We start from the raw sequence: 50,812 nt of genomic DNA on the forward strand, positions 1-50,812 counted from the left end.
CCGCTCGACGGGCACTTGAGGAATCCGGCCACCGCCGCCGGGCGCAACTAGGGTGCGACGCGTCCACCCCACCATCCCGCTGACTCGAACGCCCTTCCGCACGAACGAGGTTGCCGTCCCCGCGGCAACGAGTCCCCGCCTTCACACGTCACCGGCTCCACGAGTCCCCGACCCCCGCACGAGAGGAGAACCGCCATGCACCTCAGGGTCCTCGGCCCCCTCACCGCCGACCTCAACGGCATCTCCGTCGTCCCCACCGCCGCCAAGCAACGCCAGATCCTCGCCCTCCTGGCGCTCTACCCGAACCGGATCCTGCCGACGGCCACCCTGATCGAGGAGATTTGGGGCGACGACCCTCCCAGACAGGCGCTCACCACCATGCAGACGTACATCCTGCAACTGCGCCGCCGGATCACCCAGGCCCTCGGGCCGACCCCGCACACCACCGCCAAGGACATCCTCACCACCCGGCACGGCGGCTACCAGCTCACCACCCACCCGGACAACCTGGACGTCCACACCTACAACCTGCTGACCACCCAGGGCCAGCACGCCTTCAACCACGGCCAGGACCACCAGGCCGCCACCCACTTCCGCCAGGCCCTCGCCCTCTGGCACGGACCCGCCCTGGTCGACGTCCGGCCCGGCCCGATCCTCGCCATCGAGATCATGCGGCTGGAGGAGAGCCGGCTGGTCACCCTGGAACGCCGCATCGACACCGACCTGCGGCTCGGCCGGCACAACGAGCTGATCCCCGAGCTCACCCACCTCACCCACCAGCACCCGCACCACGAGGGCCTGCACGCCCAGGCCATGGTCGCGCTCTACCGGGCCGGCCGGCAGACCAGCGCCCTGACCACCTACCACCACCTGCGGCACCGGCTGACCAGCGAACTCGGCATCCAGCCCTCCCCGCACCTCCAGCACCTCCAGCACGCGATCCTCACCCTGGACCCCACCCTCAACACACCCACCACGGCCCACCCGACCACCTACAACCTGTACTCGGCCTGAGCCCCGTCCGGACGGCCGTCCCCACAGACCTCTCCCAGCCCTCACCCACAGGACGCGTCATGACCACCGCACCCGAGAAACCCCTCGCCCTGATCACCGGCGGTACCCGCGGCATCGGCCTCGCCATCGCCCGCGAACTCGGCAGCCGCGGCCACCGTGTCTTCATCTGCGCCCGCACCGCCAAGGACATCGACCAGGCCCTCGCCACCCTGCGCGACGAGGGCCACCAGGCCCACGGCCTCACCTGCGACGTCCGCGACCCCACCCAGGTCGGCGAACTGATCCGGCACGCGGTGGCCGAGCACGGCCCGATCAGCGTCCTGGTCAACAACGCCGGCCGCACCGGCGGCGGCCCGACCGCCACCACCACCGACGACCTCTGGTACGACGTCATCGACACCAACCTGAACGCCGTCTTCCTGGTCACCCGGGAGACCCTCCGGCACGGCCACATCACCACCACCACGCACCCGCGGATCATCAACATCGCGTCCACCGCCGGGAAGCAGGCCGTCACCCTGGGCGCCCCGTACACCGCGAGCAAGCACGCCGTGATCGGCTTCACCCGGGCGCTGGCCAAGGAGCTGGCACCGACCGGCACCACCGTCAACGCCATCTGCCCGGGCTACGTCCAGACCCCGCACACCGCCAGGATCCACCACGAGTACGCGACCGCCTACAACACCACCCCCGAGACCATCCACCAGCACTTCACGACGCACATCCCGCTCGGCCGCTACACCACGCCCGAGGAGGTCGCCTCGCTGGCCGGCTACCTCACCAGCCCCACCGCGGCCAGCATCACCGCCCAGGCGCTGAACGTCTGCGGCGGGCTCGCCACCCAGTAACCCCCGGCGCGATCCTGGCCGGCCCACGGGAAGGATGAGGGCTCCGGTGCCCGCTGATCAGCCATGACGAACCGTCAGTTCTCCAGCGCACCCGTCACCTTGCGGGTGACCGGCGCCCCAGCGCCCTGCCTGCCCGTCGGCCGTCCGCCCGGGCCGCTGGACGCGGGGGCGGTGCGCGCCGCGCTGGCCGGAACCGCCGCCCGGCCCCGGCAGACCGCCCAACGGCGCGGCCGGGCACCGGAGTTCGTCCTGGTCCAGCTGCACCGGACGTACCCGGCGCAGGCCCTGCGCGCCGCACTGCGGACCGTCGCCGCCGAGGACTCCGCCGGGCCCGCGACGGAACTGCTGTGGCAGCGGACGGTGGACGGCCCGGAGGCGCTCGACCAGCTGCTCGCCGACCTCGGGCGCAGCCTGGCCGCCGGTCCCCGGCTGCGGGCGGTGCTGGTCGAGGACGCCGGCCACGGCAGTGCCCCGGGCGGCGGCCGGCGGCTGTTCGTCGGCATCGCGTCCGGCCCGCCCGCACGCGCCGCCGGGGTGCTGGAGGAACTGCGCGAGGCGCTGGCGCACCCGCCGGAGCCGGTCACCGTACCGACCAGCGCGCTCCAGCGGGAGCTGCTGCGCCAGGTCATCGACGCGGCCGAGCCCGCCGGGCGGCACGTCGAGCAGCTGTCCTGGCACTGGCACGGGCCACTGGACACCGAACGCTTCACCGCGGCCTGGCAGTCCGTCTTCGACCACGAGACGGTGCTGCGCGCCGCCTTCGACTGGGACGAGGACGGCACCGACGACCCCTGGATGGTGCTGCACGAGCACGCCGCCCCCGAGGTGACCCGGCACCGGCACGACGCCACCGACTGGAAGGACCTGCTCGCCGCGGACCGCCGGCGCGGCTTCGACCTGCGCCGCCCCGCCCTGCTGCGCGCCACCCTCGTCGACGACCCGCCGCACGCCGAGGACGGCCCCGCCACCAGGGTGCTGCTCACCTATCACCACGCGATGCTGGACGGCTGGAGCGTGCGGCTGCTGCTCCAGTCCTTCTACCGCGCCTACCTGACCGGCGGCGTCCTGCCCGGCGGCGAGCGCCGCCCCGACCTGCGCGACCACGCCCGCTGGCTGGCCGGCCGCGGCACCGACGCCGCACGGCAGTTCTGGTCCACCCGGCCGCCCGCCACCCCCGTCCTGCCGCTCGCCCCCGATCCGCACCGGCGCGGCAGCGGCCGGGCCCGGCGCCGCCTCACCCCGTACGAGGCGGTCCGGCTGCGCGGCTGGGCGGCCGCCTGGGGCGCGGGCGAGAGCAGCGCGCTCCAGGCGGCCTGGGCGCTGCTGCTGTACCGCGCCGAGCAGAGCGACCGGCCCCGCCGCCCGGCCCGGGCGGTACGGGTCGGCTTCGCGGTGACGGTCTCCGGCCGGGGCATCCCGCTGGACGGCATCGACCGGCTGCCCGGCGCCCTGCGCAACCCGCTGCCGATCTCCGTCCGGGTGCAGCCGGGCACCACCGTGCCGCAGCTGCTCGCGGCGCTGCGCGACGGGGTGCTCGACCTCGCGGCCTACGAGTGGGTCGCACCCGGCCAGGCCCACCGCTGGACACCCGGCGCGCGCGGGCAGCGGCCGAACTCCCTGGTCGTGCTGGAGCACCGGCCCGCCACGGCGCACCACCTGCGGCTGGAGACCGACCTGGCCGCGCACGGCATCCACGTGGAGAGCCCCGTCCCGGCCGGCACCCTCACCTCCTACCCGATCACGCTCGCCGCCCACTACGACGCCACCGGCGGGCTGGTCCTCACCACCACCCACGACCGCGCCCTGCTCGCCGACCGGGACGCCGCCGAGCTGCTCGACCAGAGCACCCACCTGCTGCGCTCATTCCCGGACCTGCCGAGCGGGCTGGGCACCACCGAGGTCCTGCGGACCACCCTGGCCGGCCGGCCGGCGCCCCGGCTGGGCGAGCCCGCGGACACCGGCTCCCCGGGCGGGGATCCGGCCGCCCCGGCGGTTCGGCTGGACATGCTGCGCCGGGCCGCCCGCCCGGGCGCGGGCTGGGTCCTGCTGCTGCCCCCGACCGGCGCCCCGCACACCCGCTACCCCGGCGCCGCCCGCGGCTGGCCGGGCCCGCAGGCCCTCGGCGTGCTGCGCCCCGCCGGGGGCGACCCGCCCGCGGCCGCGTACCGCCCGGTGCTCGGGCCGCTGCTGGAGTCCCGCGCGCCGATCGCCCTGGTCGCCCCGCCGGGGCTCGGGGTCACCGCGTGCGAGATCGCCCGGCTGGGAGCGCCGGCGCACCACCCGCCGCTGGTGGTGCTGCTCGACCGGGGCGGCGACCTGGCCGCGGTGGCGGGCCTGCTGGGCGAGCTGCCGCGACGTCGCTAGAGCCGCCGCGACGTCGCTGGAGCCGCCGCGCTGCGGCCCGGGGCCGGCCGCGGCTAGGGTGACGACCGTGGCCCGCTTCGTCCTGATCCGCTGTACGCCGCTGCCGCCCACCGAGTGCTGGGAGCGGCTGACGGCCTGGTCCCGGCACGGGGATCGGGTGCCGTTCACCCGGGTCTCCGTGGTGCGCGGCACCGGCCGGGCGGCGGGCGACGTCGTCCTGGCCCGGACGGCCCTGGGACCGCTGCGCTTCGACGACCCGATGGAGCTCACCGGGCTGGTCGCCCCCGGCCCGGGGCGGGACGGGCGGTGCCTGCTGGTCAAACGCGGCCGGCCGGTGCGGGGCTGGGCCGAGCTGCGGGTCCGGGCGGTGGGCGGCGGCAGTGCGGCGGTCTGGACGGAGGAGCTGGCGGTCGCCGGCGTGCCGCGACTGCTCGATCCCGTCCTCGCCCGGACGGGGCGCCTGGTCTTCGGCCGGGTGCTGGACGGCCTGCTCGGCGCGTAGGCGGCCGGGCCGGAACGGGCACCCGCCGGGTCGTCGGGTGCCTCTGCTTCCCGGCCCGTCGGGGCCGCGGCGGTGTCAGCGGGTGATGATGTCGAGGCCGGCGCGCACCCCGACGGTCGGGGAGATGTCACCGGCGAGGTAGAGGGTGTGGCCGTCGGGGCCGAGGCTCAGGGTGGCGGTCAGTCCCACGCTCGGCGGGTAGGCGGCCTCGGCGGGGACGAGGGCACCGGCCTCGGTGTCGTAGGAGAGGATCACGCTGGAGTAGTACGGGCCGGGTGGGAATGGTGTGCCCGGGCCCATGATGCCGGAGCTCTGGCTGACCACGTAAAGGCGGCGCCCGTCCGGGCTGATCACGGGGGCCCGCAGGGATCCGTGCCCCGGCGCGAAGTGGAAGCCCGAGGTGACCGTGTCGGTCGCGGTGTCGACGATGTAGTCGGAATCGGAGCCGCCGATGCCGTACAGCGTGCTGCCGTCGGGGCTGAGGACCGCGCTGCCGCCGGCCCCGTGGCCCTCGGTGAAGGTTCGGACGGTGGTGAGCGAGGTGGGGGGTGGGGGTGGCGGCCAGGTGGACCAGGCCGGCCGCGGTGGTGACGTAGGCGTCCTGGCCGTTGGGGCGCAGGACGATCGAGCCGACACCGAAGTCGGCGAGGTCGAGCGAGGCGGTGAACGCCCGGGCGGCGGTGGAGTAGGCGAGGACGCGGCCCGCCCGGGCGCCGTAGCGCTGCTGCGGCCCGCGCTGGGCTAGGTAGACGCCGGCGCCGTCGGGGGCGACCACGAGGGAGCCGACCGTGCCGGGCACGTACCCGTCGGGGCGCGGCTGGTCCGGGATCGGGACGTCGGCGACGACGGTGTCGTCGGCGGTGTCGACGGTGACCAGGCGGGAGGTTCCGACGGCCGCGTACAGCCGGGTGCCGTCCGGGCTGACGGCCAGCGAGCCGACGTAGGTCCACGGGGTCGTGGACAGGGTGAGTCGGGTGGTGATCGCACCGGTCGCGGTGTCGACGACCTTGAGGACCGTCGTGCGGCCGCTGTCGTTGTCGATGACCCCGACATAGGCCTTGGCACCGTCGGGGGTGACGGCGGCGACCGGGGCCGACCACCCCACGGTGACGGTGCGGGCGGTCCCGGCGGTCACGGCGCTGCCCGCGGCCCCGGCGGTCGCCGGCTGCGCCGCGGCGGCCCCGGGCACGAGCGCCAGCAGCAGCCCCGCGCCGGCCGCCGCGCCCAGCCAACGGGCCCTTCTCATGAGCGATTTCACGAGTTCCTCCCCTTGTGCGCACGATGCGTTCGCATCGGCGGCCGCCAGCGTACGAGGTGGCCGGAGCGCGCCGGGGCGGCCTCGGGGGAGCTGGGCGACAAACGCCGACCCGCAGTAGACGCCGCGTCGAACGTTCCTACGGCACATGACAGGGCGCAGCACGCGCAGGCCCCTACGCCGGGACCGGCGCGGTTCGCGGCTGCGCCGCGGGCGCCCGGCGTCGCCCTCTCCCCCGCTCGGCGTCGGCGGTGCGAGACTCCCCGCTCGGCGTCGGCGGTGCGAGAATCCCCGTCCGGAACGGTCGGCTCGTCGGCGGGGCGGCCGTTCCGTCCGGCCCCTTGCGGGGGCGAAGCGGCCTGCCCCGCCGACGGTGTCACGGACGGGCGGTCAGACGGCCTGGAGGTAGAAGAGGTCCGGCTTGCCGTCCTGGACCACCTGGCGGATCTCGTCGCTGTGGTCCGAGGCGGCGACCCACTTGCCGGAGTGCTGGGCCTGCAGCGCGATCAGGTTGGTGCCCGCCACCTTCGCCACCCGGAACGACTGGTTCGCGGGGATGTCGTCGCCGCAGCCGACCGTGAGGATCCAGGTGCCGCTCTCCGTACCCCACCGGTCGACGGCCATGCACCAGCCGCGCCAGGCGTCCTGGAAGTACACCAGATCGCTGCCGTCGGAGGTGTGCTTGCGACAGACGCGCCACTTCTGGTTCGACTCGTTGCCCCAGAAGTACTGGATGATCGAGCCGTGGTTCCCGGAGGAGAGCGCGACGGTCAGCGGCCGGCTGTTGCCGGCGGTGTTGATGCGGTAGAGCCCGGGATCGCAGGAGTAGCTGCTCGCCGGATCGCCGGTGAGGGCGCCCGCCGACGCGGGGGCGGCCAGGGCCACGGGGGCGGCGGTGAACAGCAGGGCGCCGGCGGCGGCCACCGTGCCGAGGACGTTCAGCGGGCGGCGGGCGCGGGAGCGCTGACGGTGCGGGTGGGGCATCGTGGACTCGCTTTCGCAGTGGGCGGGCCGGACGGGTTCGGTGGTTCTGGTCATCAGCAGACGAGCCGCGCGCGGGCGGCCGCGCGCAGGGAACCGGGGGTCTCCGGGTGGGCACAGGAGACGGTGCCCAGCTCCGGGACGTCGAAGGTGGTGAAGGAGCCCGGGCCGTTCGGGCTGGTGTTGATCCAGTAGCCGGTACTGCCGGCGCGGGCACAGACGTAGCGCACCCACTGACCGGTGACCTTCCGGGTGCCGCGGTAGAGGCCGTAGTAGCCGGGGCTGTTGAAGTTCACGGTCTCGCTGATGGTGGTGGTGCGGGTGGTCGACTGGGAGTCGGACACCGAGAATCCGACCTTGACGCTCACCTTGGCGAAGATCGCCTTGAATTCGGTGCCGATCTCGACGCTGGAGTTGACCGTGGTGCTCACCGAGGTGACCTCGCTGAGGGTCTTGGTGTAGCTGCCCGTGGTGCCCGGGACGATCGCGACCGCGAGGAAGTCGGTGATGGTCGGCTCGACCCGGGCCGAGACGATGTCGTCCCAGTAGACGTCACGGGCCGGGTCGCAGGTGATGGTCGGCGGTACGGGATCGGCGTGCGCGGGCGCGGCGCCGAGGCCGAGTCCGGTCACCGCGACGAGCGCGGCGACCCCCGAGGTGACGACGGTGCGCCTGGTGCGCCTGGTGCGCGAACTCATGAGCATGCTCCTCCGGTGGAAGGGGTGCGCTGCGAGACGCCATGTACATGACGTGAACCTCGTGAAGGAAATCTTCACGGTCGCGGCGGGCCCCCTCCATCCCAGATTTCTGGGGGGCGCGTGGCGGGGCGCACTCGACCGGGGCGCGGGTCAGAGCCCCTCGCCGAGCATGATCCGAGCGATCAGCTCCTGGCGGCTGCCCACGCCGGTCTTGGTGAAGACCGACTTCAGGTGGTCCTGCACCGTGTACGGCGTCATCGCGAGCAGCCGGGACACGTCCCGGGTGTCGCCGCCGCGCACCAGCAGCAGTGCCACCTCCTGCTCACGGGCGGTCAGCCCGAACGCGGCCAGGTGGAGAGGTATCACCTCGGCCGGCGAGGCGAGCGAGGCCACCACCGTCACCGCGTCCTCCGCCCCGCCACCGCGCAGTGCGGCCCCGTGCAGCAGGTACCACCGCTCGTCCCTGGTCCGCACCCGCACCGGGAGCTGCGGTACGGCCAGCCCGTGCGCCGTCCGGCGGGCATGCTCGGCGGCCATCGCCACGCTGGTCGGGACGGTGAGGGAGCTCGGAGTGGGGTCGGCCAGCCGGGCGAGCAGTTCCTCGGCCGGCCCGGACAGGGCCTGCAGCCGGTTGCGGCGGTCGAGCACCAGCACGGCCGGCCCGGGATCCGCCTCCACCGGCGCCCCGGCCGGCACGTGGCACGCCCTCAGCGCATGGCCCAGGTGCCGGGCGGCGATGTCGGCGAGCTCGCGGTGTCGCTCCAGGTAGGGGCCGCGGTCCGGGGCCCGCAGGAAGGCCGCGCACCCCCACATGCCGCCCGCCGCGTCGAACACCGCCCGCAGCTCGTCCCCGAACCCGGCGGGCGCGACCTGCTCCCGGAACCGCACGCTCTCCTCGATCCGCCCCCGGGTCGCCCGGCTCAGCGTCTCGGCGTGCACCCCGCTGCGCCGGATCTTGGGAAAGGTCGCGACGTCGTCCGCCCACACTTCGAGGCGTACGGCGTGCTCGAACTCGTCGAGGGCGAGGTCCTCGCTCTGCACCGAGTTCACCAGCCCGGTGGCGGGGTCCGCGGTGTGCCAGCACACCGCGTCGAACTCCAGCACCGGGCGCAGCAGTTCATCCGCCCGCCGGAAGACCTCCGAAGCCGTCAGCCCCGCCCCCGCGAGCTCCCTCATCCCCTCGATCGCCGACCGTGCCGCCACCCCACGAGCCCTGCATCGCCCCATGCCGGGAAGCTAGCATGCCGTTCGCACTCGTACCCACGCGTCCGGGCACGCCCGCCTCCCGCGCACGGGGGTCCGGGTCCGCACAGGATGTCATATCGTCAGAAATGCTCATGGATCATCTGCTTCGCTCTCCGCGCCGCACTCGGGCGGAGGTCCGGCGCCAGTCCAGGTACTGCTGGCGGACGTATGCGCGCGCGTCGTCGCCGTCGGCGGTGACGCCGTCGTGCTCGGTCAGGTGCCCGGCCGCGATCCATGCCCCCACCACCTGCCCCATGTCCTCGTCACCGTCCGCCAGCGCCAGGCGGTCGGCCCGGGCGGCGGTGCGCAGCAGGTACTCGCGCCGCTTGCGGGGCGGGCTCTTGGCGGTGCTGCGGCGGGCGGCCAGGTCCTTCTCCTCCTCCTCGACGCCCGGGGCGTCCGCGTAGGCCTGGGCCGCCGTGGGCACCGGACCGGCCGGCACGGTGCGCACCGGCCGGGACGGCAGCGGCGGCAGCCCGCGGACGTGGAGCACCTCGTTCGCGAACTCCGGCCGGTCGACGGGGAGTCCGCGCCGGCCGAACACGGCGAACAGCTCGGCGAGGGCGCGCGGTTCGGTGCCGCGCGGCAGGTCGTCCCCGGTGACGCCGATCCGGCCGAGCTGCGGGCCCCAGAACCGGCCCGGCGGGTCCGCGAGGCGCAGCCGGAGGGTGACGTGGTGGCCGCTGGTCTCGACCTCCTCCCCGAACTCCATGACCAGGCCGCGGATCTCCGACCAGGGGTAGCGGCGCGGAACCAGCAGCCGGACCAGGGTGAGGCCCTGCTCGTCCTCCCGCAGCCAGCAGGTGTGCGGCACCGCGACGGCCACCGCGACGGCGATCAGCGCCCCGATCAGGGTGGCCTCGCCCGGGCCGGTGGCACCGGATCCGACCAGCGCGGGCATCGCCACCACGGCCAGCACGAGGCCGATCCCGATGTTGCCTCCCCACTGCCGCATGAACGCCAGCCGTACCGTCCGCATCCCGCCCCCTGCTGTCCCCGGTGTGTGGCTCCACGCTCCCGGGAGCCGCCGGGCCCGGGCAAGCGTCGGCGGAGAGCTGTGACGGCCCCGTGACGAAGCCTCGGCGCCGCGCTTCGACGGCCGGCTACCGCCCGCGCAGCCGCCGGACGAGGTTGCGGGCGGCCTCCGGCCAGCTCGGGTGGTCGAAGGCGAAGCCGGCGTCGAGCAGGCGGGTCGGGACGACGCGCCTGCTCTTCAGCAGCAGCTCGGTGTCGGAGCGCAGCGCGAAGGCGCCCAGCTCGGCCATCCAGCGGGTGGCGGGCAGGGCCAGCGGCATGCCCCAGGCGGCCCGCAGCTCGCGCATGAACTCGCGCTGGGGCAGCGGGTTCGGGGCGGCGAGGTTGACCGGGCCGGTGAGGTCCTCGCGGGCGATCAGGAACTCGACGGCGCGGGCGAAGTCCCGCTCGTGGATCCAGGAGACGTACTGGGCGCCGCCCGCGACGGGGCCGCCGGCGCCGAGCCGGGCCAGCCAGGAGAGCGCGTCGAGGGAGCCGCCGCGTTCGGGGCCGAGGACGGCGGCGGTGCGCAGCGCGACCCGGCGGGTGTGCGGGGTGTCCGCCTCCGCCTGGGTGCGCTCCCAGGCCCGGGCGACGTCGATGCTGTGCCGCCAGGCGGGCGGGGCGTCGGGCTCGCTGCCGCCGATCAGGCCGTCCCGCTCGTCGTTGGGGGCGTCGTGGCGGTGGGCGTAGACGGTGGCGGTGCTCATCTGGAGCCAGGACGCGGGCGGGCGGCGGGCGGCCGCGACGGCCTCGCCGACGACCCGGGTCGACCGCACCCGGGAGTCCATCATCTCCTGCCGGTTCGTCTCCGTGTAGCGGCAGTTGATGCTGCTCCCGGCGAGGTTGAGCACGACGTCGGCGCCGTCGATCTCCGCCGCCCAGGCGCCGAGGGTCCGTCCGTCCCAGCCGACCTGCCGGGGCCCGGCGGGCCTGCGGCTCAGTACGACGACCTCGTGTCCGGCGGAGGTCAGGCTCCGGTCGAGCAGCGCCCCGAGCGCGCCCGATCCGCCGGGAATGACGACCTTCATGGGCTCCCCCTCGTGCCTCGGTTCCTCGGAACCAGCCTAGCCCACCCTTCTGAACGCGTTCAATTCCACTGCTCGATCCGTTGCCGCTCGATCCGTACTCGGACCCGCCGCCGACCCGCCGACCCCGGGCGACCGACCCGCCGCCCGACCCGCCGACCCTGGGCGGCCCCGGGCGACCCCGGGCGACCCCGGGCGACCCCGGGCGACTGAAACCGTGCTGAAACCGCGTTGAAGGCGGACCCCGGAAAGCTCCTGGCCATCGGAAAGCCCGCCACGAGGCGGCAGAGCGCTGAAGGAGCACCCGGCATGACCACCACCCCCGTCCGGCTCACCCCCGAGGACATCGAGAACCCCGCCGGCGCCTACGCCCGCTTCCGCGGACAGCGCGAACTGCCCCGGGTCGTCCTGCCCGGCCTGGACACCCCGGTCCGGCTGGTCACCCGCTACGCCGACGTCAAGGCCGCCCTCACCGAACCGCGGCTGGTCCGGGACCGCACGGGCATCGCCACCCCGGCCGGCGCAGAATCCGACCCGCAGGACGAACTGATGGCCGCCGCCTTCGACGGCTTCCCGGCCGAGTACGCCAAGTACCTCTCCGGCCACCTCGCGCTGTTCGACGGCGAGGAGCACGCCCGCCGCCGCGCGCCGCTGACCCGCGCCTTCACCGCCCGCCGGATCGCCGCCCTGCGCGGCTTCGTCGAGCGCACCGCCGACGAGCTGCTGGCCGACCTCGCCGCCCGGGACGAACCGGCCGACCTCCTGGGCGAGTTCGCCTACCCGCTGACCACCCACCTGGTCTGCGAGCTGGTCGGCGTCGAGGAGGCCGACCGGCCCCGGGTCTGCGACTGGATCCGCGACTTCGCGTACGGCGACGGCAGCCGGATGATCGAAGGCCTGGTCGGCATCGTCGACCACGTCAGGGAACTGGTCGCCCGCCGCCGCTCCGAGCGCACCGAGGACCTCGTCTCCGCCCTGGTGCACGACACCCGCGAGGGCGAGCAGCCGCTGGACGAGGACGACCTGATCTCGATCGTCGTCCTGCTGATCAACACCGGCATCACCCCGCCCGCCCTGTTCCTCGCCCACGGCCTGCTCGCCCTGTTCGACCACCCCGACCAGCTGGCCCGGCTGCGCGCCGAGCCGAAGCTGCTGGAGCGGGCCGTCCCCGAACTGCTGCGCCACATCACCCTGGTCCGGATCGGCGCGACCCTGTACGCGGCCGAGGACTTCGAGTTCGCCGGGACGGCGCTGCGCGCCGGCGACCCGGTCACCGTCGCCCTGCTGGCCGCCGACCACGACCCGCAGGAGTACGGCGAGGCGCCCGAACGCCTCGACATCACCCGGGAGTTCGGACGCGGTGACGGCCACCTGGCGTTCGGCCACGGCGCGCACTACTGCCTGGGCGCGGCCCTCGGCCGGCTGGTCACCTCGGTGGTGCTGGAGCAGGTGGTGATCCGGCGGCCGGAGGCGGCGCTGGGAGTCGCCCGGGACGAGCTGGAGTTCGGCCACTGGCCGGCCGACGGCTTCCACCTGCTGCGGCTGCCGGTGCGGCTCTGAGCGGCTGCCGTCGCGGCGGGCCGGGTCTCAGGCGTCCGGACCGCACGGTCGGACGCCCGCCAGTCGGCGGGCCTCGGCCGCCAGGGCGGTGCGGTCCGCCGCCCCGTACTCGGCGATCGCCCGACGGCACTCCCCCGGGTCGGCCCGCTCGGCCTCGGCCCGGGCCTCCGCCGAGCCCATGGTCGGCCGGAAGTTGCGCAGGCAGCGGAACCGCTCGGCCAGCACGACCAGCCGCACGCCCGCCCTGGTCCGCTCGGGATCGCCGTCGCGGGCGCCCCGGTCCAGCGCCGCCAGGCCGAGTGCCAGCAGCAGCGCCCCGGCGAGCGGGCCCTCCACCAGGGCGGCCGGCCGGTCGAGCAGTTCGGCGAGCCGCTCCGGGAGTCCGGCGGCCAGGGCGGCCACCCGGTCCGGCTCGCCGTGCCGGGCGTGCGCGGCCACGCAGGCCGCCACCAGCTCCAGCGCCCAGGACGGGTCGGGGAGGGGCACCGCGGGCGGCTCCGCACCGCGGGCGAGCAGTTCCGTAGGCAGTTCCGCGGCACACGCGAGCAGTTCCGCGGACGGCTCCGCGGCACACGCGAGCAGTTCCGCGGACGGCTCCGCGGCACACGCGAGCAGTTCCGCGGGCGGCTCCGCGGCACGCGCGGCCATGGCGGCGGACCGCCGCCACAGCGCCAGCCCGGTCCGCACCTCGCCCCGGGCGAGGGCGATCTCCGCCCGGGCGCCCAGCTCGGGGGTGAGCAGGTCGACGGCATCGGCCGGCCGGTGCCGCACCGCCAGCTCCAGCCAGTGTTCGGCACCGTCCGGGTCCCCGGCCTGCAGACTGCCGATCACCATGCCCCAGCGCAGGCCCAGCATGTCGCTCCAGTCGCCGAGCCGGTCCAGCTCGGCCATCGCCGCACGCAGCAGCGGCAGCGCCTCGGCGCCGCGCTCGCCCTGAAGGTGCAGTTCGCCGAGGCGGGCGAGCGCGAGCACCCGCAGCCAGGGCACCGGCAGCGCCTCGACGGCCGCCAGCGTCCGCCGCGCCGAGGCGGTCGCCCGCTCCGTCTCCTGGGCGCGCTCCCACCGGTAGCCGGCCACCGCCTCGGCCACACCGGCGAGCAGCGGTTCCGGGGCGGCGCACAGGACTGCCAGCGCGCCGCCGTCCGGGCGGCCGTCCAGAGCGCTGTCCGGACCGTCCGGCGTGGAGCCCAGCACCTCGGGGACGGCCGCCATCACGGTGGCGATCGCCCGGACCGGGGTGTCCGGCGCGGCCGGGGGCAGCCGGCGCAGGGTGGCGAGCAGGCGCAGCGCGCCGGTGCCGGTGCCGAGCCCGCCGCCCGCGGCCAGCAGGGTGTTGACGGTGCTCAGCGCGGTGAGGGTGCGCACCGGCTCCAGCAGTTCGGGCCCGGGGCGCAGCCGGGAGACCGGGCCGCCGGTGTCCTCGGCGAGGGCGAGCAGCCGGACGTAGTTGCCCTCGGCGGTCCACAGCCCGGCGAGGACGGCGGCGGTGGCGGCGACCGTCGGCCCGTCCCCGGCGGCGAGGGCCAGGCGCAGCGCGCGGACCAGGTTGTCCTGTTCGGCCCGGACCAGCCGCCACTGCGGCACGGCCGCCGGGCCGAACGGGCCGTCGTGGTGGGCGATGCCGAACTCCCGTGCCCAGGTGAGGAATCCGGCGGTGACGGTCTCGTCCTCCGCCGCCTTCGTCCGCTCGGCCGCGCCGAACTCGCGGACCGTCTCCAGCATCCGGAACCGTCCGCCGCTCGGGGTGTCGGCCAGGCGCAGCAGGGACTGGTCGACCAGGTCCTCCAGGACGGCCAGGACGTCGGCACCGGTGCTGCCGGCGGCGCCGAGCAGCCGCTCCGCCGCCTCGGCGGTGAAACCCCCGGGGAAGACGGACAGCGCGCGCAGGGCGGCCCGGCCCGGCGGGTCCAGCAGGTTCCAGCTCCAGTCGACCACGGCCTGCAGGGTGCGGTGGCGCTGCGGCGCGTCGCGCGGTCCGCCGCGCAGCAGGGCGAAGCGGTCGGCCAGCCGGTCGGCGATCCCGGTCACCGTCAGCACCCGCACCCGGGCCGCGGCCAGCTCCAGCGCCAGCGGCAGCCCGTCCAGCCGGGCGCACAGCCCGGCGACCGGACCGGCGGGCAGCTCGACGTCGGGCCGGGCCGCGCGGGCCCGCTGGGCGAACAGCTCGACGGCGGCCGCCCGGTCCAGCTCGGGGAGCAGGTACAGCGATTCGGCGGAGATCCCGAGCGGCGTGCGGCTGGTGGTGAGCACCCGCAGGTCGGGGCGGGCGGCGACCAGCGCCCGCACCAGGTCGGCGACGCCGCGCACCACCTGCTCGCAGTTGTCCAGCACCAGCAGCACCGGCCCGGGGCCCAGGGCGCCGGCGATCCCCGCCCGGTCCCCCGTGCCGAGCGCGGCCGCGACCGCCCCGGCCACGTCCTGGTCGGCGGCCACTGCGGCGAGCGGCACCAGGTGCACCACCCGCTGCGCCGCCGCGCGTGCCACGGCGGCGGCCAGCCGGGTCTTGCCGAGCCCGCCGGGGCCGACCACCGACACCACCCGGGCGGCGCCCAGCAGTTCCGCCACCGCGGCGAGGTCGGCCTCCCGGCCCACCAGGGCGTTCGGCTCGTGCGGCACCCCGTGCCGCACCGGCGCCGCCTCGCCGCGCAGCAACTCCTGGTGCAGTTGCCGCAGTTCGGGGCCGGGGTCGGCGCCCAGGGTGTCCCGCAGGCCGCGGCGATAGCGGTCGTACCGGCCGAGCGCGGCCGCCGCCCCGGCCGTCCGGGCCTCGCTGCGCAGCAGTTCCAGCAGCACCTCCTCGTCCCTCGGCTGCCCGGCGGCCTCCCCGGCGAGCGCCTCGACGGCCTCCGGGTGCCGCCCGGTGCGCGCCAGCGCGAGCGCCCGGCCACGCCGCAACGCCCGGCGGGTACGGTCCCGTTCGACGCGCAGCGCGGACGCCGGGTCCGTCCCGTCGGGGTCGGCGGGCCCGCTCTCGCCTTCCCAGAGCTCCAGCCCCGTCTCGGCCTCGGCGAGCGCCCCGGCGTGGTCCCCGGCCCGCGCCTTCTCGGCGCAGGCGGCGGCGTGCAACAGTACGGCGGAGGCGTCCACCCGCTCCTCCCCGAGCCCCAGCCGGTACCCGGTCGGCGTGCTGACGATCAGGTCCGCCCCGAACTTCGCCCGCGCCCGCGACACCAGCACCTGCAGCGCCTTCTCCGGCCGCTCGGGCCCGTCCTCCGGCCACAGCCCGTCCAGCAGGCTCCCCCGGCCGCACCCGCCCCGCACCTCCCGCGCCAACAGCGCGAGCAGCCCCCGCAATCCGGGGGCGGTGACCTCCTCGCCCCGGCAGGAGACGGTGGACAGTATCCGCAGTTCGATCGTCACCGCGTCAGGCTAGCGATCACCCACGGGCCGGCGTCGCCGGGCCCCGTGACCATCCGCCCGCGCACCGGTCCTGATCCCCGGTCGGCGGACGTGGGCCTTGTGCCGCGGCACTCCGGTGCCTAGGGTCTCGATGTATCGGTTCGATACATCGCACCGATACATCGTGCCGTCCGGGTCGGGTCGACCCCGGTCGGCCGCAGCGCGCTGTGCCCCCACCCGGCACAGACCGCCGATCCGAAGGAGCTTCGATGACGGGGACCGACCGCACCACCGGGCACCACCAGGACGCCGAACCGGGCCACCTGCGCACCGGGCAGCCGTCCGCACAGGACGAACGGCGGCTGCACAGCTCGTCGTTCGGAAGGGCGGCGGTCGCCTACGCCGAGCACCGCCCGGACTACGCGCGGGCCGCCGTGCGCTGGGCCCTCGAAACCGCGCCGGGCCCGCGGGTGCTCGACCTCGGCGCCGGGACGGGCAAGCTCACCGCCACGCTGGTCGCGCTCGGCCACGACGTCGTGGCGGTCGAACCCGACCCGGCGATGCTGGCCGAGCTGCGCGGCACGCTGCCGGACGTGCGCGCGCTGGCGGGCAGCGCCGAGGCGATCCCGCTGGCGGACGGCTCCGTCGACGCGGTGGTGTCCGGCAACGCCATGCACTGGTTCGACATGGACGTCGCGGGCCCGGAGATCGCCCGGGTCCTCGCGCCCGCCGGCGTGCTGGCCGGACTGTGGAACGTCTTCGACGACGGAGTCGACTGGGTGGCCGGCCTCGCCCGCGTCACCGGCCCCGCCGCCATCGGTCCGCGCGACGTGCCCGCCGGCTGGCGCACCGAGACGGCGCGGATGCACCTGCCCAGGTCCGGCGGGGGCGCGTGGTTCGACTCGCCGGAGCAGGCGGAGTTCCCGCACGGGCAGCAGCGGACCGCGGAGTCCCTCGCCGCCACCCTCGCGACGAAGGCGGGCGTCCTGGTCATGCCGGAGCAGGAGCGGAAGGCCCTGCTGGACGCCACCCACGCCTATCTCGCCGACCGCCCGGAGACCGGCTCCGGCGAGTTCACCCTCCCGATGCTGACCAGTGTGCTGCGCGTCCGCCGGATGTGAGCCCCGCCGCCGCGCCCGTCCGACGACCGGCGGCCCCCGCTCCCCGGTGATCCGGGAGCGGGGGCCGCCGAAGGGGCCGTCAGCTGTCAGCTGTCAGCTGTCAGCCCGGAACGCCCCGTGGACGCGCAGGTTGCCGTTGATCGCCACCTTGTCGTCGGCAGTGTGCAGGATCCAGGCGTCCCCGGTCCGGACCGACAGGTGCCCGTTGGCGTTCACCTTCCCGACGAACATCGACTCCCCACCGACCCGCAGGCCGCCGTTGATCGAGATCCGGCCGTCGTCGGTGTGCAGGACCCAGGCACCCCCGTTGCGGACCGACAGGTGCCCGTTGGCGTTCACCTTCTTCTCGAACTCCGACTCCCCGTGGACGACCAGCCGCGGCGGGCCGTCCAGCGTCTCCAGCACGTTGTCGACGGTCAGCCCGCCGTGCAGGGTGAGTCGCTCCTTGACCTGGGCCCGCTGGGTGACCAGGTCGTTCAGGTCCGCCTTGTCGGCGGCGACGGTTCCCCACTGGTTGCTTCCGGCGCCCTGGTACACGTTGAGGCCGGCGGGCGGGAACTCGATCCACCCGTCGCTCGCCGAACGCCCCTGCACCCACTTCGTGTTGACACCGTTCAGATCCGCCTTGTCAGCGGCCACCGTCCCCCACTCCTGCTGTCCGTCCTTGCGCACGTTCACGCCGGACTGCGGGAAGTCGATCCACCCCTTGCCGGAGTCGCGGTCCCCCACCCACGTGGTGTTGATGCCGTTCACGCTGATCTTCTCGGCCGTGACCGTTCCCAGGTCGTTGCCGGCGCCGTGGCCGACCTTGATCCCGTCCGACGGGAACTGGATCCACCCGGCACTGCCGTCCCTGCCCCGCACCCACGCGGCGGTCACGGTGTCGACGTCCGCCGTGGCGGCGGAGACCGTCCCGGGCGCGTTGGAGTCGTTCCGCACCTGCGCACCCTGCGCGGTGAGGACGACCCGGCCCCGGTCCGTCGTCCCCTCCACCCACGGGGTGTGCACCCCGTCGGTCGCCGTCACGCCCTCGAACTCGGGGCTGCGCAGATGGACGGTGGTGGTCAGGACGTAGCCCGGCTGCTGCCGGCTCGGCGAGGTGGCGATCAGGGTGTAGGTGGCGTCCCGCTTCGGCTCCTGGCCCGGCTTCGGCGACCACTGCCAGCCGGCCGCCGTCCCGGTCCTCGGCGGGACCGGTTCCGGGGGGCCGTCCGGGCCCTGGATCTGGTACGTGAGGTCGTCGGGGCCGCTCCACTGCAGGACGACGTCCTTGCCCGCGGCCACCAGGGACGCCCTGGGCCGGAAGTTGCGCGGCACCTTGGGTTCCCGCTTGAGTAGGCTCAGGGTCACGGGGTTCGTCTTCACCCAGGGGCCGTTCGCGGCCCGCTCCGCCACCCGCAGCAGGACCAGGCCCGCCTTGGCGGAGACCGGGAAGCCCTCCAGCACCAGGACCAGCGAGCCGCTTCCCTTGAACACGGAGCGGCCGGGGTCCCGGGCGGCCACCCTGAGGAGACCCGTCGTGGGGTCCCAGCCGACCGTCGGCTCGTCCGCCGGGTCCGTCGCGCTGTTCTGCGCGATCCGCACGGCGACCGCCTTCGGATCCGGCGTCAGGTCGCCGTCCTTCTCCCCGAAGGGCACGCGCACCTCGGTGGAGAACCAGAGCGCGTCGTCGGTGATCGGATTGGAGACGACGAGGTAAACGGCTCCCCGCGATTCCTCACCCGCCTCCGACACCTGGAGCGGAGCCGGGTCGGTGAGGATTTCGTAGTTCAGATATGCCACCGCTGAAAACCCCCTGCTTCTGCTGTGCGGGCGCTCGCCCCCCACGGGCACGGCCCCTGTACCAGCACTGTCCTGCCGGACAGAAAGCGGGGAAGCCCGATTCACCGCATGCGGCGAGAACCGGACCCGCACTGGCCGAAAGCGGGATCGCCCGATTTCCGGCCTCTCGGTTTCCCGGTTTCCCACGCGGCACTTCAGACCCGGAGAATGCGCAATCACCCGGCGGCATCAGCGGTTGTCACCGATTGTCGGCCGTTCGATCCCACTGGTCGGCCCGCAGCAGCGGGGATTCACCCTGCCGGAATTCCGTGGAGGCGCAGCCGGCCCGGGTGTCCGGGCGCGAGGACCGCTCCGGTGAGGACGACGAACCGGGCTCCGTCCATCCTCGCCGTTCGGGGCGTCCCGGGTTTGGGCACGGCATTGACCTTTCCGGTTCACGAGGGCGCCGTCTCCACCGGCCGCGCGGCAGCCGGCACCGCCGCGGTGCCGGTGCCGTCCGGGGCCTCGAAGCGCACGGTGGGTTCGAAGTTGGCGCGGCGGGCCGCGCGGCGGAAGACGGTCAGGACGGCGGGCCCGACGACGAGGACGGCGGTGAAGGTGGTGACGGCGCGGCCGGTGTCCCAGCCGAGCGAGGTCGCGAGGTCGAACAGCAGGTAGCGGTGCCACTGTTCGGTGAAGGGCAGACCCGGCAGGTAGGCGATGGAGCTGTTGGGGTCGGTCGAGAACGGCCAGAAGGAGAGGTTGAGCAGGAAGCCGAACAGGTAGCCGGAGAACGCGCCGTAGGCGGCCAGCATCGGCACCTCCACGCGGCGCCGCCGGGCTTTCGGCAGCAGACCGGCGAGCATGCCGACGAAGGCGCAGCCGAACATCTGGTAGGGCATCCAGGGGCCGACGCCGCCGGTGAGCAGGGCGGAGGCGAACAGCGAGGTGCAGCCGAGGGTGAAGCCGAAGCCTGGGCCGAAGACCCGCCCTGCCAGGACGAGGATGAAGAAGACCGTCTCCACCCCGGCGGTGCCGGCGCCGAGCGGACGGAGTCCGGCGTTCACGGCCGACAGGACGCCGAGCATGGCCAGGGCCTTGGCGTCGATGCCTCCGGCGGAGATCTCGGCGATGACGACGGCGAGCACCAGGACCAGCAGGGCACCGAAGATCAGCGGTGGGGCGTAGTTGGAGCCGAACTTCCCTGGGGCGACGAGGAACGGCCAGGTGAAGGCCACGAGGCCGATGAAGGCGGCCAGGGCGACGACGATGCGGGCCCGGCCGGGGATCCGCAGGGCGGTCATCGGGCCGCCTCTGCCGGTTCGAGGGCCTCGGCGACCTGCCGGCCGGTCAGGTAGGGCAGCGGGGCGAGGATCTTGGCGGTCTGCGGGGCGAAGGTCGGTGAGGCGACGATCACTTCGGCGGTGGGACCGTCGGCGACGACCTCCCCCTCGGCCATCACGACCACGCGGTCGGCCGCGGAGGCGACGAACTCGACGTCGTGGGTCGACACCACGACGGCGCGCCCCTCGGTGGCGAGGGCGTCCACGATGCCGGTGAGCGCCTCCTTCGCCTGGTAGTCCAGGCCCCGGGTGGGCTCGTCCAGCAGCACCACCGTCGGTGCGGCGGACAGTTGGATCGCCAGCACCAGGGCCAGCTTCTGGCCCTCGGAGAGGTCCCGGGGGTGGGTGTCGTCCGGGATCCCGGGGGCGAGGCGGTCGAGGATCCGCCGTGCGGTCGGCCCGCCCCCGCGGTCGGCTTCGAGGTCGCTCTGGGCGAGTTCCTGGGCGACCGTTTCCAGGTAGAGCAGGTCGGTGGGGGTCTGCGGGACGAGTCCGACCAGCTGCCGGGCCCGGGCCGCGGGCAGGCGCTTGGGGTCCTCGGCCTTCCCGCCCTCCGTGCCGGTGACCTCCACGCTGCCGCGCTGGCGGGGCCCGGAGCCCTGCAGGGCCCACAGCAGCGAGGACTTGCCGGAGCCGTTGCGGCCCATCAGCGCGGTGACCTCGCCCGCGCGCAGCGCCAGGTCGACGTCCCGGACGGCGGCCACCGGACCGTAGCGGACGACCACCCCCCGGGCGTCCAGCACCCGTTCCCCCGCCACCGCTGCCCGGCGCGGCGGAGGAACGGGCACGTCCGTGAGCCGCTCGCGCAGGGACACGGCGGCGCGGCGGGCGTCCCGGACGGACAGCGGCAACGGCTGCCAGCCCGCGAGCCGGCCGAGGTCGACCACGGGCGGCGCGATCGCGGTGTCCCGGAAGACCTCCGCCGGCGGCCCGTGCACGACCGTCCCGTCACCGGGCAGGTAGGCGACCCGGTCGGCGTACTGGACCACCCGCTCCAGCCGGTGCTCGGCCAACAGGACGGTCACGCCGAGGTCGTGCACCAGCCGGGTGATCGCGGCCAGCACCTCCTCGGCGGCCGTCGGGTCCAGGGCGGAGGTCGGCTCGTCCAGCACCAGCACCCGGGGGTGTGCGGTGAGGACGGAGCCGATGGCGACACGCTGCTGCTGCCCGCCGGAGAGCTCGTGCAGGGCGCGGTGGCGCAGCTCGGCCAGGCCGAGCAGGTCGAGGGTCTCCTCGACGCGCTTGCGCATGACCTCCGGCGGGATCGCCAACTGCTCCATGACGTAGGCCAGTTCCTCCTCCACCGTGTCGGTGGTGAAGCCGGCCAGTGGATCCTGCCCGACCACGCCGACCACGTCGGCGAGTTCACGTGGCGGGTGGTGGGCGGTGTCGCGGCCGTCCACGGTTACGCGCCCGCGCAGGGTGCCGCCGGTGAAGTGCGGCACGAGGCCGTTGACGGCGCCGAGCAGAGTGGACTTGCCGGCGCCGGTGCGGCCGACCACCAGGCAGAGCTCGCCCTCCGGGATGTGGAGGTCGACGTCGCGCAGGACGGGCGTCGTCGCGCCGTCGTACACCACGCCGACCTGGTCGAATCGGATCACGTGGTCACCTCGGTGTGCGAGCGGTCGGTCCTGGTGGGAGTCGGGCGGAGGCTGCGGGTGTTCGGCCCGGCGGTGGGGAGACGATCCCCGCGGCGCCCGCCAGCAGCAGGGCGAGGACCGGGACGAGCGGCAGGGCCGGCCAGGTCAGCGGGTAGAGCGAGGGGTTCAGGTCGGTGGCGTCGTAGCCGACGGTGGCGAACAGCAGTACGGCGGCGGTCACCCCGCACCCGGCGACCGCCCACTCGGCGGCCCGCCAGCGGTCCGGGCGGTAGGTGGTGCGCCGGACGCGCCGCCCGCCGAGCAGCAGGCCGGCCACGCACAGCACGGCGCCCGCCAGGAAGGCCGGCAGGCCCAGTGCGGCGGGCGCCGTGCCGTCCAGCAGCCCGTACACCCCGGCGCACAGGCCGCACATGCCGAGCAGCATCAGCGCGCCGGTGAGCCGGCGGGAGCGGCGCGAGGCCGTGCCGGAGCGCCCGTAGCCGCGCGAGTCCATGGCGGCGGCCAGGCTGAGCGAGCGCTCCAGCGCATCCTCCAGGACCGGCACCACGATGCCGCGCAGGGCGCGAACGCCCTTGCGTTGCCCGGCGCGCAACCGCCGGGCCCGGGCGACGCGTTGGACGCTCTGCACCAGCTGCGGCGCGACGCTCAGCGACACCGTCACGGCGACGCCCAGCTCGTACAGCGCACCCGGCAGGACCCGCAGCGCCCGCTTGGGGTTGGCCAGGGTGTTGGCCGCCCCGATGCAGCAGATCAGGCAGGCCAGCCGCAGCCCGTCGAAGGCCGCCGAGAGCGTGGCCTCCAGGGAGACCGGGCCGCCGATCCGGATGCCCGCGTACCAGGCGGGGGTGGGGATGTGCGGCAGGGAGAAGAGCAGGTGGTCGTGCGGGGTGATGCCGGTGGCGAAGACGCAGCGGAAGACCACCCGGATCGCCACCACGGTCAGGGCCACCCACAGGTAGTAGCCGAAGCCGCGCGCCCACGGGGCTTCGCTGCGGCGGGCCGTCACCACATAGCCGAGCACGGCGAGGACGAGCAGGAGCAGCAGCGGGTTGGTGGTGCGGCTGGCCACCGTCGCCAGGGCGAGCGCCCAGGCCCACCAGGCCAGCGGGTGCAGGTTCCGCGGGACGCGCCCGCTCCCCGCCGCCCGCCCGGGGACGGACTGCGGGGAAGAGCCGGCGACGGCCTTGTCGAGCGTGGTCACCGGATCACTCGGCCCGTCGGCGGCGCAGCCGCGCCGCGATCACGGTGGCCGCCCCGAGCACCACGACGAGGACGACCCCGACCACGGCGGGGACCATCGAGCCGGAGTCGTGCGGGGCGTCGGCCACCGGGTCGGCGTTCACCACTCCGCCGGGTACGGCGGGGGCGGGCGTCGGCGCGGCCACGGCGGACTGCTCCGTCGGCCGGTCGCTCGGCGTGTCCGTGGGCAGCGCGGTGGGCGGCTCGACCGGTACCGGTGTCGCGGGCACCGGCGTCGGCTCGGGCGCACCCGGCGGGGTGATGCCGTCCTCGGGGGTGCCGGCCGTGCCGGGGGGCGTGCCGGGCGCGGGCGGACGGGCTCCGCCCGCCGGGGGCTTGGTGGGAGCCGGGGCCCGACCGGTACCGGAGCCGCCGGTCGTGCCGGTGGACCCGCCGGAGCCGCTGCCGGAACCGCTGCCGCCGGTCGTCCCGGCACCGCCACTCGTCGACCCGCTGCCGGAACCGCCCGAGGCACCGCCGGAGCCGCCCGCGGTGCCCTGACCCGGGTCGGCCGGCTGCCCACCGGGGCTGGAGTCGTGCGCCCGGACACTGTCGGGCGAGAAGGTCGGGCGGCCCTCGGTGCCCTCGATGTCGGTGCCGCCGAAGATCCACAGGTCGACGCTGCCCGGCTTCGGCTGGTAGAGCATCGCGCCGAGCTGGCTGTACGACCAGGTGTTCTGGCCCGGGTCGGCGTGCCAGTACGACCAGTAGGCGGTGGCCGGGGGCGTCAGGACGCACTTCTCCTGGTCCGGGGTCGGGTACTGCTTGCCGCCCTGGAACCCGCTGTAGCCGATCCGGCAGATGAAGGCCGGGCCGTCGTGGCCGGTGCCGGTGGTCTTCCAGCCGCCCTGGTTGAGCAGGGTGTAACCGGTGGTGGGAGTGGTGCCGCAGGAGCGCAGCAGCGGCCCGCCCCACTTGCTGAAGTCCACGGCGAGCACGACACCGGAGGTGGTGGTGCACTGGTCCATCGGCAGCGGCGCCGCGGACGCCGGGGCGGTGCCCACGGCAACACCCCCGAACGCGACGGCCAGCGTCGTGGCGGCTGCGCCCGGCAGCCGGCCGAAGCGCCGGATCACCGGTGACGCCCCGGGCCCGAGGCGGTGCGACGGCGGGCGGCCAGGACGGCCGCGGCGCCGAGCACGGTCAGCAGACCGGCGGCCCCCGTCAGTGCGAGTGCTTCGCTCCCCGTGGCCGAAAGGCCGCCGGTACCGGACCGCCCGGCACCGGCACCGGCACTGATGGGAACACCACCGCCGACCGGGCCACCGGCGAGCGGGGCGTCGGACGGACGGGTGGTCGAGCCGTCACCGGGACCGGGCGCGACGGAGGTCGGGGACGTCGTCGCGGTCCGCGTGCCGGTGCCCGTCGGGGTCGGCGTACCGGTCGCGGTCGCGGTGCCCGTGGGCGTTCCGGTCGGCGTCCCCGTGGGAGTCGGCGTCGGCGTACCTCCGAGGTTGCGGGTCAGCGTGCCGAAGGAGATCCCGGTGGCCCCGCCGAGCACCTGTGTGGAGGCACGGACGTCCGAGCCCTGCTGGCCGCCCGAGGCGACGTTGAACCCGCCGTCGCCGTTCTGCTGCCCGGCGAGGAAGTCGAGCGCCTTGGCGATCTGTGCACCGTGGATCGACCGACGGAGCGTCATGCCCTGGATCGCGAGCGCGGCCGAGTTGGTGGAGTCTCCGGCCGCGCCGGGGAATCCGCCGTCGGGAAGCTGCCGCGCGGCCAGCCAGGTGGTCCCCCTGTCGACCGCCTGCGCCGCCTCGTCGCCCGGAACCAGGGCCAGGGCCATGACGGCCATCGCCGTACTGTCCACATCCGAGTCGCCGGTGGCCGGGATCAGGCTCGGCCAGGAGCCGTCCGGGTGCTGCAGGCCCTTCAGGTAGGCGATCGCAGGGGCTGCGCCGGCGGCGTCGCCGGCCCGGAGCTGGGCCATGACGGCGAGCGCCTGGGAGAACACCGAGGTCGCGTAGACGTAGTTGCCGGGGGCGGCGCAGCCGGTGTTCGCGTCGGCCTTGGTGCACACCATCGCGGCGAGGGCGGCGATCAGGTCGTGGCCGCCGAAGGCGCGCGGGTCGCGGCCCACGACCTCGGCGAGCAGCGCCTCCTTGCCGATGGACCCGCCGCCGGCGTACTCGGTGCCGATGGCCGTCCAGTCGTTGACGGTCCGCTCGCTCGCGTCCTTGCCCTGTTGGTCCAGGAAGTCGACGATCCGGCGCAGCGCGGCGTCGTCGGTGCCGGTGGCGGCCAGGGCGTAGGCGCCGTCGATGGTCAGGCCGAAGTCGGCGAAGGCCGGGAACCCCTCGTAGTAGTGACCGTCGATCAGCCGGGCCGGGTCGGTGAGGTAGGCGCTCCCCTTCGCGGCGTCGGGCTTCCTCCCGGCGGGCGTGGTCGGGGGCGTGGTGGTCGGCGTGGTCGGCGTGGTCGGCGTGGTCGGCGGGGTGGTGGCCCCGTCCGGGTTGTGCCGGACGGCGGTGAGGTCGGTGCCGGTCAGGGCCAGGATGGCCTGTTCGGTGGCGGCGGCGTCCGGGTCGGTGGTCGACTCGTCGGGGCCGAAGCCGCCGTCCTTGCCCTGCCGGGCGGCGAGCCAGGCGGTGGCGGCGGCCTGTCGGGCGCCCTGGCCGGTGGCCCGGAAGGCCTGGGCGGCGCTCGCGGTGCTGGTGGTGTCGCCGGGGGCGCCGGCGTAGGGAAGGAGGGAGCCGTCGGGCTGCTGGCTCGCCGCGAGCCGACCGGCGGCCTTCTCGGCGGCCGCCTCGTAGCCGGGGGCCGTGCGCAGGGCGAGGACGGCGATCGCGGTGGTGAGCGGGTCGGACTCGCAGTGGTCACCCGCGACGATCATCGAGCCGGCCATGCCGCCGTCGTCGCACTGGAGGACCGTGAACCGGGCGAGTGCCGGGGCGGGTGGGGTGATGCCGGCGCGCTGGAGCGCGATGACCCCGAGGGACTGGACCCAGGGCGAGGCCGCGCCGAGGAAGTCCCCGGCGGCGGTGCACTTCCCGTTCTCCCCGGCTGCCGTGCAGACGTGGTCGGTGAGCGCGGCAAGCGGGTCCCGCCCGCCGAAGGTGCGGGGGTCGCGGCCGGTGCTCTCGGCGACGAGGGCCAGCAGGGCGGCGGCTCTGGTGTCGGGTGCGCCGGCGGGGCCGTCGGGGTACAGGAAGGCATCGATGTGGTCGGCGAGGAAGCCAACGACCTTGCGCAGCACCGGGTCCTGCGTCCCGGCGGCGGCGAGTGCGACGGCGGTGAGGGCGGTCCGGGGGTAGTCCGGCCCCGGGGCGGCCCAGTTCTCCATGTGGTCGCCGCCGACGAGCTGACCGGCCAGCCAGGCGGCCGCGGCGGCCGGATCACCGGTGGGGGACGGCGTGCCGGTGGGGCTCGGCGTCCCCGGGGACGTGGCGGACGGCGAGGCGCTCGCGGAGGGGGACGAGGAAGGCGAAGGGGACGCCGAGGAGCCACCGTTCTTCGCGCGGACCGAGTCCGGGGTGAAGTCCGGCGCCCCGCTGGTGCCCCCGATGTCGGTGCCGCCGTACACCCAGGCCTCGACCTCGCCGGGCTTGGGCTGCTGCGTGCCGGCGCCGAACCGGCTGTAGGACCAGCTCTGTTGGCCGGGTGCGGCGATCCAGTACGACCAGTACGCGGTGGCCTGCGGGGTGTTGACGCACGGCTCCTCGGCCGGAGTCGGGTACTGGACACCGCCGTTGAAGGTCCCGGTGCCGAGTCGGCAGATGAAGGCGGGCCCGTCGTGCTCGGTGCCGGTCGTGGTGAATCCCGCGTTGTGCAGCAGGTTCATCCCCGTCGTCGGGTGGGCGTCGCAGCCCCGGACGACCCCGCCGCCCCAGTGGCTGAAGTCGACGGCGACGATCGCGCCCGTCGTCGCCGTGCACTGCTCGATCGGATCGGCTGCCGCGGAGCCGGGGTGGCCCAGCAGGACGGTTCCTCCCGCGGCCACTGCGACGGCCGTGGTGATCAGAAGCGAGCCCAGTTCTCTGCTTCTGTGACGCGTAGGACTGCTGCTGACCCTCACCGGCGACTCCCCGATCGGTCGTCGGGGTCCCACGGCGCAGCCGACGGCTCTCCCCGGCACGGGGCGCCGTCGCGACCGCGTCGTAGTCCACGACGACGCATGTACTCATGAACAAGGCCCCGGCGCAGGCATTCCGGCTCACCGGCCCTTGCGGGCGGGTCTACGGTTGCGGGTCAGCGCCGGAATCGGACCGGCTTCCCCTGACTGCCGAGGACTAAAAAGCGGTTCATCACACCATGTGCTCGGAGTCGTCGTCAACGAGTCGTCATGTCACTTTCGCCACCTCGTAGATCCGTTCACGGGTGCGGTAACGTCCGCGGTGGCCGAGCGGGGGAATCCGGTGCGAATCCGGAGCTGACGCGCAGCGGTGTGGGGCGGTGGTTGCACCGGCCCCGAGCCCGAATGCCCGCGCGGTCGTGCAGCACCAGCACCAGCCCGCCCACGCGATCCGGGCGGCCGCCGCCCCGTACCACCGCGCTCTCGGACGAGCGCTGGGGTCCCGGGGCAGGACCGGCGCGCCCGTCACCCCAAGGAGCCCGTTCCGTGTCCGTTCCCGCACACTCGCGCTTCGTCTCCTCACGCCTCGCTTCCGCGGCGACCGTCTCGATGGCCGCCTGCGCCCTCCTGATGTCGGCCGTCCCTGCGCACGCCACCGCCTCGCCGAGCCAGATAGCCACCTCCAGGACCACCGGCGTCACGTACCTCAAGTCCCTCCAGGCCGCCGACGGCAGTTACGTCACCGGCGGCGGGCTCTCCAACGAGTGGGCCTTCAGCGCGCTCGCCGCCGCCGGCACCGCCGCGGCCGATGTCGCCCCTGGCGGTGACACGAGCAAGAACGCGCGCCTGGTCTACCGCAACCAGCTCGCCGCGAGCAGTTGGCCGAGCACCTCGCCGGTCGTCACCGACTACGAGCGTGGCATCCTCAACTCCTACGCGGCCGGCATCGACCCCGCGCGGATCGGCCCGGGCCGCAACCTCGTGGCCGACCTCGCCGCCTACTGGCAGACCGCCGAACCCGGCTACTACGGCCCGTCCGCGAACTTCAACGGGACCGTCTTCGGCCTGCTCGCCCTCGGCGGCGCCAAGACCCGGAGCGGCGGACAACGCGTCCCGCAGTCCCTGCTGAACGCCTCGGTCGCGACCGTGCGCGCCAACCAGCACAACGACGGCGGCTGGAACTACAGCAAGGCCGCCGGCGACCCGACCGCGCTCGCCCAGGGCAGCGACATCGACATGACCGGTGCCGCCATGGCCTCCCTGTGTGTCGGCGGCGTCCCGGGCACCGACGCCGCGATCGTGGCCGCGAAGAACTTCCTCAAGGGCAAGCTCGCCTCCTCCGGCGCCTTCAACGCCATGTTCGGCGTCAACACCGACTCCAACGGCTGGGCCGTGTCCGGCCTCAACGCCTGCGGCATCAACCCCCAGGGCACCGACTTCACCAGCGGCACCGGCAAGACCCCGGTCGACTTCCTCGTCGCCCAGCAGTTCAAGCCCGGTGGCGGCTTCAAGTACCTGCCCACCGACACCTCCCCGTCCCCGTACGCCTCCGTCGACGGCCTGCGCGCCGTCGCCGGCGCCGGGTTCACCGCCACCCCGCCGGCGCCGACCACCGCGGGCGAACCCGCCTGGGCCGCCACCACCGGCTTCACCGCGGGTACGGCCGCCCGGCTCGCACTGGTCGTCGACGACGGCACCAGCAACCTCAAGGTCTGCGCCGTCACCCTCACCCCCACCGGCACCACCACGACCCTCGGCGACGTCCTCGACGCGGCGGCCACCGCCACTCCGAGCGGCTGCGTCACCTCCGTCACCCCGTCCACCGGCGGCGGCACCGTCACCGCGCTCAACGGCACCGCGAACAGCGGCTCCTCCACCTGGAAGGTCGGCCTGGACGGCGCCACCGCCACCGCCGCCACCCGGGCCGCCACCGTCCACCTCGGCGACACCGTCTCGCTGAGCTACGGCAGCTGATCCACCGACAGGGCGAAGCCGCGGCGGCAGTCCCGCGGCGGCCGTGCGTGCTCGGCTGCGGCGGTCGGCAGCGTACTGCTGCACGACCACCTCGTCCGGCGCCGGCGGGCACCTCACGCCCGACCCCTGTGCCCCGGCCTCCCTCGTCGGGGAGGCCGGGGCGTCGACGTGTACGGGCAGGCGGGTCAGGGAGCGGTGATGCCGGGTTGGGCGCCGGCACCGAAGGACCAGCCCTCGACGTCGCCGGGGGCCGGGTTGTAGCTGCCCGCGCCGAGGCCGCTGTACGACCAGGGGCCGCCGTGCTGGGCGTGCCAGTACGACCAGTAGGCGCTGCCGGTGGGGTTGGTGCAGGTTGTCGGCAGGCTGTTGACGGTGCAGACGAAACCCGGGAAGCGCGGGTGGAAGGCGTAGCTGAATCCGGCGCCGGTCAGCGCGGCCAGGCCGCTGGCCGGGTCGCCGAGCGCACAGCCGGTCTGGATGCCGCCGCCGACAGCGGTGAAGTCGACCACGACCGTGACGCCGGTGGTCCCGCCGCAAGCGGCGGCCCGAGCCTGCGGGGCCTGGACGGCGGAGACGCCGAGCAGACCGGCGGTGAGGGCGGCGGCCGCGGCGATCGAGCCGAGCGTACGGCGGACCGGGCGCGCCGGAGTGAGGGTGTCGCTCATCGGTGAACTCCTCCTGGTTTCGGGCGTGTTCAGTACGCGGCCGGGGCCGGGCAGGCCAGGGTGGGCGCGTCCGGGCGGGCCCCGGCGGCGGAGAGCGTGGCGAGCGGGGTGCCGGCGAGGCCGAGGACGGCCTGCGCGGTGGCCCGGGCGCCGTTGCCCGCGTTGAAGCCGGAGGCGTCGTAGGCGACCGCACCGCGCACGGCAGGGTCGGCCGAGCAGCCCTGCTGGAACTTCACCAGCCGGCTCCAGCCCTTGAGGCCGGCGCCGAAGCGCCCGCCGGCCAGCAGCGCCTGGGTGGCGAGGCCGGTGGTGTTGGCGTTGGACGTGGTCGCCCCGGCGGCCGCGAACCCGCCGTCGGCGTTCTGGTGCGCGGCCAGCCAGCCGAGGCCCCCGTTCGCCTTTGCGGTGCGGCCGGTGGCGGCGAGGGCCTGGACGGCGAGCGCGGTGGCGTCCGGGTCGCCGGTGCAGGTCGCCTGGCCGAAGGAGACGGGGAAGCCGCCGTCCGCGCACTGGCTGTTGGCGAGGTAGTCCACGGCCGCCGCCGGGGCGTCACCGGGCGTGCGGTGCAGGGCGATCAGGGCCAGCGACTGGCCGAAGGCGTTGCTGTAGTCGCCCCACTGCGAGCGGTCCGAGAAGCGGCCCTCGGCGGTCTGGAGCGAGCGCAGCCGGGCCGGCAGATCGACGCCACCGAAGGACGCCGCGTTCCCGCCGCGCACCTCGACGGCGAGCAGCAGCTTGGCCGTCGCGCCCGCGTAGGCCTCGGTGGTGCCGTCGCCGAGGTAGCCGCCGATGACCTCGGGCTTCGCCAGCCAGGCGGTGGCCTTCGCGGCGGCCTCGTCGGAGCTGTGCGAGGCCGCGAAGGCCAGCACGGCGTCGATGGTCAGGCCCTGGTCGGGGTAGGCGGTGCCGTTGAACACGGACTCGAAGTGGTCACCGTCGACGAGCTGCCGGGCCAGCCAACCGCCGGCGGCGGCGTCGGGACGGACCGTCGGCGACGAGGTCGCGGCGGCGGGAGCGGCATGGGCGGTGGCCGCCGCCGGGAACAGGGTGGCGAGGGCGAGGGCGGGTATCGCGAGCGGGCCGAGGGAGCGGCGAACGGCGGGCATGGGCTGCCTTTCCGGGCCCGCGCGCAGGGGCCCGGAAGGCGTCGGCGAGCGCCGAGGGGCCAGCGGGCTCCGGCCCGCAGACCACGACGGGAGGAGGGGTGACACACCTCCGCCGACGGGTACTCGGGCTCGCCGCCGACGCGGGGTCGGCGGCCTACCGTTGCGGGTCAGCGCCGGATTCGAACCGGACTTCCCCCATCGGCGGAGTCACAACATGACGGCCCATCATGGCGATGCCCCGAACAGCGGGTCAAGAGACCCCGGGCCCGAATCCCCGTTGAACAGTGGCCTCGTCATCACCGAGCCGAGGCCGACGAGGCCGACGAGGCCGGCCAGGCCGACGACCTGATCACCACCGACGACGGGGCCGTCCGGTTCGCAGTGAGGCTCGCCCTTGGTCCAGGCCTCATGACGCTTGAGCGGGGCGGGTGAGGGCGTGCCAGCCGCTGTAGCCCCCGAGGAGGTCGGAGACCTCGGCGAGACCGTGGTGGCGCAGCAGGCTGGCGGCGATGGAGGAGCGGTGGCCGCTGGCGCAGTGGACGACGAGGGGGCGGTCGGTGGGGATCTCGTCGAGGCGGCCCGGGAGTTCGGTCAGGGGGATGTGCACGGATCCTTCGATGGAGCCGGTTTCGCGCTCACCGCAGGTGCGCACGTCCAGGACGGTGGGGGGCTGCGCGTCGGTGAGGGCGGTACGGAGCTGGTCGGCGGTGAGGCGGCCGGCGGGGGCGACCTCGTCGGCGAGGGCGGGCAGGGCGTTGCCGGGGTTGCGCAGGTAACCGGCGATGCGGTCGAAGCCGATGCGGGCGAGGCGGGTGACGACCTCGCCCTCGCGGTCCTGCGGGGCGATGATCGCGATGCTGCTGTCGGGGGTGAGGACGGTGCCGGCCTGTTCGGCGAAGCGGCCGTCGACGGGGACGTTGATGGCGCCGCGGATGTGTCCCGCGCCGAAGTCCTGGGGGCTGCGGGCGTCGAGGACGACGGCGCCCGCGTTACGGGCCTCCTTGAAGCCCTCGGGGCACAGCGGGCGGGCTGCGTTCGCGGGATCGAGCAGCGGGCGGTCCTTCCGGTTGAGGGCGGCGTCGTGGCCGAAGTAGGCGGGGGCGGTGGACTGGCCGGCGGTGACGATGCGGACGAAGGTGTCCTGGTCCATGGGCCGGCAGGCGTAGTTGGTCAGTCGCTGCGCCCCGATGGTGGACTGGCGGTCGGCGGAGAGGTTCTTGCCGCAGGCCGAGCCGGCACCGTGGGCGGGGAAGACGAGGGTCTCGTCGGGCAGAGCGAGCAGCTTGCGGTGGACGCTGTCGTAGAGCATCGCGCCGAGTTCGGCGGCGGTGACGCCGGCCGAGGCGAGCAGGTCGGGGCGGCCGACATCGCCGATGAACAGCGCGTCGCCGGTGAGCACACCGTACGGGACGGTGTCGTCGGGCTGCTCGAAGACCAGGATGCTGATCGACTCGGGTGTGTGGCCGGGGGTTTCGAGGACCTGGACGGTGACGTCGCCGAGTTCGATCCGCTCACCGTCGGTGAGCTTGCGGATGGGGTACTCGGTCTCGGCGCGGTGACCGTAGCCGATCCAGGCGCCGGTGCGGGCGGCGAGTTCGAGGTGGCCGGCCAGGAAGTCGGCGTGGAAGTGGGTGTTGATGACGCCGACGACGGTCAGGCCACGCGCCATGGCGTCGGCGAGGTACTCGTCGACGTCCCGGCGGGGGTCGACGATCACGGCCCGGCCGGTGCGTTCGTCGGCGATCAGGTAGGAGGCCTGGGAGAGGCAGTCGAGGTAGTACTGGCTGAAGATCATGGGGTTGTCTCCTCCGGGTCGGGCCTCGGCCTTCTCCTGGTCGGCGAAGCCGGATTCCTGGGCGCCACAGCGCCATCGTGATACCCCCCTCGGTATATTTGCGAGCATACGGCTTCGGGAGCCGATACGGGCGGGGGTATGTCCGAACGATTTCAATAATACCCCCGGGGGTACTATGGTGAAGCCATCGAGGGGGCCGGCCACCGCCGCCGAGCCGATACGGGCGGGGCCGAGGACGCACCGGCCACGCCGCCGTACCGGGCCACCGGGCCCGTACGGACGCCCGCGCCGCCCCCGACCTGCCGGACCACTGCGGTCCGGTCTGCACCACTGGAGACACCGCATGCCTTTGCTGCCGCGCGCCCACGGGTCCGCTCCCCACGAACACCGCGCCCACGGACACCGCCCCCACGGGCGGACCACCCCCGCCGAGGCCCACGAACTCGCCCGCACCGGCGCCGCCGTGCTGCTCGACGTCCGGGAGGCCGCCGAGTACGCCGCCGGGCACGCCCCCGGCGCGCTGCACCAGCCGCTGATCGGCCTGGTCGCCGGTGTCCCGCTGCCGCCCGCGGCGGCCGGCCGGACCGCGCTGGCGATCTGCCGCTCCGGCCACCGCTCCCAGCGCGCCGCGGAGTTGCTCGCCCAGCGCGGCGTCGAGGTGCTGAACGTGGCCGGCGGCATGAACGCCTGGGCCCTGTCCGGGCTCCCGGTCACCACGCCCGACGGAAGCGCCGGGCACGTGATATGACCACGCTGCTCCTGGCACTCGCCGCCGGCGCGGTGGTCGGGCTCGCCCTGGGCGGGCTGGGCGGCGGCGGCAGCATGCTCGCCGTACCCGCCCTGGTCTACCTGCTGGGCTTCAGCCCGGCGCTGGCCACGACGGCCAGCCTGGTGATCGTCGCCGCGACCTCCCTGACCGGCCTGATCGCCCACGCCCGGGCGGGCCGGGTCCGCTGGCGCACCGGCGCCCTGTTCGCCGCCGCCGGACTGCCCCTCGCCGCGGCCGCCGGGGCGCTGTCCGCCCACCTGCCGGGCGCGCTGCTGACCGGCGCCTTCGCGGTACTGGCGGCGCTCGCGGCCTTCCGGATGCTGAGGCCGCCCAAGGCCGAGGCGCAGGAACGTTCCGCCGCAGGACTCGGCCGCTCCACGGCCGCGGGCGCCGGACTCGGCGCCGTCACCGGACTGCTCGGCGTCGGCGGCGGCTTCCTCGCCGTACCGGCCCTGGTCTCGGTGCTCGCCTTCACCATGGCCGAGGCGGTCGGCACCAGCCTGCTGGTCATCACCGCCAACTCGCTCGCCGCCCTGCTGCCCCGCCTGGGCGCGACCGGCGCGATCGACTGGGCCGTGGCCGCCCCCTTCACCGGAGCCGCGATCCTCGGCGCCTGGGACGGCAAACGGCTGGCCGACAAGCTCAGCGGGCGCACCCTGCGGAAGGCCTTCGCCGTCGCCCTGCTCGCCGTCGCCGCGCTGATGCTGATCACCACGCTCGCCTGATTCACCACGCCGGGCCGATCAGCACGCCGGCCTGATTCAGCACGCTGCGCCGATCAGCACGCCGGGCCGACCACCGCGACGGGCCGACCACGGTGCCACCGCGACGGGCCGACGCCCAGCCCCCGACCCCCCATCCCCCAGCCACACCCCCTTCCGGAGAGGACCCCACCCCCCATGACCACGCCGCTGACCGTCGAGCAGCTCCAGCCCCGCCTCGGGCAGCTCACCCTCATCGACGTCCGCTCCCCCGGCGAGTACGCCGCGGGCCACATCCCCGGCGCCCTCAACGTCCCGCTCGACCAGCTGGACCGCGCCCTGCCCACGCTGCGCGAGGCCGCCGCGCACGGCGAGATCGCCGTCGTCTGCGCCGCCGGGCCGCGCGCCGACAACGCGTGCCGCCAGCTGTCCGACGCCGGCATCCCGACCCTCACCCTGACCGGCGGCACCAACGCCTGGGCCGATGCCGGCCGACCGCTGGACCAGGTGGCCGGCGCCCGCCGGGTGTGGGCGCTGGACCGCCAGGTCCGCCTGGTGGCCGGCTCGCTGGTGCTGGCCGGGGTGCTGATCGACCTCGCCCTGCCGGGCGCCCGCTGGGTCTCCGCGGCCGTCGGCGGCGGGCTGGCCTTCTCCGCGCTGACCAACACCTGCGCGATGGGATCGATGCTCTCCAGGCTCCCGTACAACCGGCCCCGCCCCGGCACGCCGAGCCTGGACGAGACGCTCGCCACCCTGAAGCGCTGAACCCCGTCCCAGGACGTGAAGGCTCCCGCCCACCCCCGTCGGGCGGGAGCCTTCACCATTCGTCCCGGTCACCTCCCGGAAGCCCTTACCGCACATCCCGTTGACGCGACCGAAACAACCATGTGAAATGTCACCCATCACATGCGATGCATCATAGCTCGGCTTTCCCATCTGATTTGAACGTTCCAACGCGACCACCCACCGACCGACCGGAGGTAGCTCAGCCATGCCGCCCCGCCCCCGCGCCTTACCCACCGGTCTCGCCCTCCTGGCCGTCCTCACCGCCCAGGCCCTCGGCGCCGCCCCGGCCCCGGCCGCCGCCGGAGCACCGCTCGTCGACGGCGGCAGCTACCTGCTCGGCTCCGCACTGGACGGCTCCTGCCTCGGCCCCCAGTACGCCCAGCCCGCCCCCGGCACCCCGGTGCTCGGCGCGGCCTGCGGACGGCTGCTCAGCCAGCGCTGGCAGCTGCGCCGCACCGGCGGCGAGTACCTCCTGGTCAACGCCGCCAGCGGCCGCTGCCTCACCCTCGGCGGCCCGGACCGCCGCCCCGCCACCGCCGACTGCGGCTCCGCCCCCGAGGCCGAGCGCTTCACGGTCTCCCGTGCTCCGCAGGGCACCTACACCCTCACCGTCCGCGGCACCGGCGCCTGTCTGACCGCCGGCCCGGCCCCGGCGAACCACCACTGCGACAACCGCCCCGCCCACCGCTGGACGCTCACCCGCACCGAGCCGCTGGTCCTCGCCGACCCCGGCTTCGAGCAGAGCAGCGGGAGCGGCGCCCCCACCACCGGCGCCCCCACCGCCGACGGCTGGACCTTCACCGCCCACACCGGCACCGCCACCAACAACCCGCACGGCGGCAGCCGCCTCGCCTACCTCGACGCCGGCCCCGGCTACACGGTGAGCCAGCAGGTCACCGCCGTCACCGCGGGCACCTACGACCTGTCCGCCTGGATCGCGACGGGCGGCGCCGGCGGCAGCCTCTCGGTGAGCGTCAACGGCACCGCGGTGCGCTCCCTGCCGCTGCCCGAGCAGTCCACCTACGCGAAGTACACCCTCCCCCGGGTGCGGGTCGCCGCCGGCGACCGGCTCACCCTCACCATCGGCTCCTCCCCGACGGGCTGGGTCAACGTCGACGACGCCGCCGTCGCCCCGTCCGCCCCCAACGACCCGGTGATCAGCTCCTCCGACCCCGAGGTCGTCGCCCTCTTCGACTGGGCCAAGACCAAGGCCAACAGCTGGGTGCAGCAGCCCGGCGCCACCGGCGTGCTCGACCAGGACGAGAACCACCCCGGCGGCACCGGCACCACCACCTACGACGCCTCCTACTGGGCCGGCTACCCGTTCCGCTCCGCCTTCTACAGCCGTGACTTCGCCCACCAGCTGGTCGGCGCCCACCTGCTCGGGCTGGACGCCGAGAACAAGACCATGCTGCGCGGCTTCGCGGCCTCCGCCACCGACGTCAACCGGCTCTACCCGGTCTGGGCGCTCAACTTCGACGCCCGCAGCTACGCGGCCATCGACTACCGCGGCCCGGACCGCTTCGTCCGCGAGCTGCCCGCGCCGTTCGAACTCGTCCAGCAGGCGGGCGAGGCCTTCCGCTGGACCGGCGACCGGGACTACGCCGAGGACCCGGGCCTGGGCCGCTACGTCCGCAACACCCTCGGCCCGTTCATCGCCGCCCGCCCCGGCCCGGTCGACAACGGCGGGGTGCCGATCCCGCAGGCCACCAGCCGCAGCATCTTCGCCGGCACCGCCAGCTACGCCGAGAACGCCACCCGCACCTACGCCGAGGCGGGCGACGCGGTCGGCGCCCAGTACCAGGCCTACCTCGCCGCCGCGACGCTGGCCGAGGCCCGGGGCGACGCCGCCTCCGCCGCCGGCTACCGGAAGGCCGCCGACCAGTTGCACACGTACGTCAACTCCACCTGGAGCGTGGACGGTTCGCAGCCCGGCGAGGTCGTCCACGGCTACGACACCACCGGCAGGCCGATCACCGGCTGGGGCTACGAGGCGAGCGTGCTGATGCCGGTCAAGCGGCTGCTCGACCCGGGCCCGCGCCGGGACGGCTTCCTCGCCGCCGTCGACGCCGCCGACTCCGGCCCGGAGCGCTCGGCCAACCTGGAGGCCTACACCTACCTCCCGGACGCCTTCTTCGCCAACCACGACGGCACCACCGCCTGGAAGTGGATGCGGCACATCTACGAGAGCACCGGCGAGCCGCACGTGAGCGGCGCGATGCTCAACGGCGACTACCCCGAGGTCCCGTTCACGCTGCTCGCCCAGACCGTCCAGGGCCTGCTCGGCGTCACCCCGGACGCCGCCGGCCACGCGCTCACCACCGCCCCGCAGCTGCCCTCCCCGATGGGCTGGCTCCAGGTCGCGGGCATCCCGGTGGGCGCCGGCACGGTGACCGTCCGCCACGACGGCACCCAGCGCAGCACCGTCACCAACACCGGCACCGAGCGGCTGACCTGGGAGGCCCGCTTCCCCGGGCAGCACGCCCGCGTCACCGTCGACGGCGCGCCGCGCGAGGCCCGCACCACGACCGTCGACGGCGTGACCTACACCTCCACCACCGTGACCCTCGCCCCGGGCCGCTCCGCGACCGCGACCGTCACCGACTGACCCCCACACCGCCCCACCCGCGGGCGGCGCGCCCCCCCCCCGCCGGGGCCGGCCCCCCGGCCCCCCCGGGGGGGGGGGGCCCCCCGGCCGCGCGACCTGCTCGGCGGTCAGCGGTGATCAGCCGTGGTCGGCCATGGGTCGGCCGCGTTCAACGGTGGTTGCCCCTACGGCTGTCAGACGGCGAGCTTCTGGCAGAGCAGCGCGGACGGCCGCGCCGCCCACAGCTGCCACCAGGGCGCGCTGTAGGCCATGCCCGCGACGACCTCGTCGTCCGCGCACTGGCCCTTGGCGAAGCCGTACGAGAAGTCACCGCCACCGGCCGCGGCCGGGCGGTTGTCGCCCTTCTCGAACCAGAGCGTGCGGGTCGAAGTTCCCAGCGGGGCGGCGGACTTGGCGCACAGCGCGCCCATCGTCCGGCCGTTGCGGCTGTACCCGGTCATGACCGAGCCGGCCGGGCACTGGGCCTTGGCGTAGCCCGACGCCCATTCGCTGGTCACGTAGGTGCCGCCGTGGTCGACGACGAACGCGCGGCCGGCGTCCCACAGGTCCGCCTTCGTGACGTCCGTGCAGAGGCCGTTGTCGCCGCCGTAGCTCAGCCCGATCAGCCGGCTGCCGTCCGGGCAGGCGGCCTTGAGGGCGTACGGGTCCCAGTCCGGCCGGGACTTCAGGTAGGCGGAGTGGTTGTCGTCGAACAGGCTGGCGTTGAGCGACGTCCAGTCCACCAGCCGTACCGGGGGCTGCCCGACACTGACCGAGGCGATCGGCCATTCGCGGTGGAAGGCCAGGAAGGGCAGGTCCGCCTCCAGGATCGGGGTGCCGAGGATAACGAGCCGGGCCATCAGCGCCCCGTTGATGTCGAGTCCGCCGTAGAGGGCCGCCGCACCGTTGACGTCCGGCGTGGTGCTCGCGCCGTCGAGGACGACGGAGCCGTTGACCACGGCCCGCAGGTACGGCTCGATGGACGCCTTCACGCCGATCGTGTCGTACAGGGCGATCGAACCCTCGGCGAGCAGGCCGGCCTTCGCCGAGGCGGAGCCCCTGAGGTTGAGGCGCAGCGGGGAGACGGTGGAGTTCCCGGGGTCGGTGGTGGTGGTCCAGCCCGGGCCCTTGACGTAGTCCGAGTGGACGCCCCACTGGCCGTCGTAGGCCTGCTCGGCGTCGAGGCTGACGGTGCCGTCGGCGCTGATGTCGGCCGAGAGGGTGAAGGCCAGGTTGATCACGACGGGCAGCGGGCCGACCATCACCACGGGGCTGGCGCTGTACTTGGCCAGGGGTATCCGGATCGGCCCGGTGCTCGCGGTGAGGTTCGCGCTGACGTGCCAGTCCGCGTGCGCGCCCAGGGTGAAGCCGACCCGGGCCTGCTGGGGGTCGATGACGCCGAGGCCGCCCTGGTAGGAGAAGTCGATGGCCGGACGGAGCGAGACCGAGCCGGACATCTTCGCCGAACTGCCGTCGGGCAGCGGGACGGTGACGTTCGCGCTCAGCCCCAGGCTGCCGGACACCGAGCCCTGGCCGGAGGTCGCTCCGAAGTCGGTGACGACCTGGACGCCGCCGATCTGGGGCTGGACGTCGAAGGTGCTCGGGCTGACGGCGCTGCGCAGGCTGGTGCTGGTGCCGCCGAGCAGTTCGGGGAGGGTGGCCGGGCGGGTGGAGACGGCCACCTTCCCGTCGGCCGTCGACTGCACATCGGTGACGGCGACCAGCGCACCGTGCGGGGCCGCCGGGGTGGGCGGGCTGTCGATCAGCTGCCCGGGCCGGACGGCGGCCGCGGCGGCGTCCGGGCTCGCGGCCAGGGCGGACGGTGCCTGCGGACCGGTGGTGGCCGGCGCGAGCACGGCGGCGCCGGTGGTCGGGTCGTAGGAGGAGAGCGCGAGGACGGGGGCGGTGGTGGCGGTCGCCGGCGCGCTGCCCTGCGCCGGGGCCGCCACCGTGGCCGCGGCCGTGCCGGACGTCGGGGGCGCCAGCGTCGCCGACGCGCCCGGGGCGGCGGAGGGGTCGGACGACGCCGCTGCCGTGGTTGCGGTGGTTGCGGTAGTTGCGGTGGTGTTCGCGGCGGCCGGTGAGGCCGCCGCTCCGGTCAGGACGGCGCCGCAGAGGAGGAGCACGGTGGTTGTCGCCGCGGCTGACAGCGTCAGCTTGCGCACGGTCACGTGGAGGGTCCCTTCGGGGTCAACGGTGCTGAGGCAGTGGTGACTTGTGGCGGGACGCACAGCTCGGAGCCGTCGCACCGACTCTCGAACCGCCGGGTAACATAGCACTGACCGACAGCGTTGTTGACTGGTTCGGGCGAATCCCGGGTCGCGGCCACCGAGACTTCACCGCCCTGGAGCGGGGCCTTCCCCTCTGGTTCACGCGGCACCCGGCGGCCGGGGTCGGGGCCGGGACGGGCCGACGGAGCGGATCCGGGGCGGTTCCGACCGTGCCGACCGTGCCGACCGGCCATCACCTCCGCCGAACGGCCGCCCGCTCACGGCCTCCCGCTCAGGCCTCCTGCTCACGGTCTCCCGCTCACGGCTTCGCCGGGCGCGGCCAGTCCAGGACGGAACGCACCGTCCCCGCGAGGAGCCACTCCTTGTCCTCGGCGCCGAGCCGGTCGGTCTCCCGCAGGGCGAAGAGCTCGTCGGCCCAGCAGTGGTCGCCGCTGATCATGGTGTGGTCGCTGGCCCACATGACGCGCTCGCGGCCGAAGGCGTCCAGCACGCGCAGCAGTTTGTCGAGCGCGGGCGTGAACGGGTAGTCACCGGCGTGGAACAGCTCCGGGCCGTGCCCCCACTTGATCATGATGTTCGGCTGGTCGGACAGCCGCAGGACGTCCTCGAACTCCTCGTCGTTCACCGGCATTCCAACGTGGTCGAGGACGATCGGGGTGTCGGGATGGGCTTTCGCGTAGGGGCGCAGCAGGTGCCCGTTGCGCGCCGTCATCGCGAAGACGGGCAGGCCGTGGTCGGCGGAGGCGTCGAACACCGGCCCGTAGTCGCCCCGGGCCAGTTCCCTGACGTCCTCGTCCTCGCGTGCCACGATCCGCACCGCCCGGGCATACGGCGCGTCGGCCACCGCCCTGATACCGGCCGCGAGTTCGGGATCCCGGTGGTGGATGCGCAGCAGGTAGCAGAAGCGCTCGGGGTACCGGATCGACGCCATCTCGGCCCCGGGCGCGACGGCACGGAACGCGCGGGCCCCCGGCAGCGCGATGCCCGGCTCGCCATGGCCGGTCCGGGCCTCGAACCCCCAGAACTCGTCGATCACCGCCGCCTGGATGCCCAGGGCGTTCATGGCGGCGAGGGTCTCCTCGGCGCTCATGGTGAGGTGGAGGTGGATCTGAGCGTCGACGATGTCCATCGGCATGGGTACGTGCCTTTCGCGAACCCGGCCCGGGCCCGGGGGCGAGGTGCGGCGCCACGGTGCCGGTGTCCGCGCCGGACGTCCTCGCAGCCTCACCGTAGGGAACAACGAGGCCGAACCATCAACGACACTTCGGAGCACGGGGCATGAGTCCTGATCACGCCCCGACGGCGGCCCGGCGACAGAAGACCCGTGGCCAGGAACGGGCGTGGTCCCGGGGTCCTCATCAGCCGCCCGGAGACCAGCGCGGCCGCGGCGACGGCCAGGCTGACGGGAAGGACCGCGAGGCCCGAGGCGGCCGGGGACATCCCGCGCACCTGCTGGAGGTAGGGCGGCAGCAGGAACAGCGACCCGGTGACGCAGAGGTAGAACGTGCCCGCCAGCATTGCCGCGGTCCGCACGCCGGGCGTGCGCAGCAGATCCCGGTCCAGCAGGACCGCGTCCCCGTCGCGGGTGCGCCCGCGACGCCACCACAGGCAGCCGCCGGCCGCCTCGACCTCGACTGCACCGCCTCCGTCGTCCCCGGAACCCACACCCTCGAACTCGTCGTCCTGACCGCGGCCGAGGACTCCCCACCCACAGCGCGCTGCGGCAGGCCGCTTCGCAGCGCCGAGTCGGCCCGCGAGAGCGGAAATCGGTGGTGGGGCGGCGGTGTCAGTGGAGACGCCTAGGGTGCCTCGTACCCGAGACCAGGAGAAGGACATGCCCTTTGTCGACGACGTGGCTGCACCGGTGTCGGGCGGGTGGGAGGCATGGCTCGCCTACGCGGACGCGCTCACCACGGCAGGTGACCCACGAGGCGAGGCGATCCGGCTGGAGCACCTCCACCGGAACGGCGGCGAGGACGTGCCGGAGCCGGCCGCCGCGTACGCCGAGGTGGAGCGTGCGCTCGGGCTCGATCCTCTGCGCGCTGACGGCTCCTGGCAGTTCACCTGGTCCCGCGGCTTCATCGACAAGGCCGTCTTCCGGCTGGCGGCGGAGACCGCGCCGCAGCGCCGGGCGATGCTGGAGCGGCTCCTCGCGGACCTGCCCCACGCCAGGGCCTCCGATCCGACCGATCCCGAGCAGTGGGAGGCGGCGCTGATCGATGTCCTGCTGTCCCACCCGGCAACCCGCCTGCTGGCCGACCTGGAACTGCACCTCACCGACTACCACCACTCCGCCGAACGCGCCGCGGCCGCCCTCTCCCGTCGACCGTGGCCCCGACTGCAGGCCCTGTATTTCGGCCACCACTTCGACACGCTCTTCGAGCTCCACGAGACCTCGACGGGAAACCGGGTCGACCCCGAGAAGTACCTGCACGATCCGGTGGTGCCCAAGGAGGTGGAGCGCGCCCTGTGGACGTCCCTGCCCGCACTGCGCACCCTGGAACTCGAAGGCGCTTTCCTGTTCGACGACGTGGAACACGACACCCTGACCCATCTGCGGACCCGGGGGGCCGTCTTCTCGGACGGTTCCCTGTTCACGTTCTCGGCACCCGGTCTCACCTCGCTGGAGGTGGAGATCGGCCATGACGTCCACGGCACCGTGGGTACCAACGCCCAGCTGGAAGCGCTGGAGGCGTCCAGGTATCCCCGACTGAGAAGCCTCGACCTGAGCGAGGCGCACTTCGACCCTGACGAGGCCGGCGACTTCGTCGTCCTCGCGGAGAGCTCGCTGCTCCCCCAGCTCACGCACCTGGGCATCAGGGACCTGGTGATCGAGGACACGGACGACGACCGGGACCCGCTGACCGTTCTGACCGAACTGGCCCCCCGGTTCGCCCACCTCGACCTGCACGTGGAGGGCGACATCGACATCGAGGGAGCCGACGACCAGGACGTCGACCACATACTCTCCGGTCTCGGCTTGGGCGAGCACGCGGACACCGGCGACGCGGACGTTGACTGAGCGATGCGCGAGACCCGCACGCCGGGCACGGTGATGGCGTCGAGCGTGACATCGGCGGCCCTCGGCCAAGCCGTCCCGGAGCGCCGACGGAGACGTGGCCGGTCAGTCACCGATCCCGAGATGCAGGATGGTGGCCCAACTGTCGCTCACGGCCAGGGCCTTGGCCAGCGCAGTGGCGGGGGCTTCCCGTCTGAACACCGGAGGCTGGAAGAGAACGACGCGCATCAGCCCATGATGCCCGTCCGGTGCCACCGGGCTCTGACCGCATGCCGTCGAACCTTGACGGACGCGCGTTCGCTTCGTCGACCGTTGCTTCCGCCGATCTGCTAGCCTTCCGGAGGCCGTGCGAGAGAACAAGGAGGTGGTACCCGTGAACGTATCGACATGGGTGCTCTCCTCCGGGGTCACGGTCGGGCGATAGGTCGTCGTCCGGGAGCGCCGTTCCAGCGCATTCCCGAAAGGCACGACCATGAACTTCACTTCCGAACAGCGCCTCGACGACGACATCCTCGAGCGCGAGTTCACCCTCGGCGAGATCCCCGGCATCCTGTGGACGCCCGCATCCGCCTCCGCGTCCGAGCCGGTCCCGCTGATCCTGCTCGGCCACCCCCCGCTCGGCCTGCACAAGATGTACCCCCGGCTGGTCGCCCGGGCCCGACGCTGCGCGGCGGACGGCTTCGCCGCCGCCACCATCGAGCTCCCCGGGAGCGGTGACCGGCCCCGCTGGGCCGCGGCCGAACAGGCCCGCGCCGACCTGAGGCAGGCCATGGCCGCCGGTGAGCCGGTCGGTGACGAGATCGTCGACGCCCTCATCCTCCCGCTCGTCGACCGGGCCGTCCCGGAATGGCAGTCCGCCCTGGACTCCCTCCTCGCACTACCCGGGATCGGCGGCCCGGTCGGGTACTCGGGGGGAATCATCTCCATCGGCATCCGGCTGGCGGTGGTCGAGCCGCGCATCGTGGCCGCCGGCCTCTTCGCCGGGAGCTTCGTGCCCCGCGCCATGTTCGAGGAGGCCCGCCGGGTCACCGTTCCGCTGCACGTCCTGCTGCAGTGGGACGACGAAGGGAACGACCGGCAGGCGTCCCTGGACCTGTTCGACGCCTTCGGCTCCCAGGAGAAGACGCTGCACGCCAACATGGGCGGGCACACGGGCGTCCCGCAGTTCGCCGGGGAGGACGCGGCCGGGTTCTTCGCCCGGCACCTGCGCTGATCACGGGCCGGACCAGCGGCCGGCCCAGTAGGCAGGAGGCGGTGCCGGCCGGCACACCACTCGTCAAGGACGGCCTGGGCTCTCCGTGATGGCCCCGACCGGGTGCGGTCCCGATCGGGGCCGCGCCCGGTCACCAGCCGAACCGGACCCGACTCCAGCCCGTACGAACCTGCTGTCAGCTCCGCTCGGCGGACCCCTGGGGGCCGAGGGCCCGGGCTGTATCGGCGTCAGGCCTTGCGGATCCGGTCGCCGATCTCCGGCCTCGCCTCGAACCCGGCCGCCCTGTAGGTGGCGACGCCACCGACGTTGGAGCTCGGAGTGCACACACGAACGCTCGACGAGCCCATCTCCCGCAGCGCGGCTGCCCCGGCGACGGTGATCGCCCGGCCGAACCCGCGACCGCGGTGGTCCTCGTGGACGCCCATCGGCTCGATCAGTCCCGGCTTCCCCGGGCCGGCCGACCAGACCGTCACCACCGCCGCCGGGTTGCCGTGGTCGTCATAGGCTCCCAGGCAGCGGGCGTCGGCGGAGAACGGCCCCGCCGACATCGCGTGCCAGTACTCGCGCGTAGGCCGCGAGGTGTTGAACGCCGACCGCAGAACGTCGGCGAAGTCCTGCGCCTGCTCCGGGCCGATCGCCCTGATCCGCACGCCGGGGTCCTCCACCGCGTCCGCGAGGTCGCGGAAGAGCGGCGTCCACGGCTCGTCGACGCCCCAGCCGTCCTCGGTCAGCAGGTCGTGAAGCAGCAGGCCCAGCGGCGCCTCGACGGACACCGCTCCTTCCGGCAGCACGCCGCGCTCGGGCAGCGAGATGTCCTCGACAAGCCGCCGCGCCAGGTCCTCGTCCTGGAACGCGCCGGGAGCGACCGTCATCCGCAACACCGTCGGCGAGTCCAGCATCCCGACGGCGAGGATCCGTCCGCCCCGGCTCCAGGTCCGAACCGCCGCGGCCGTCTCAGGCGTTCCGAGCCGATGGTTCCAGCCGATGTCCCCCGGGTGCAGTTGCATCGGCGCTCCGTCGTCCTGCCACTCCCGCAGTGCGCCCATGGCCTCGCGCACCCCGCCTGCCGTCGGCGTTCCCAGCACAATCGTCATGGCCGGGATCCGACACCCCATCCCGGAGATCTGCAAACCATTAACCGGGAATCCTGCCGTTCACGGTGGCTCTCCGGTCCGGTTGCTGAGCGGTCGCGGGACGTCGCACACTGACAATAGGCACCTCCACAGGCCTGACGGCCCCCTCCGACTCTGAAACCTCACCCGCACCCGGTCTCCGGCGGACGAGACAGCGAAATGATGCGCATCACCGAGAGTTCGCGGACACCGCAGGTGAATCGCAGGAATTCAAGAAGTGGGCACCATGAAGCTGCTAGCGGAAATCGACAAGGTAGTCGCCACCGGAAAGGTGGTGGCTTCAGCGGACGACGAAGCCGTCGCGGACATCGTCATCGCCACGATCGCGGGTGGCATCTCGGCTTCGTTCTACCTGACCCGCACCCAGGCCGCTGTCATCAAGGAGCGGTTCTGGACTCCGGAGCGGATTCGCCGCACGGGGCTCCGCCCGATATCCCCTGAGGAAACCGAAAGGATTCGAGTGGAGCTGGGCGTCAGGGTCGCGAACTTCAGATGCGCCCCGATCACGTGCGCCTGCGGCCACGTCTACGACGCATTCGACTTCATTCAGCAAGGGATTCGCGAACACGGCCTCGATGTCGTCAATTCTGTGTTCTCCCTGAAGGATTCGACGTTCCTCCAGGTCAATCCGTCGTTCACCCCGATCTGCCCCGTGGACGACCAAAAGCTGAGCCGTACCCACGGCGCCGACGACGGCTTCGAATACGACTGCGACGAGTACGGCGGGTGCTGCTACCAGGAGTGACGCGAGGACGTTCCGCGAGTGTCGGCGGTCGTTCCTCCGTCACTCGGCCAGGGCCGCGCGGAGGAACGCGAGGATCTCGGCCCGGGCGGCCTCGGCCTGCGCTTCCAGGCCGGGCAGGGTGAGGAACGCGTGCTTGGCTCCCGGGTATTCGGAGAGCCGCACGGGGGTCCCTGCTTCGCGCAGCCGCTCGGCGTAGCTGCGGCCGTGGTCGGCGACCGCGTCCCGGGTGGGCACCACCACCAGCGCCGGGGCGAGCCCGCTCAGGTCGTTCGCGTGCAGCGGTGAGACCGCACCGGCGTCGGCTCCCGGCGGAACGGCGAGCCGCTGGAAGAGCCGCAGCAGCGGCAGGGCCGGGGTCGGGTCGTCCGCGTACTCGGCGATCGAGGGGTGGTCGAACATCCCCGTCCCGGTCACATCGGCCACCGGATTGACCAGCACCTGCGCCTTGAGCTCCACGCCGGCCTCCCTGGCCCTGATCGCCGTCAAGGCGCTGATCAGCGCGCCGCAGCTCTCACCGAAGACGGCCGTGCGCGCCGGGTCGACACCCCACTGCGCGGCATGCCGCACCACGTGCTCCAGCACGCCCCAGCCGTCGTCGGCGGCGTCCGCGAGCGGGCTGCCGGGGGCGAGGAGGCGGTGCTCGACCGAGACGACGAGGGCGGGCAGTGCCGCGGCGAGGTGGCTGTTGGCCCAGTCGCACTGGGTCGCCGTGCCCACGAAGCCGCCGCCGTGGACATGGACCACGAGTGGCAGGTCGGTTCGGGTGCCGGCCTCGCCCTCCCCCGTCGACTGCGGCCGGTACACCCGGACCGGGAGGTCACGGCCGGGCAGCGCCACCTGCTGCCAGGCGATCGCGGCGCCGGGATCGGGTTCCCCGAGGACGGCCCGAGCCGCGCCCGACGCCCGCCAGCGGTTCTCCGTGTCGCGGTGGGCGAGCAGTTCCTCGGTCGTGATCACCGAGTAATCCGGCTCCGGAGGCCGTGTCGCGAAAGCGCTCCCACTCATGCGTCCTTCTCCCCCTCCCGGCCGGGTGCCGGGGTCTCGTTGTGGTCGGACTGTGCGTTGCACCGATTATGCACGCAGTGCGTGCAACAGCAAGTGCACAAGCAAGCGCATGAGCAAGTACAAGAGAAAGTGCATGAGCTAGGCTGACTCCGGACGAGCGACGGGAGGGCGGGATGACCGGCCGAAGGCGATGGTCGACCGAGGAGATCCTGGACACGGCGGCGGAACTGCTGCGCACGAGCGACGCCGAGTCGTTCAGCGTGCGCAAACTCGCCGCGGCCCTCGGGACCGACTCCTCCAGCCTCTACCGGCACTTCCGGAACAAGACCGAACTGCTGCGCGCGGTGGCCGACCGGATCCTGCTGGCCTCCATGGACGGCTACCGCCCCGAGGGCGACTGGAAGCAGCGCATCACCGCCCTGGCCCTGCGCCTGCGCGAGGCCTTCGGCGAGCAACTCCAACTCGCCGCGGTGTGGGGACGCTACGGGTCCGGCGGCACCGGATCCCGCATGGTCATGGAGGAACTGCTGCAGGCCCTGCGCGCGTCCGGCCTGCCCGACGAGGAGGTCGCGGTGCGGTACCACCGCATCGTCATCCTCCTCGCCGCGCTGATCTCCTCCGAGGCCGGCATCAGCACCGTCACCCCCGAGGAGTACGAGCAGGGCATGGAGCAGTTCCGTGTCGCCGTCCTCGGCGCCGACCCCGAACGCTTCCCCGCCCTGGCCCACTTCGCCCGCGACATCCGCCCCCTCGGAGCGGACCGCCGCGCCGCATTCGAGGAGATCCTCGCCGCCCACCTCGCCCGGATCGAGGCCCTGCTCCCCTGACGTGCCGGACCGTGGGTGCCGTGCGGTCGCCGACTACGCCTGGACCCTTGCCCCCGTCGCCAACCGCACCCGAGAATTCGGTTTCCGCCTCGACGGCCTCCTCGGCCGCGACATCCACGGCATGACCGTCGGCGTCATCGGCACCGGCAAGATCGGCGAATGCTTCGCCCGCGCCGCCGTCAGCCCCTGGACTCAGCGGACCGGTCATCACGAGACAGCGAAGCGCCGGGAGAGTCGGACGCCCACCACTTGCCAGAGACCCCTTGACCCCCAGTCAAGGGGTTCAACTACTGTCGACAGCCGGGCCCTCAAGACCATCCTGGGGAACAAGTGAGTTGGGACTTCTCGACGGAATCGCCGCCACACGTGGAGCTGACAGTTGCTCAATGTTCACTTCGTGCACAAGTGTCCGTTTCGGACCATCGGCACCCATAGGCGCTCATCAGGTGTGGTCCCAAAGTGGTCCCCGGGTCGACCGCCCCGCCACAGCTACTGCCTGTGATCGAGACCTGCAGACCCTTCAGCTTTGGCCCGGGTGCGGTTGAGGCGCAGGACGTGGTCGGTGCCGACGAACGGGACGCCGAGGAGTTCGTGGTCCGCGTCCTGGACGCTGCCGATCGCGGCGTGCGAGATGCCCTCGTACCGCTTGCGGCCCTGCCTGCCGGTCAGATGCGGGACGGTTGCTGCCGCGTCGCCGGCGAAGGCCGTCAGGCCCGCCGCTCCGGTGCGCGCGAGGGCGTGCTGGAACCAGGAAGGCCTGGAGCCTGCCGCCTGCCCCCGGCTCGTCTTCTCGCCGCTGATCGCGTCCAACGCGGTCACCTATGGCTCGTTCGGGACCGTCCTGGTCATCCAGTCGTGGCTGGTCGGCGTGGGAATCGTCGTCTTCGGCGGCGCACTGGTCGGCCGGCTGCTCCACGAGGAACTCCTCCGCGTGACACGCGCGCCGAAACGACACGACTGAGGCCCGCTCCGCCGGCGGCCGACGGCAGGCCGGGCCGCGGCGCGGTCCACCGGTCGCGGTTGATCCGCCCGGCCCATACCGTCGTGTCCGGGGCCAGGGATCGTCGGCACGGAGGTCAGGATGCGGCAGTACCGGTGGGTTCTGGAGACGCAGGACGACGACGGCCGCTGGTCCCGGCAGCGCGGCGCTCCGGTGCAGGATCCACTGGAGTACAACGGGCCGCCCCAGCGGGCGGCCAACCACCTGCGGGAGGTGTTCGTGCGTACGCTCTCCCGGCCCGCGCCCGGCCCCCGAGCGATCAGGATCCGCCTCTGGGAGGGCGCCGGTGTCGCCGGCCCGCCGCACGCCGAGGCCGAGTGGTCCCGCGAGTGACACACGCGGCCCCGCGGCCGGAGCGGGCGGCTGCCGTCCCGCCGGCTACGCGGGTACCGGCCAGGAGGCGGCCCGGCTGCGGGCGACATCCGCCCGTCGGTCCGCCTCGCCGACGGCGTCGGAGGGAGTGACGGCCGACGGCAGGAAGTCGGAACCGGACCTCGGCCGCTGTGCGCCGTCTCGCGTCCCCACGGCGAGGAGACCGCTCGCGGCCATGGTGTTCGCGGGGTCGGCGGCTTCGGCCATCAGCCGGGCGGCATCGACGGCATCCGTCTCCGGCGGGACGACCAGCAGGTTCAGCCGGCGCGGGGCGTACGAGAACACCGCGACCGTGTGCTGGTCCTGCTCGGTGGTGAACCACCCCGCGTGGACGGTGTGCCCGGCGACCGGGATGCGCCGGGGGATGACGGGCCACTGCGCGGGGTTCACGGTGATCCGGGTGATCCGGCCCCACCGCTCGTCGATTTCGGCGGCCAGGACGGGGAGTTCGAGAAGAAGATCACGCGAGCGGGGCCACCAGGCTCCGTCCAGGCGGCCGGGCCGCACGCCACCGGGCGTGAGGGAGAGCCGTGCAGTGGAATCCCGGGCGGTGGGCGTCGTCGCACGATCGAGGGTCGTGGTCATGATCCGGGACCTGTCCCCGGACCCGGGCCGAGAGGCCGGGTCCGGCCTTGCCGTTCGCCGGAGACGACGCCAGTATCCGGTGCCGGCATGCGAAGTGCCTTCGGTGATGCCCAGGCTACTCCGGGTTCGGCCCGGACCCGACAGGGCCGCGGTGGTCGGGTCCGATGCCGGGCTCGCGTCGGCCCGGAGCGGCCGGAGCGGGAGCGGTCCGGGCACGCGGCGCTGCCCGCGTCTGCCCGCGTCTGCCCGGACCGTTCAGCCGAGCAGGAGTTCCGCGGCCGGGGTGCGGTTCCCGGTCGTCGAGGCGCGGCCATGGCCGGGGTGTCGAGGCCGACCCGGGCGATGCGCCCGAGGTGGGCGCCGAGCGCGGTGACCAGGTCCGGAAGTTCGGCGAGGACGTGATTCGAGCAGGGCCACCGGGCCCCGTCGAGGACGCCCGCCCGCGCCATCGTCGGCTCCAGCTCCAGGCGCGGCAGCAGCGGGACACCGGGCACGGTCCACGACACCCCGTCCTCGTCGACGGCGTCGGCGAACTCGCCGAAGCCCATGTTCGCGATCGACACGTTGTTCTCGATCCCCCGAAGCTCCGCGGCAACGACCCGGATGAAGCGCCCCGGCTCGTCCCGCAGGTCCACGACGGCGACCGGCAGCCCGATCGAGCTCAGCGTCACCGTGTCCGCCAGGACGAGGAACCGGTGCTGGTGGTCGCCCAGCAGCAGATTCCTCGCCTCGGCGCAGGTCATGCCCGCGAAGCGGGGATCGTCGACAAGTTCGACGTGGGGCAGGAACCCGTCCTCGTTCGGGGCCGCCAAGGCCTCACGCGGACGCTCCCGCGACGTGGGTCCGGAGAAGTCGGTACGCACCACCAACGCGCCCTATCAATTGGGCACTTGAGTCATCCCACGACCGTACCGCGAAGCCGGCGAACCATCCCGATCACGGCGCCACCGGTTCCCTGGGGCCCGGCGATGCAGGCGGTGCACGATGCGAGGACGGCACCCATGACAACGATGGCAACGGGCTGGCGCCAAGGCCGCTCCCGCCAGAACCGGAAACGGCCTGCTACCTGCAGTTTTGCAGGTCGGGACAACCGGATTCGAACCTGCGATCCGTTGGCCGTCACCGCGCCTCGTGGGTTGTCCGGAGCAGGATCGCGCCCGTCGTCGCCCGGCAGACCCGGCCCGAGAGCATCGCCGGCCTCCGCTCGGGCGAGGGCAGGAGCCCCCGGCCCCTCCCGGGGGCGCGACACCCGCCTCGGCCCTACGGTGTCCGGCGTTCCACGCCGTCGAGCAGCAGGCCGAGCCCCAGCTCGAACCCGCGGTCGTCGAGGCCGGTCGCGCCGCCGCCGCGGGCGAAGGAGCCGTCCAGGGCGTC

Annotated in this window: 41 protein-coding genes, 2 pseudogenes and 3 riboswitches; of the genes and pseudogenes, 18 read left to right on the forward strand and 25 right to left on the reverse strand. The window is 74.1% G+C overall.

Annotated elements, in window-relative coordinates:
• Positions 1 to 195 precede the first annotated feature (195 nt).
• The 4 genes from ACFVHV_RS26590 (at position 196) to ACFVHV_RS26605 (ending at position 4,728) form a co-directional block, all read left to right on the forward strand.
• The gene (locus ACFVHV_RS26590) at positions 196 to 1,014 is read left to right on the forward strand and encodes a BTAD domain-containing putative transcriptional regulator (protein ID WP_380354029.1); all 819 of its coding nucleotides are present in this window, start codon (positions 196 to 198) and stop codon (positions 1,012 to 1,014) included.
• Positions 1,015 to 1,073: 59 nt separating this feature from the next.
• Complete coding sequence (gene fabG / locus ACFVHV_RS26595) at positions 1,074 to 1,862, forward strand: 3-oxoacyl-ACP reductase FabG (protein WP_359913699.1); 789 nt, start codon at positions 1,074 to 1,076, stop codon at positions 1,860 to 1,862.
• 63 nt (positions 1,863 to 1,925) lie between these two features.
• Entirely contained in the window at positions 1,926 to 4,226 is a 2,301-nt protein-coding gene (locus tag ACFVHV_RS26600) for a condensation domain-containing protein (protein WP_380354032.1), read from the forward strand.
• 67 nt (positions 4,227 to 4,293) lie between these two features.
• The gene (locus ACFVHV_RS26605) at positions 4,294 to 4,728 is read left to right on the forward strand and encodes an SRPBCC family protein (protein WP_380354034.1); all 435 of its coding nucleotides are present in this window, start codon (positions 4,294 to 4,296) and stop codon (positions 4,726 to 4,728) included.
• Between the two features lie 75 nt (positions 4,729 to 4,803).
• Here the strand turns inward: ACFVHV_RS26605 and ACFVHV_RS26610 are convergent, their stop codons facing one another.
• The 6 genes from ACFVHV_RS26610 to ACFVHV_RS26635 form a co-directional block, all read right to left on the reverse strand.
• A complete protein-coding gene (locus tag ACFVHV_RS26610; protein WP_380354036.1) occupies positions 4,804 to 5,364 on the reverse strand; it encodes a hypothetical protein in 561 nt (186 codons plus the stop codon).
• A 1,009-nt stretch (positions 5,365 to 6,373) separates the two neighbouring features.
• Positions 6,374 to 7,021, reverse strand: coding sequence for an RICIN domain-containing protein (locus ACFVHV_RS26615; protein WP_380354039.1), 648 nt, complete (start codon positions 7,019 to 7,021; stop codon positions 6,374 to 6,376).
• Positions 7,021 to 7,662, reverse strand: a complete 642-nt coding sequence (locus tag ACFVHV_RS26620) for a hypothetical protein (RefSeq protein ID WP_380354041.1) — start codon at positions 7,660 to 7,662, stop codon at positions 7,021 to 7,023. Before ACFVHV_RS26620 ends, ACFVHV_RS26615 begins: the two co-directional genes overlap by 1 nt.
• 150 nt (positions 7,663 to 7,812) lie before the next feature.
• Entirely contained in the window at positions 7,813 to 8,838 is a 1,026-nt protein-coding gene (locus tag ACFVHV_RS26625) for a LuxR C-terminal-related transcriptional regulator (protein WP_380354045.1), read from the reverse strand.
• 166 nt (positions 8,839 to 9,004) lie between these two features.
• Entirely contained in the window at positions 9,005 to 9,886 is an 882-nt protein-coding gene (locus ACFVHV_RS26630; protein ID WP_380354048.1) for a hypothetical protein, read from the reverse strand.
• A 124-nt stretch (positions 9,887 to 10,010) separates the two neighbouring features.
• On the reverse strand, positions 10,011 to 10,952 hold the full coding sequence (locus ACFVHV_RS26635) for a TIGR01777 family oxidoreductase (RefSeq protein ID WP_380354051.1): 942 nt from the start codon (positions 10,950 to 10,952) through the stop codon (positions 10,011 to 10,013).
• Positions 10,953 to 11,258: 306 nt separating this feature from the next.
• On the opposite strand from ACFVHV_RS26635, the gene ACFVHV_RS26640 reads away from it, so the two are divergent.
• Positions 11,259 to 12,509, forward strand: coding sequence for a cytochrome P450 (locus tag ACFVHV_RS26640; RefSeq protein WP_380354054.1), 1,251 nt, complete (start codon positions 11,259 to 11,261; stop codon positions 12,507 to 12,509).
• Between the two features lie 27 nt (positions 12,510 to 12,536).
• On the opposite strand, the gene ACFVHV_RS26645 is transcribed toward ACFVHV_RS26640, so the two are convergent.
• The gene (locus ACFVHV_RS26645; RefSeq protein WP_380354057.1) at positions 12,537 to 15,869 is read right to left on the reverse strand and encodes an ATP-binding protein; all 3,333 of its coding nucleotides are present in this window, start codon (positions 15,867 to 15,869) and stop codon (positions 12,537 to 12,539) included.
• A gap of 248 nt (positions 15,870 to 16,117) precedes the next feature.
• On the opposite strand from ACFVHV_RS26645, the gene ACFVHV_RS26650 reads away from it, so the two are divergent.
• The gene (locus tag ACFVHV_RS26650; RefSeq protein WP_380354060.1) at positions 16,118 to 16,969 is read left to right on the forward strand and encodes a class I SAM-dependent methyltransferase; all 852 of its coding nucleotides are present in this window, start codon (positions 16,118 to 16,120) and stop codon (positions 16,967 to 16,969) included.
• Between the two features lie 93 nt (positions 16,970 to 17,062).
• Here the strand turns inward: ACFVHV_RS26650 and ACFVHV_RS26655 are convergent, their stop codons facing one another.
• From ACFVHV_RS26655 to ACFVHV_RS26680, 6 genes are all read right to left on the reverse strand, one after another.
• Positions 17,063 to 18,751 (reverse strand): hypothetical protein, encoded by a 1,689-nt coding sequence (locus ACFVHV_RS26655; protein WP_380354063.1) that lies wholly within the window; start codon positions 18,749 to 18,751, stop codon positions 17,063 to 17,065.
• A 434-nt stretch (positions 18,752 to 19,185) separates the two neighbouring features.
• On the reverse strand, positions 19,186 to 20,034 hold the full coding sequence (locus tag ACFVHV_RS26660) for an ECF transporter S component (protein ID WP_380354065.1): 849 nt from the start codon (positions 20,032 to 20,034) through the stop codon (positions 19,186 to 19,188).
• Positions 20,031 to 21,674 carry an ABC transporter ATP-binding protein gene (locus ACFVHV_RS26665; RefSeq protein WP_380354068.1) on the reverse strand — a complete coding sequence of 548 codons (1,644 nt, stop codon included), beginning with the start codon at positions 21,672 to 21,674 and terminating at the stop codon, positions 20,031 to 20,033. The genes ACFVHV_RS26660 and ACFVHV_RS26665 overlap by 4 nt, the downstream gene beginning before the upstream one ends.
• Positions 21,675 to 21,678: 4 nt before the next feature.
• Positions 21,679 to 22,788 carry a CbiQ family ECF transporter T component gene (locus ACFVHV_RS26670; protein WP_380354112.1) on the reverse strand — a complete coding sequence of 370 codons (1,110 nt, stop codon included), beginning with the start codon at positions 22,786 to 22,788 and terminating at the stop codon, positions 21,679 to 21,681.
• A 91-nt stretch (positions 22,789 to 22,879) separates the two neighbouring features.
• Entirely contained in the window at positions 22,880 to 23,917 is a 1,038-nt protein-coding gene (locus tag ACFVHV_RS26675; protein ID WP_380354071.1) for a hypothetical protein, read from the reverse strand.
• 68 nt (positions 23,918 to 23,985) lie between these two features.
• Complete coding sequence (locus ACFVHV_RS26680) at positions 23,986 to 26,853, reverse strand: prenyltransferase/squalene oxidase repeat-containing protein (protein WP_380354074.1); 2,868 nt, start codon at positions 26,851 to 26,853, stop codon at positions 23,986 to 23,988.
• A gap of 180 nt (positions 26,854 to 27,033) precedes the next feature.
• A riboswitch (cobalamin riboswitch) is annotated at positions 27,034 to 27,175 on the reverse strand.
• Positions 27,176 to 27,258: 83 nt separating this feature from the next.
• Positions 27,259 to 27,336: riboswitch (cobalamin riboswitch) on the forward strand.
• 198 nt (positions 27,337 to 27,534) lie between these two features.
• Between ACFVHV_RS26680 and ACFVHV_RS26685 the strand changes: the two genes are divergently transcribed.
• Positions 27,535 to 28,899, forward strand: a complete 1,365-nt coding sequence (locus ACFVHV_RS26685; RefSeq protein ID WP_380354115.1) for a hypothetical protein — start codon at positions 27,535 to 27,537, stop codon at positions 28,897 to 28,899.
• A gap of 185 nt (positions 28,900 to 29,084) precedes the next feature.
• On the opposite strand, the gene ACFVHV_RS26690 is transcribed toward ACFVHV_RS26685, so the two are convergent.
• The 3 genes from ACFVHV_RS26690 to ACFVHV_RS26700 form a co-directional block, all read right to left on the reverse strand.
• Positions 29,085 to 29,564, reverse strand: coding sequence for a flagellar hook-length control protein FliK (locus ACFVHV_RS26690; protein WP_380354076.1), 480 nt, complete (start codon positions 29,562 to 29,564; stop codon positions 29,085 to 29,087).
• Between the two features lie 29 nt (positions 29,565 to 29,593).
• The gene (locus tag ACFVHV_RS26695) at positions 29,594 to 30,670 is read right to left on the reverse strand and encodes a peptidase (RefSeq protein ID WP_380354079.1); all 1,077 of its coding nucleotides are present in this window, start codon (positions 30,668 to 30,670) and stop codon (positions 29,594 to 29,596) included.
• A 96-nt stretch (positions 30,671 to 30,766) separates the two neighbouring features.
• Positions 30,767 to 30,888, reverse strand: a riboswitch (cobalamin riboswitch).
• A 188-nt stretch (positions 30,889 to 31,076) separates the two neighbouring features.
• A complete protein-coding gene (locus ACFVHV_RS26700; protein WP_380354081.1) occupies positions 31,077 to 32,465 on the reverse strand; it encodes a rhodanese-like domain-containing protein in 1,389 nt (462 codons plus the stop codon).
• A gap of 343 nt (positions 32,466 to 32,808) precedes the next feature.
• On the opposite strand from ACFVHV_RS26700, the gene ACFVHV_RS26705 reads away from it, so the two are divergent.
• From ACFVHV_RS26705 to ACFVHV_RS26720, 4 genes are all read left to right on the forward strand, one after another.
• Entirely contained in the window at positions 32,809 to 33,213 is a 405-nt protein-coding gene (locus ACFVHV_RS26705) for a rhodanese-like domain-containing protein (protein WP_380354084.1), read from the forward strand.
• On the forward strand, positions 33,210 to 33,959 hold the full coding sequence (locus tag ACFVHV_RS26710; protein ID WP_359907890.1) for a sulfite exporter TauE/SafE family protein: 750 nt from the start codon (positions 33,210 to 33,212) through the stop codon (positions 33,957 to 33,959). Before ACFVHV_RS26705 ends, ACFVHV_RS26710 begins: the two co-directional genes overlap by 4 nt.
• Before the next feature lie 174 nt (positions 33,960 to 34,133).
• Complete coding sequence (locus tag ACFVHV_RS26715) at positions 34,134 to 34,700, forward strand: rhodanese-like domain-containing protein (protein WP_359907893.1); 567 nt, start codon at positions 34,134 to 34,136, stop codon at positions 34,698 to 34,700.
• A gap of 226 nt (positions 34,701 to 34,926) precedes the next feature.
• Positions 34,927 to 37,329 (forward strand): RICIN domain-containing protein, encoded by a 2,403-nt coding sequence (locus ACFVHV_RS26720; protein WP_380354087.1) that lies wholly within the window; start codon positions 34,927 to 34,929, stop codon positions 37,327 to 37,329.
• Positions 37,330 to 37,502: 173 nt separating this feature from the next.
• Here the strand turns inward: ACFVHV_RS26720 and ACFVHV_RS26725 are convergent, their stop codons facing one another.
• The 3 genes from ACFVHV_RS26725 to ACFVHV_RS26735 all read right to left on the reverse strand — a co-directional run bounded on the left by ACFVHV_RS26725 (position 37,503) and on the right by ACFVHV_RS26735 (position 41,204).
• On the reverse strand, positions 37,503 to 39,479 hold the full coding sequence (locus ACFVHV_RS26725) for a hypothetical protein (RefSeq protein WP_359897878.1): 1,977 nt from the start codon (positions 39,477 to 39,479) through the stop codon (positions 37,503 to 37,505).
• Between the two features lie 358 nt (positions 39,480 to 39,837).
• Positions 39,838 to 40,674, reverse strand: a complete 837-nt coding sequence (locus ACFVHV_RS26730) for an amidohydrolase family protein (RefSeq protein ID WP_359897879.1) — start codon at positions 40,672 to 40,674, stop codon at positions 39,838 to 39,840.
• An 89-nt stretch (positions 40,675 to 40,763) separates the two neighbouring features.
• The gene (locus ACFVHV_RS26735) at positions 40,764 to 41,204 is read right to left on the reverse strand and encodes an MFS transporter (protein WP_380354090.1); all 441 of its coding nucleotides are present in this window, start codon (positions 41,202 to 41,204) and stop codon (positions 40,764 to 40,766) included.
• 169 nt (positions 41,205 to 41,373) lie between these two features.
• Here ACFVHV_RS26735 and ACFVHV_RS26740 point away from each other — a divergent pair, with 169 nt between their 5' ends.
• Positions 41,374 to 42,561 carry a hypothetical protein gene (locus tag ACFVHV_RS26740; protein ID WP_380354092.1) on the forward strand — a complete coding sequence of 396 codons (1,188 nt, stop codon included), beginning with the start codon at positions 41,374 to 41,376 and terminating at the stop codon, positions 42,559 to 42,561.
• Positions 42,562 to 42,663: 102 nt separating this feature from the next.
• On the opposite strand, the gene ACFVHV_RS26745 is transcribed toward ACFVHV_RS26740, so the two are convergent.
• On the reverse strand, positions 42,664 to 42,786 hold the full coding sequence (locus ACFVHV_RS26745) for a hypothetical protein (protein WP_359897882.1): 123 nt from the start codon (positions 42,784 to 42,786) through the stop codon (positions 42,664 to 42,666).
• Positions 42,787 to 43,030: 244 nt separating this feature from the next.
• Here ACFVHV_RS26745 and ACFVHV_RS26750 point away from each other — a divergent pair, with 244 nt between their 5' ends.
• Entirely contained in the window at positions 43,031 to 43,771 is a 741-nt protein-coding gene (locus tag ACFVHV_RS26750) for an alpha/beta hydrolase (protein WP_380354095.1), read from the forward strand.
• Between the two features lie 227 nt (positions 43,772 to 43,998).
• Here ACFVHV_RS26750 and ACFVHV_RS26755 read toward each other — a convergent pair whose 3' ends face one another.
• Complete coding sequence (locus ACFVHV_RS26755) at positions 43,999 to 44,865, reverse strand: GNAT family N-acetyltransferase (protein ID WP_380354098.1); 867 nt, start codon at positions 44,863 to 44,865, stop codon at positions 43,999 to 44,001.
• Positions 44,866 to 45,121: 256 nt separating this feature from the next.
• Between ACFVHV_RS26755 and ACFVHV_RS26760 the strand changes: the two genes are divergently transcribed.
• Positions 45,122 to 45,649 (forward strand): hypothetical protein, encoded by a 528-nt coding sequence (locus ACFVHV_RS26760; protein WP_380354100.1) that lies wholly within the window; start codon positions 45,122 to 45,124, stop codon positions 45,647 to 45,649.
• Between the two features lie 39 nt (positions 45,650 to 45,688).
• Here the strand turns inward: ACFVHV_RS26760 and ACFVHV_RS26765 are convergent, their stop codons facing one another.
• Positions 45,689 to 46,654, reverse strand: coding sequence for an alpha/beta hydrolase (locus ACFVHV_RS26765; protein WP_380354103.1), 966 nt, complete (start codon positions 46,652 to 46,654; stop codon positions 45,689 to 45,691).
• A gap of 173 nt (positions 46,655 to 46,827) precedes the next feature.
• On the opposite strand from ACFVHV_RS26765, the gene ACFVHV_RS26770 reads away from it, so the two are divergent.
• Positions 46,828 to 47,481 (forward strand): TetR/AcrR family transcriptional regulator, encoded by a 654-nt coding sequence (locus tag ACFVHV_RS26770; RefSeq protein WP_359897887.1) that lies wholly within the window; start codon positions 46,828 to 46,830, stop codon positions 47,479 to 47,481.
• A gap of 22 nt (positions 47,482 to 47,503) precedes the next feature.
• Positions 47,504 to 47,815 (forward strand): annotated as a pseudogene (locus ACFVHV_RS26775) (NAD(P)-dependent oxidoreductase); the annotation flags it as partial.
• A 155-nt stretch (positions 47,816 to 47,970) separates the two neighbouring features.
• On the opposite strand, the gene ACFVHV_RS26780 reads toward ACFVHV_RS26775, so the two are convergent.
• Complete coding sequence (locus ACFVHV_RS26780; protein WP_380354118.1) at positions 47,971 to 48,300, reverse strand: hypothetical protein; 330 nt, start codon at positions 48,298 to 48,300, stop codon at positions 47,971 to 47,973.
• On the opposite strand from ACFVHV_RS26780, the pseudogene ACFVHV_RS26785 reads away from it, so the two are divergent.
• Positions 48,260 to 48,442, forward strand: a pseudogene (locus ACFVHV_RS26785) (ribonuclease BN); the annotation flags it as partial. The gene ACFVHV_RS26780 and the pseudogene ACFVHV_RS26785 sit on opposite strands and share 41 nt — an antisense overlap.
• 120 nt (positions 48,443 to 48,562) lie before the next feature.
• Positions 48,563 to 48,814 carry a hypothetical protein gene (locus ACFVHV_RS26790; RefSeq protein WP_359897889.1) on the forward strand — a complete coding sequence of 84 codons (252 nt, stop codon included), beginning with the start codon at positions 48,563 to 48,565 and terminating at the stop codon, positions 48,812 to 48,814.
• 45 nt (positions 48,815 to 48,859) lie between these two features.
• Here the strand turns inward: ACFVHV_RS26790 and ACFVHV_RS26795 are convergent, their stop codons facing one another.
• Positions 48,860 to 49,438 (reverse strand): DUF5994 family protein, encoded by a 579-nt coding sequence (locus tag ACFVHV_RS26795; RefSeq protein ID WP_380354106.1) that lies wholly within the window; start codon positions 49,436 to 49,438, stop codon positions 48,860 to 48,862.
• A complete protein-coding gene (locus tag ACFVHV_RS26800) occupies positions 49,435 to 50,304 on the reverse strand; it encodes a DUF5994 family protein (protein WP_380354109.1) in 870 nt (289 codons plus the stop codon). Before ACFVHV_RS26800 ends, ACFVHV_RS26795 begins: the two co-directional genes overlap by 4 nt.
• Positions 50,305 to 50,812: the final 508 nt, after the last annotated feature.

Origin of the sequence: Kitasatospora sp. NPDC127116 (assembly GCF_042677365.1) — a bacterium.
Classification (GTDB): Bacteria; Actinomycetota; Actinomycetes; order Streptomycetales; family Streptomycetaceae; genus Kitasatospora; species Kitasatospora lactacystinica.

Excerpts from the sequence above, each read along its gene's own strand:
- ACFVHV_RS26590 (WP_380354029.1), top strand. The coding sequence starts at position 196 with ATGCACCTCAGGGTCCTCGGCCCCCTCACCGCCGACCTCAACGGCATC.
- fabG (WP_359913699.1), top strand. The coding sequence starts at position 1,074 with ATGACCACCGCACCCGAGAAACCCCTCGCCCTGATCACCGGCGGTACC.
- ACFVHV_RS26600 (WP_380354032.1), top strand. The coding sequence starts at position 1,926 with ATGACGAACCGTCAGTTCTCCAGCGCACCCGTCACCTTGCGGGTGACC.
- ACFVHV_RS26615 (WP_380354039.1), bottom strand. The coding sequence starts at position 7,021 with ATGACCAGAACCACCGAACCCGTCCGGCCCGCCCACTGCGAAAGCGAG.
- ACFVHV_RS26620 (WP_380354041.1), bottom strand. The coding sequence starts at position 7,662 with ATGAGTTCGCGCACCAGGCGCACCAGGCGCACCGTCGTCACCTCGGGG.
- ACFVHV_RS26625 (WP_380354045.1), bottom strand. The coding sequence starts at position 8,838 with ATGAGGGAGCTCGCGGGGGCGGGGCTGACGGCTTCGGAGGTCTTCCGG.
- ACFVHV_RS26630 (WP_380354048.1), bottom strand. The coding sequence starts at position 9,886 with ATGCGGACGGTACGGCTGGCGTTCATGCGGCAGTGGGGAGGCAACATC.
- ACFVHV_RS26635 (WP_380354051.1), bottom strand. The coding sequence starts at position 10,952 with ATGAAGGTCGTCATTCCCGGCGGATCGGGCGCGCTCGGGGCGCTGCTC.
- ACFVHV_RS26640 (WP_380354054.1), top strand. The coding sequence starts at position 11,259 with ATGACCACCACCCCCGTCCGGCTCACCCCCGAGGACATCGAGAACCCC.
- ACFVHV_RS26650 (WP_380354060.1), top strand. The coding sequence starts at position 16,118 with ATGACGGGGACCGACCGCACCACCGGGCACCACCAGGACGCCGAACCG.
- ACFVHV_RS26660 (WP_380354065.1), bottom strand. The coding sequence starts at position 20,034 with ATGACCGCCCTGCGGATCCCCGGCCGGGCCCGCATCGTCGTCGCCCTG.
- ACFVHV_RS26685 (WP_380354115.1), top strand. The coding sequence starts at position 27,535 with ATGGCCGCCTGCGCCCTCCTGATGTCGGCCGTCCCTGCGCACGCCACC.
- ACFVHV_RS26690 (WP_380354076.1), bottom strand. The coding sequence starts at position 29,564 with ATGAGCGACACCCTCACTCCGGCGCGCCCGGTCCGCCGTACGCTCGGC.
- ACFVHV_RS26695 (WP_380354079.1), bottom strand. The coding sequence starts at position 30,670 with ATGCCCGCCGTTCGCCGCTCCCTCGGCCCGCTCGCGATACCCGCCCTC.
- ACFVHV_RS26700 (WP_380354081.1), bottom strand. The coding sequence starts at position 32,465 with ATGATCTTCAGCCAGTACTACCTCGACTGCCTCTCCCAGGCCTCCTAC.
- ACFVHV_RS26705 (WP_380354084.1), top strand. The coding sequence starts at position 32,809 with ATGCCTTTGCTGCCGCGCGCCCACGGGTCCGCTCCCCACGAACACCGC.
- ACFVHV_RS26710 (WP_359907890.1), top strand. The coding sequence starts at position 33,210 with ATGACCACGCTGCTCCTGGCACTCGCCGCCGGCGCGGTGGTCGGGCTC.
- ACFVHV_RS26715 (WP_359907893.1), top strand. The coding sequence starts at position 34,134 with ATGACCACGCCGCTGACCGTCGAGCAGCTCCAGCCCCGCCTCGGGCAG.
- ACFVHV_RS26720 (WP_380354087.1), top strand. The coding sequence starts at position 34,927 with ATGCCGCCCCGCCCCCGCGCCTTACCCACCGGTCTCGCCCTCCTGGCC.
- ACFVHV_RS26730 (WP_359897879.1), bottom strand. The coding sequence starts at position 40,674 with ATGCCGATGGACATCGTCGACGCTCAGATCCACCTCCACCTCACCATG.
- ACFVHV_RS26740 (WP_380354092.1), top strand. The coding sequence starts at position 41,374 with ATGCCCTTTGTCGACGACGTGGCTGCACCGGTGTCGGGCGGGTGGGAG.
- ACFVHV_RS26745 (WP_359897882.1), bottom strand. The coding sequence starts at position 42,786 with ATGCGCGTCGTTCTCTTCCAGCCTCCGGTGTTCAGACGGGAAGCCCCC.
- ACFVHV_RS26750 (WP_380354095.1), top strand. The coding sequence starts at position 43,031 with ATGAACTTCACTTCCGAACAGCGCCTCGACGACGACATCCTCGAGCGC.
- ACFVHV_RS26755 (WP_380354098.1), bottom strand. The coding sequence starts at position 44,865 with ATGACGATTGTGCTGGGAACGCCGACGGCAGGCGGGGTGCGCGAGGCC.
- ACFVHV_RS26765 (WP_380354103.1), bottom strand. The coding sequence starts at position 46,654 with ATGAGTGGGAGCGCTTTCGCGACACGGCCTCCGGAGCCGGATTACTCG.
- ACFVHV_RS26770 (WP_359897887.1), top strand. The coding sequence starts at position 46,828 with ATGACCGGCCGAAGGCGATGGTCGACCGAGGAGATCCTGGACACGGCG.
- ACFVHV_RS26790 (WP_359897889.1), top strand. The coding sequence starts at position 48,563 with ATGCGGCAGTACCGGTGGGTTCTGGAGACGCAGGACGACGACGGCCGC.
- ACFVHV_RS26795 (WP_380354106.1), bottom strand. The coding sequence starts at position 49,438 with ATGACCACGACCCTCGATCGTGCGACGACGCCCACCGCCCGGGATTCC.